Source organism: Flavobacterium sp. 38, from assembly GCF_057799715.1.
Genome location: NZ_JBYNWZ010000001.1, coordinates 749729 through 807399 on the forward strand (window position 1 = coordinate 749729; position 57671 = coordinate 807399).

47 protein-coding genes (2 of these 47 running past the window's edge) are annotated in these 57671 nt (G+C 34.1%); 18 read left to right on the forward strand and 29 right to left on the reverse strand.

Annotated elements, in window-relative coordinates; translation table 11 throughout:
- The 4 genes from AC3E9W_RS03245 to hflX form a co-directional block, all read left to right on the forward strand.
- On the forward strand, positions 1-553 hold the 3' portion of the coding sequence (locus tag AC3E9W_RS03245) for an SPFH domain-containing protein (protein ID WP_488766850.1). It extends 539 nt beyond the left edge of the window; the window shows 553 of its 1092 coding nt (coding positions 540-1092); its start codon lies beyond the left edge, outside the window; its stop codon occupies positions 551-553.
- A gap of 8 nt (positions 554-561) precedes the next feature.
- Positions 562-1632 carry a TFIIB-type zinc ribbon-containing protein gene (locus AC3E9W_RS03250; protein ID WP_488766851.1) on the forward strand — a complete coding sequence of 357 codons (1071 nt, stop codon included), beginning with the start codon at positions 562-564 and terminating at the stop codon, positions 1630-1632.
- Between the two features lie 166 nt (positions 1633-1798).
- The gene (locus tag AC3E9W_RS03255) at positions 1799-2656 is read left to right on the forward strand and encodes a hypothetical protein (protein ID WP_306154473.1); all 858 of its coding nucleotides are present in this window, start codon (positions 1799-1801) and stop codon (positions 2654-2656) included.
- A gap of 173 nt (positions 2657-2829) precedes the next feature.
- A complete protein-coding gene (hflX, locus tag AC3E9W_RS03260; protein ID WP_488766853.1) occupies positions 2830-4059 on the forward strand; it encodes a GTPase HflX in 1230 nt (409 codons plus the stop codon).
- Between the two features lie 276 nt (positions 4060-4335).
- Here the strand turns inward: hflX and AC3E9W_RS03265 are convergent, their stop codons facing one another.
- The 7 genes from AC3E9W_RS03265 to AC3E9W_RS03295 all read right to left on the reverse strand — a co-directional run bounded on the left by AC3E9W_RS03265 (position 4336) and on the right by AC3E9W_RS03295 (position 8962).
- Positions 4336-5268 (reverse strand): DUF3078 domain-containing protein, encoded by a 933-nt coding sequence (locus AC3E9W_RS03265; RefSeq protein WP_306154476.1) that lies wholly within the window; start codon positions 5266-5268, stop codon positions 4336-4338.
- Between the two features lie 77 nt (positions 5269-5345).
- Entirely contained in the window at positions 5346-5855 is a 510-nt protein-coding gene (locus AC3E9W_RS03270) for a DUF2480 family protein (protein ID WP_306154477.1), read from the reverse strand.
- A gap of 80 nt (positions 5856-5935) precedes the next feature.
- Positions 5936-6259: an SUF system Fe-S cluster assembly protein gene (locus AC3E9W_RS03275; protein WP_012023258.1), complete on the reverse strand. Its 324-nt coding sequence runs from the start codon at positions 6257-6259 to the stop codon at positions 5936-5938.
- A 128-nt stretch (positions 6260-6387) separates the two neighbouring features.
- Entirely contained in the window at positions 6388-6705 is a 318-nt protein-coding gene (locus AC3E9W_RS03280; protein WP_488766855.1) for a GxxExxY protein, read from the reverse strand.
- Positions 6706-6882: 177 nt separating this feature from the next.
- Entirely contained in the window at positions 6883-7308 is a 426-nt protein-coding gene (locus tag AC3E9W_RS03285) for a SufE family protein (protein ID WP_306154483.1), read from the reverse strand.
- A gap of 2 nt (positions 7309-7310) precedes the next feature.
- Positions 7311-7736, reverse strand: coding sequence for a hypothetical protein (locus tag AC3E9W_RS03290; RefSeq protein ID WP_488766858.1), 426 nt, complete (start codon positions 7734-7736; stop codon positions 7311-7313).
- A gap of 11 nt (positions 7737-7747) precedes the next feature.
- A complete protein-coding gene (locus tag AC3E9W_RS03295) occupies positions 7748-8962 on the reverse strand; it encodes an aminotransferase class V-fold PLP-dependent enzyme (RefSeq protein WP_488766860.1) in 1215 nt (404 codons plus the stop codon).
- Positions 8963-9183: 221 nt separating this feature from the next.
- Here AC3E9W_RS03295 and AC3E9W_RS03300 point away from each other — a divergent pair, with 221 nt between their 5' ends.
- Both AC3E9W_RS03300 and AC3E9W_RS03305 read left to right on the forward strand, forming a co-directional pair.
- Positions 9184-10533, forward strand: a complete 1350-nt coding sequence (locus AC3E9W_RS03300) for a serine hydrolase domain-containing protein (RefSeq protein WP_488766862.1) — start codon at positions 9184-9186, stop codon at positions 10531-10533.
- 2 nt (positions 10534-10535) lie between these two features.
- Complete coding sequence (locus AC3E9W_RS03305) at positions 10536-10904, forward strand: hypothetical protein (protein WP_488766863.1); 369 nt, start codon at positions 10536-10538, stop codon at positions 10902-10904.
- Between the two features lie 166 nt (positions 10905-11070).
- Here the strand turns inward: AC3E9W_RS03305 and sufD are convergent, their stop codons facing one another.
- The 6 genes from sufD to AC3E9W_RS03335 form a co-directional block, all read right to left on the reverse strand.
- A complete protein-coding gene (gene sufD, locus AC3E9W_RS03310) occupies positions 11071-12387 on the reverse strand; it encodes a Fe-S cluster assembly protein SufD (protein ID WP_306154493.1) in 1317 nt (438 codons plus the stop codon).
- Between the two features lie 65 nt (positions 12388-12452).
- On the reverse strand, positions 12453-13199 hold the full coding sequence (gene sufC / locus AC3E9W_RS03315) for a Fe-S cluster assembly ATPase SufC (RefSeq protein ID WP_008466070.1): 747 nt from the start codon (positions 13197-13199) through the stop codon (positions 12453-12455).
- Positions 13200-13210: 11 nt separating this feature from the next.
- On the reverse strand, positions 13211-13483 hold the full coding sequence (locus AC3E9W_RS03320) for a Txe/YoeB family addiction module toxin (RefSeq protein WP_306154496.1): 273 nt from the start codon (positions 13481-13483) through the stop codon (positions 13211-13213).
- Positions 13474-13671, reverse strand: coding sequence for a DUF2683 family protein (locus tag AC3E9W_RS03325; protein WP_306154498.1), 198 nt, complete (start codon positions 13669-13671; stop codon positions 13474-13476). The genes AC3E9W_RS03320 and AC3E9W_RS03325 overlap by 10 nt, the downstream gene beginning before the upstream one ends.
- Before the next feature lie 15 nt (positions 13672-13686).
- Complete coding sequence (gene sufB / locus AC3E9W_RS03330) at positions 13687-15135, reverse strand: Fe-S cluster assembly protein SufB (RefSeq protein WP_306154500.1); 1449 nt, start codon at positions 15133-15135, stop codon at positions 13687-13689.
- Between the two features lie 59 nt (positions 15136-15194).
- Positions 15195-15524, reverse strand: a complete 330-nt coding sequence (locus tag AC3E9W_RS03335; protein WP_026727150.1) for a HesB/IscA family protein — start codon at positions 15522-15524, stop codon at positions 15195-15197.
- Between the two features lie 339 nt (positions 15525-15863).
- On the opposite strand from AC3E9W_RS03335, the gene AC3E9W_RS03340 reads away from it, so the two are divergent.
- Together AC3E9W_RS03340 and AC3E9W_RS03345 are read left to right on the forward strand one after the other, a co-directional pair.
- The gene (locus AC3E9W_RS03340; protein ID WP_488766866.1) at positions 15864-16784 is read left to right on the forward strand and encodes a hypothetical protein; all 921 of its coding nucleotides are present in this window, start codon (positions 15864-15866) and stop codon (positions 16782-16784) included.
- Positions 16785-16860: 76 nt separating this feature from the next.
- Positions 16861-17718 (forward strand): MBL fold metallo-hydrolase, encoded by an 858-nt coding sequence (locus AC3E9W_RS03345; protein ID WP_488766868.1) that lies wholly within the window; start codon positions 16861-16863, stop codon positions 17716-17718.
- Positions 17719-17804: 86 nt separating this feature from the next.
- On the opposite strand, the gene AC3E9W_RS03350 is transcribed toward AC3E9W_RS03345, so the two are convergent.
- Together AC3E9W_RS03350 and AC3E9W_RS03355 are read right to left on the reverse strand one after the other, a co-directional pair.
- Positions 17805-18506: a glycoside hydrolase family 78 protein gene (locus AC3E9W_RS03350; RefSeq protein ID WP_488766870.1), complete on the reverse strand. Its 702-nt coding sequence runs from the start codon at positions 18504-18506 to the stop codon at positions 17805-17807.
- A 3-nt stretch (positions 18507-18509) separates the two neighbouring features.
- Positions 18510-23135 (reverse strand): T9SS type A sorting domain-containing protein, encoded by a 4626-nt coding sequence (locus AC3E9W_RS03355; RefSeq protein ID WP_488766871.1) that lies wholly within the window; start codon positions 23133-23135, stop codon positions 18510-18512.
- 300 nt (positions 23136-23435) lie between these two features.
- Here AC3E9W_RS03355 and AC3E9W_RS03360 point away from each other — a divergent pair, with 300 nt between their 5' ends.
- A complete protein-coding gene (locus tag AC3E9W_RS03360) occupies positions 23436-25070 on the forward strand; it encodes a S8 family peptidase (RefSeq protein WP_488766873.1) in 1635 nt (544 codons plus the stop codon).
- Between the two features lie 64 nt (positions 25071-25134).
- Complete coding sequence (locus AC3E9W_RS03365; protein ID WP_488766874.1) at positions 25135-27015, forward strand: M1 family metallopeptidase; 1881 nt, start codon at positions 25135-25137, stop codon at positions 27013-27015.
- A gap of 234 nt (positions 27016-27249) precedes the next feature.
- On the opposite strand, the gene AC3E9W_RS03370 is transcribed toward AC3E9W_RS03365, so the two are convergent.
- Positions 27250-28188 (reverse strand): L-threonine 3-dehydrogenase, encoded by a 939-nt coding sequence (locus AC3E9W_RS03370; RefSeq protein WP_488766876.1) that lies wholly within the window; start codon positions 28186-28188, stop codon positions 27250-27252.
- Positions 28189-28499: 311 nt separating this feature from the next.
- Between AC3E9W_RS03370 and AC3E9W_RS03375 the strand changes: the two genes are divergently transcribed.
- The 3 genes from AC3E9W_RS03375 (at position 28500) to AC3E9W_RS03385 (ending at position 33195) form a co-directional block, all read left to right on the forward strand.
- Complete coding sequence (locus tag AC3E9W_RS03375; RefSeq protein ID WP_488766878.1) at positions 28500-29108, forward strand: hypothetical protein; 609 nt, start codon at positions 28500-28502, stop codon at positions 29106-29108.
- Positions 29101-32466 carry a transcription-repair coupling factor gene (gene mfd / locus AC3E9W_RS03380; protein ID WP_488766880.1) on the forward strand — a complete coding sequence of 1122 codons (3366 nt, stop codon included), beginning with the start codon at positions 29101-29103 and terminating at the stop codon, positions 32464-32466. The genes AC3E9W_RS03375 and mfd overlap by 8 nt, the downstream gene beginning before the upstream one ends.
- A 174-nt stretch (positions 32467-32640) precedes the next feature.
- Positions 32641-33195 (forward strand): DUF5683 domain-containing protein, encoded by a 555-nt coding sequence (locus AC3E9W_RS03385; protein WP_488766882.1) that lies wholly within the window; start codon positions 32641-32643, stop codon positions 33193-33195.
- Between the two features lie 74 nt (positions 33196-33269).
- Here AC3E9W_RS03385 and AC3E9W_RS03390 read toward each other — a convergent pair whose 3' ends face one another.
- The 7 genes from AC3E9W_RS03390 to AC3E9W_RS03420 form a co-directional block, all read right to left on the reverse strand.
- Positions 33270-36383, reverse strand: a complete 3114-nt coding sequence (locus tag AC3E9W_RS03390) for an Ig-like domain-containing protein (protein WP_488766883.1) — start codon at positions 36381-36383, stop codon at positions 33270-33272.
- A gap of 234 nt (positions 36384-36617) precedes the next feature.
- Positions 36618-38765 (reverse strand): glycoside hydrolase family 97 protein, encoded by a 2148-nt coding sequence (locus AC3E9W_RS03395; RefSeq protein ID WP_488767293.1) that lies wholly within the window; start codon positions 38763-38765, stop codon positions 36618-36620.
- Between the two features lie 80 nt (positions 38766-38845).
- Positions 38846-40228 (reverse strand): alpha-amylase family glycosyl hydrolase, encoded by a 1383-nt coding sequence (locus tag AC3E9W_RS03400; protein WP_488766885.1) that lies wholly within the window; start codon positions 40226-40228, stop codon positions 38846-38848.
- A 107-nt stretch (positions 40229-40335) separates the two neighbouring features.
- A complete protein-coding gene (locus tag AC3E9W_RS03405; protein WP_488766886.1) occupies positions 40336-41415 on the reverse strand; it encodes a SusE domain-containing protein in 1080 nt (359 codons plus the stop codon).
- A 14-nt stretch (positions 41416-41429) separates the two neighbouring features.
- The gene (locus AC3E9W_RS03410) at positions 41430-42938 is read right to left on the reverse strand and encodes a RagB/SusD family nutrient uptake outer membrane protein (RefSeq protein WP_488766887.1); all 1509 of its coding nucleotides are present in this window, start codon (positions 42936-42938) and stop codon (positions 41430-41432) included.
- 8 nt (positions 42939-42946) lie between these two features.
- Positions 42947-46159, reverse strand: coding sequence for a TonB-dependent receptor (locus AC3E9W_RS03415; RefSeq protein ID WP_488766888.1), 3213 nt, complete (start codon positions 46157-46159; stop codon positions 42947-42949).
- Between the two features lie 191 nt (positions 46160-46350).
- Positions 46351-47529 (reverse strand): FecR family protein, encoded by a 1179-nt coding sequence (locus tag AC3E9W_RS03420; RefSeq protein WP_488766890.1) that lies wholly within the window; start codon positions 47527-47529, stop codon positions 46351-46353.
- A 190-nt stretch (positions 47530-47719) separates the two neighbouring features.
- On the opposite strand from AC3E9W_RS03420, the gene AC3E9W_RS03425 reads away from it, so the two are divergent.
- On the forward strand, positions 47720-48055 hold the full coding sequence (locus AC3E9W_RS03425) for a hypothetical protein (protein WP_488766891.1): 336 nt from the start codon (positions 47720-47722) through the stop codon (positions 48053-48055).
- 27 nt (positions 48056-48082) lie between these two features.
- On the opposite strand, the gene AC3E9W_RS03430 is transcribed toward AC3E9W_RS03425, so the two are convergent.
- The 4 genes from AC3E9W_RS03430 to AC3E9W_RS03445 all read right to left on the reverse strand — a co-directional run bounded on the left by AC3E9W_RS03430 (position 48083) and on the right by AC3E9W_RS03445 (position 51257).
- Positions 48083-48646 carry an RNA polymerase sigma factor gene (locus AC3E9W_RS03430; protein ID WP_306154536.1) on the reverse strand — a complete coding sequence of 188 codons (564 nt, stop codon included), beginning with the start codon at positions 48644-48646 and terminating at the stop codon, positions 48083-48085.
- Between the two features lie 387 nt (positions 48647-49033).
- Positions 49034-49690 (reverse strand): hypothetical protein, encoded by a 657-nt coding sequence (locus AC3E9W_RS03435; protein ID WP_008466087.1) that lies wholly within the window; start codon positions 49688-49690, stop codon positions 49034-49036.
- 120 nt (positions 49691-49810) lie between these two features.
- Positions 49811-50182 (reverse strand): YraN family protein, encoded by a 372-nt coding sequence (locus AC3E9W_RS03440; RefSeq protein WP_456891295.1) that lies wholly within the window; start codon positions 50180-50182, stop codon positions 49811-49813.
- 175 nt (positions 50183-50357) lie between these two features.
- Entirely contained in the window at positions 50358-51257 is a 900-nt protein-coding gene (locus AC3E9W_RS03445; RefSeq protein ID WP_488767295.1) for a S66 peptidase family protein, read from the reverse strand.
- A 227-nt stretch (positions 51258-51484) separates the two neighbouring features.
- Here AC3E9W_RS03445 and AC3E9W_RS03450 point away from each other — a divergent pair, with 227 nt between their 5' ends.
- The 3 genes from AC3E9W_RS03450 (at position 51485) to AC3E9W_RS03460 (ending at position 53971) form a co-directional block, all read left to right on the forward strand.
- The gene (locus tag AC3E9W_RS03450) at positions 51485-52579 is read left to right on the forward strand and encodes an endonuclease/exonuclease/phosphatase family protein (protein ID WP_488766892.1); all 1095 of its coding nucleotides are present in this window, start codon (positions 51485-51487) and stop codon (positions 52577-52579) included.
- 404 nt (positions 52580-52983) lie between these two features.
- The gene (locus AC3E9W_RS03455; protein WP_488766894.1) at positions 52984-53523 is read left to right on the forward strand and encodes a 3-hydroxyanthranilate 3,4-dioxygenase; all 540 of its coding nucleotides are present in this window, start codon (positions 52984-52986) and stop codon (positions 53521-53523) included.
- Between the two features lie 136 nt (positions 53524-53659).
- On the forward strand, positions 53660-53971 hold the full coding sequence (locus AC3E9W_RS03460; protein WP_488766896.1) for a hypothetical protein: 312 nt from the start codon (positions 53660-53662) through the stop codon (positions 53969-53971).
- A gap of 338 nt (positions 53972-54309) precedes the next feature.
- Here the strand turns inward: AC3E9W_RS03460 and AC3E9W_RS03465 are convergent, their stop codons facing one another.
- On the reverse strand, positions 54310-55266 hold the full coding sequence (locus tag AC3E9W_RS03465) for an MBL fold metallo-hydrolase (RefSeq protein WP_488766897.1): 957 nt from the start codon (positions 55264-55266) through the stop codon (positions 54310-54312).
- 180 nt (positions 55267-55446) lie between these two features.
- Here AC3E9W_RS03465 and amaB point away from each other — a divergent pair, with 180 nt between their 5' ends.
- On the forward strand, positions 55447-57000 hold the full coding sequence (amaB, locus tag AC3E9W_RS03470) for an L-piperidine-6-carboxylate dehydrogenase (RefSeq protein WP_488766899.1): 1554 nt from the start codon (positions 55447-55449) through the stop codon (positions 56998-57000).
- Between the two features lie 65 nt (positions 57001-57065).
- Here the strand turns inward: amaB and AC3E9W_RS03475 are convergent, their stop codons facing one another.
- A protein-coding gene (locus AC3E9W_RS03475) for a pectate lyase family protein (RefSeq protein ID WP_488766901.1) crosses the window boundary here: on the reverse strand, positions 57066-57671 show its final stretch. Its footprint extends 2250 nt past the window's final position; the window shows 606 of its 2856 coding nt (coding positions 2251-2856); its start codon lies off the right edge, out of view; it ends in the stop codon at positions 57066-57068.

The window sequence follows — 57671 nt, forward strand, 5'->3', positions numbered from 1 at the left end:
TGTAGAAAGTTATGCTTCAAATTTAAATGAGCTTTCAATGGCTATTTTTAGTTATATGAAAGACGATTTTGAAGCTTATGGCATGGAGGTAACTAAATTTTTGCTCGAAAATGTGTCAATGCCAGATGAAATCAAAAAAGAGATATTTGAGTTAAGCCGATTAAATACTATAGATTTATCAAAACTTACACAGTATAAAACGGCAAAAGCAATTGAAGCTGCCGCAAATAATCAATCTGGAGTGGCAGGTGCTGGTGTTGGTATGGGAGTGGCATTAGCAATGAGTGGCATGATGAACCAAACCCATGTTCAACAGCAATCTCAAAACACACCGCCTCCAATTCCTGCCGAATCAAATTATTATGTAGCAATCAATAATCAACAATCTGGTCCTTTTACCAAAAATCAAATTAAAGAAATGGAAAAAACGGGACAGTTTGTTCAAGAAACTTTGGTTTGGTGTCAAGGATTGTCTGATTGGAAGAAAGCTGTTGAGGTTGAAGATTTAAAAAACATTTTTGAACAAAGTCCACCGCCATTACCAAATAATTGATGCCTGTAATGAACGAAGCAGAAATAAACGAAGTACAATTAAGCACTTCAAAATGTACTAATTGTGGTGCGGAACTAAAATATAAGCCAGGAACAAATACACTAATATGTGAATATTGCGGTACAAAAAATGAAATACAGACAGAAAATACAATTATTGAGAAACTGGATTTTTATGAATATCTCAAAAAATCTGAATCTGAAGATTTTGAGACAGAAAAAATAATTCAGTGTAAAAGCTGTGGTTCTATTTCATCGGTAGCAGAAAATTTAAAATCTTTATTTTGCCCGTATTGCGGTACCGCTTTGTTGGAAAATGATATTCGAGATGAAAGATTTATAAAACCTAATTATATTGTTCCCTTTAATTTAGACACTCCGCAAGTTTATAATATACTTTCAAAATGGATTGATGGCCTATGGTGGGCACCAGATAATTTAAAGAAAACGGCACTTTCTCCTAGAGGATTAAAAGGTATTTATATTCCATATTGGACATTTGATTTGCAAACTTTTTCTGAATACATAGGAGAAAGAGGAAAAAATTATACTTCGACAGTTAAGGTAGGGAGAAATAAAATTCCAATTTTAGAAACAGAATGGAGTGATGTCTCGGGCTCAATTTCTGTTGCTTTTGAAGATATTTTAACTCCTGCCTCGGGAAATATTGATAAAAGCTCCTTAAAACAATTATTTCCTTGGGATATGGGAGCCTTAGTTAAAATGAACGATAAATATTTAGCAGGTTTTGTAACTGAAAAGTATAAAGTTAAATTAAATGAAGGTTTTCAAAATGTACAAAACACTATTAATAGCACAATAAAAACTGAAATTTGCAGAAAGATTGGAGGAGACAACCAGCGTATTAATAATTTAAAAACAGTATCGAGTAATATTAAATTTACGCATATTCTACTGCCTGTATATGTAATTACCTATACATATAACAATAAACTATATTGCTTTTATGTCAATGGAAGAAGTGGCAAATTAGTAGGGGAACGACCGTACAGCAACCTAAAAATTGCATTAGCAATTTTAGTTGCCATAATTATACTTGCCATTGCTATTGTTCTTTAAGATTTATATAGATGCTTCATTTAATGCGGTTTACTGCAATTAAAATTTAAAATTAACGCAGTTTAAAAATGCTTAACAAAACAGTTTAGTTTTTTTTAAGTTTTAAATTGTTAAAATCTAATTGATTTTTGTATTTTGGTCATCCCAAATCAATACAAAAACAAATATGAGAACCTACTTTGTTGCCATCTTACTGATGGTGTCTCCTTTCTTGATGCACAGTCAAGACATAGTTAAACTAAAGCAGATTAATATTGTAAAAACAAATTACCAAAACTCTAAAGATGGTGAAATTGTTAATAAAACAATGGTTTTTAAAGATGGTAAAGTCCAAACAATAACGACTTCAGACGTTGTACAGCATTTCTACTACAACAAAAACGGGTTGCTAGACATGACCGTAAAAGATAAAGTTGGAAGTGACTGGAAAGAAGTAATCAACTATACTTACAATCCTGATAACAATATTACCAAATTTGTAAAAAAATATCAGGAAGGTCCAAATTATATTACCAAAACAGTTTCGTTTGTATATGAAGGCGCAAGGGTAAAAGTAACTACAAAAAAGAGTACTAATCATCAGAATCTGGTAGACGATATCGAATATCTTGTGGAAAACGGAATTATTGTAAGACGTACTTCACGTGATAGAAACAAAGCCATTATTGGAAAACTAGAATATGTATATGTTAACGATAATGTGTCGAGACATAAAGGTTTGGTTGGAGATAAAATCTCTAAAACATATACTTATGATGATAAAAAATCGGTTGACCAATTAATCGTTCAGAACCTTTTTGGTGATAACTACAAAGTAATCGTACCTATGATTTCTTATCACGAAGAGGAATTTGAGTTTGAATCTATTTCTTATAATAACGAAATGAATTTCAGTCCATCATCAACAGCATTGGTTGCGGTGAGCAGAAAGTACAAATACAACAAATTAAATTATCCAATTTCTTGTTCTCAAATAGAAGAAAACGGAATTGTAAAAACGGAAAAAACGTTTATTTACGAATAAAGGTTTTAAACTTAGACCATTCAATTTAAAAGTGGAGCTTTGTTGGGTTTATCTCAACAGGTTCCATTTTTTTTGCAGTTTATTTTCAATCGAATTTAGATATAAATGCAAAAACAAAATTGTATAATTGATTGTAGCAGACAAATGATTAAATTTGCAACTTATTCAAGACTATGTTAGAAAAAGAAGTTATAAATTTTGAGAGAACAGTAATCGTTGGTATTGTTACTCAGAATCAAAGTGAAGAAAAACTAAATGAATATTTAGACGAATTGGAGTTTCTAACTTTTACCGCTGGCGGTGAAGTTATTAAACGCTTTTCGCAGAAAATGGAACGCCCTAATCCGAAGACTTTTGTTGGAACGGGGAAAATTGACGAAATCAATCTGTTTGTAGTAGAAAACAAAATATCGACTGTAATTTTTGATGATGAGTTAACGCCATCACAGCAAAAAAACATCTCAAGAATTATTGACTGCAAAATTCTAGATAGAACTAACTTGATTCTAGATATTTTTGCGCAACGAGCAGAAACTTCTTATGCAAGAACGCAGGTAGAATTGGCACAATGTCAATATTTACTACCAAGGCTTTCTGGTTTATGGACGCACCTTGAACGCCAAAAAGGGGGTATTGGTATGCGTGGACCTGGAGAAACAGAGATTGAGACCGATAGACGTATTGTACGCGACAGAATTTCGTTGTTGAAAGATAAAATCAAAACAATCGATAAGCAAATGAGTATTCAACGAAGCAACCGTGGTGCTATGGTTCGTGTGGCTTTGGTTGGGTATACGAATGTTGGAAAATCGACTTTGATGAACGCCATCGGAAAAAGTGATGTTTTTGTAGAGAACAAATTGTTTGCAACTTTAGATACAACAGTTCGAAAAGTAGTAATTAAAAATCTTCCTTTTTTGCTTTCAGATACGGTTGGATTTATTAGAAAATTGCCGACACAATTGGTTGATTCCTTTAAAAGTACGCTAGATGAGGTTCGCGAAGCAGATTTGCTTTTGCATGTGGTAGATATTTCACATCCCGATTTTGAAGATCATATTGAATCTGTCAACAAAACTTTGCAGGAAATAAAGAGCAACGATAAACCAACCATTATGGTTTTTAATAAAATCGATGCTTATAAACATCTTACTATTGATGAAGATGATTTAATTACGGAAAGAACCAGAAAACATTGGGCGCTTGACGAATGGAAACAAACTTGGATGAGTAATGTTGGAGAAAATAATGCATTGTTTATTTCGGCCAGAAACAAAGAAAACTTTGAAGAGTTTAGAGAAGTAGTTTATGAAGCGGTTCGCCAGATTCATATAACACGTTTTCCTTACAATAAATTTTTGTATCCAGATTATAAGGATGCTGTAGAAAAGGAAGAAGAATAAGATTTTAGATCAAATTCCAAATTAGAAAATTCCAAATTCCAATTTTGCATATTGTGAATTTATGTAATTATAATATAAAAATTAATTGCCTCCAGATTTATCTGGAGGTTTTTAGTTAAATAGGAAAAGGCTTTAGCCAAACTACAAAGTTTGGGCTAAAGCCTTTTATTTTTATTGTTCCTTCGCAAAGCTAAATCTAGATAAAGCTTTGCGAACTTTGTATTTTAAGTATAGTCTTTATAAAAAACTTTGCGCCCTTTGCGTTAAAAAAACAAATTAAAATCCGAAATTAATTCCTAAACCAAATACTTCTCTGGTTTGGAAACCTTGAAAGGCATTATCATCATAAATGGCTTGAAACGATAAATTTGCCGATAGAAATTTATTTACTTTCATAACAATATTTAACGAGTAGTCGATGTCGACATTTTGAGGATCTTCAAGATAATTTGAATAAAGATTTAAAGTGTTTTCTGCAGTAACGTTGGTCATAATGGCGAGTTTGTAATATACAGAAGCATAGAAACCTAGTTCATAACGCATACTTTTATTGGCATCTACGCCAAAATAGTCACCATCTACATAATCAATTCCAGAGGTGTAAGCATTATCTACAAAAGTGAATTTTGAGGTCAATGGAGCAAAGTTGAGTTTTAAATTGTCATCTTTCGTCCAATAAATACCGGGACCTGTGGTTAGATAACCTGGCGACATGAATTTGGTGTTTTCGGTTCTAATTTCTTTACCATTTTCATCTTGGCCGTAAATATAACCAGTTGTAAATTGCGTTCTGAAATTTAGGAAATAAGAATAGTACCATTCTCCAAAGGCTCTTTTTCCAACTATAGAATTGAATTCGAGTCTGTCATCTGTCTTCTTTTCAAAATCAGCATTTTTGGTTTGCAGTAAACCGTAAGAGGCTAAAAGTTTGTTGTCCCAAGTGATGTCATCTTTTTTGTAATTGAAATCGTAATTGATTCCCAGTGTTCCAGAAAAGCTGTCTTCACCTCCAGCAATCCAGTTATTGAAGCTGGACTGATTTAATAAAAGCGAGACAATTCCTTTTGTTTTCCAGCCTTCTCCTTCTATAGTATCGTTAATTTTTTTTACTGCTTTTTCAGTGTTTTTAATTAACTCTTTTTCTGAATTTTGGGCTTGTACAAATGTGAAGTTTACTAAAATGAAAAGTAATAAAGTTAGCTTTCTCATGGTTTTTAGTTTAGAGTGTATAACCAAATATACTAAAAACCAATGGAAAGTTAAGGAATACGACGAGTTATTGCAGGTTATTTCTTAGATTCTTTATACAAAGGCACGGCAGAACAGGCTTCGCCGTACATAATACTTCTAGCAAAAGGCTGCAAATAGGTTGTAGCTAAAATATAGGCTCTCATAGGAACTGGTTTTCTAGAACAGCCTTTCACAATAACAGGTTTGCTTTGGTAAACAGAATAATCGATTTTGCTTAAAATCTCTTCGTAAAGACTTGAGTCAAGATCTTCAATACTTCCGTTTACTACTTTTTTAGCAAATGGCGCTAAATGAACACTTACTAAGATTAAAGCCCAAGCCGGAATTATAGCATCTGTACTGCAATACACAGCTACATATTGATCTTGATATTGTGACCAGTCATGATTTTTAAGATGCTCTCTAAAGTCTTTTTCTTTTAATAAAAAACCTTCTAAAAGCCATTGCGAAATGTCAATCTGCACACGAAATCCTTTTGGGTAATAATCTTCCAAATCGAATACTTCTAATGCGCTGTTGGCAACTTTATTGATGATTTCTTCCATGATTTTATAGTAGGCAGTGTTCAGTTTTTTAGTAATCAGCATTTCTGAATACTAAAAAACTGAACACTGAACACTTTTTATTAAAGCATTCCTAATTCTAATTTTGCTTCTTCGCTCATTAAATCTTTGCTCCAAGGCGGATCGAAAGTAATTTCAACATCTACATCTTTGATGTTCTCAATTGTTTTTACCTTTTCTTCAACTTCTCTTGGTAAACTTTCTGCAACCGGGCAGTTTGGCGAAGTTAATGTCATTAAGATTTTTACTTCGTAATCGGTGTTTACCATTACATCGTAAATTAATCCTAATTCGTAAATATCTACAGGAATCTCAGGATCGTAAATACCTTTTAAAACTCTTACGATTGATTCTCCTAATTCGTTTGTGTCTATTTCTTGTTCCATTTTATTTTTTGTTTTTTTACCATATAAGTTATATAAGTTCATTTAAATTACTTTGTGTTTTCCAAAGATCATTTAAGGATAATCTTAAATTTTCTTATATGCACTTATATGGTTAAATTTTTATTTTTTTAATCTTCGAGTAAGCGATATCGTTCGTTTACATATGTTTTTTGACCTTCATGATAAATATTTGTAACATTGAAATTTATCATTAATCCTATTGGAGACTCTAAAAGTTTCATATAAGACATTAATTTTGCAATATGTATTGGAATAATTTGGTCCACCGCTTTCAATTCTAAAACCAAACAGTTTTCTATAAACAAATCACATCTTAAATCTGATTCTAGTTCCAAACCTTTATATTCAACAGGAATCTTCAGTTCGGATTGAAATTTAATTCCTCTTAAATTTAATTCTTTTATGGACTTCAATTGCTGCTCCATTAACTTGATAAATTAAATCAGTCAAATATTTCTTTGTAATCATTACTTTTTTTAGCAATATTACAAATAAAAAAGAAAGATAAAACTTACTTTTTTGTTGCGGACATATAAGTGATATAAGAAATTTTTAAGTTATGCTTTTAAATGAACTTATATGGCTTATATGGTTTAATTTTTTCAATTTTTGTTTTTTGCATCAAAAGCCAAAGCGTACATTTTGATGTTTTTGATCATCGATACCAAGCCGTTTGCTCTTGTTGCCGATAAATGTTCTTTTAAACCGATTTCATCAATAAAATCTGTGTCGGCTTCTAGAATGTCTTTTGCTTTTTGGTTGGAGAAAGCACGAATTAAAATCGCTATAATTCCCTTTGTCAAAATCGCATCACTGTCGGCAGTAAAAACTATGTTTCCATCTTTTTCTTCACCTTGCAGCCAAACTTTAGACTGGCAACCTTTAATTAAATTTTCGTCGGTTTTGTATTCTTCTTTAATTAACGGAAGACTTTTTCCCAGCTCGATGATGTATTCATAACGCTGCATCCAATCGTCGAACATTGAAAATTCGTCTATTATTTCGTTTTGAATTTCTTTTATTGTCATAATTATTCTTTAGAAAAATCAACTAATAAATTTACTAGTTTTTCGATTTCTTTTGGAGGAAAACCATTATCGAAACCTGGAGTTTCGTATGTTTTTCCATCTTTTGTTATTTTTAAATTGCCAATCGCGGCACCATCATAAGTACGTTTGTCAGTTGGAGCTTTCAAAGAAGAAAGACCTTCTAAATTAACTTTTGAATAAGCAGAAACAATTTCGTTCCATTTTGCGTCATCAATATTGCTTTTTACAGCTTCACCGTTACGCTCTTTTGTAACAGAAACTGTTTTGTTTTCTACGGTTATCACTTTATGATAACCTCTTGAAAGTGCAGAATATTCAATTTGAGTTGATGCCATATCTGCTTTTTTTTGACTGCAGCATCCGCCTGCAATAAAAACAGTTAAAAGTAATAATGATAGTATTCGCATAAGTTTATTTTTTAGCTTAACATGGTTTGTGCTTTTTTCACAGCATCGACCATTAAATCAATTTCTTCTTTGGTATTGTAGAAAGAAAACGAAGCACGAATCGTTCCCGGAATACAGAAGAAGTTCATGATTGGCTGAGCGCAATGATGTCCTGTTCTAACAGCAATTCCCAATTTATCTATAATAGAACCAACGTCATAAGGGTGAATTCCATCAATATTAAACGAAACTACAGAAGCTTTATTTTTTGTGTTTCCGTAAATTCTGATGCCTTCAATTTCGTTAAGACGTTTTGTAGCATGTTCTAATAATTCATTTTCGTATTCATGAATTTTATCAAAACCAATTTCGTTTAAATAATCTATTGCAGTTCCTAAAACGATTCCGCCTGCGATGTTTGGAGTTCCCGCCTCAAATTTATGAGGCAGATCTGCATAAGTTGTTTTTTCGAAAGTCACTTCTTTGATCATTTCGCCGCCGCCCTGATATGGAGGAAGTTTGTTTAACCATTCTTCTTTTCCGTATAAAATTCCAGTTCCAGTTGGACCGCACATTTTATGACCCGAAAAAGCATAAAAATCACAATCTAACTCCTGAACATCTGGTTTTAAATGGGGAACTGCCTGCGCGCCGTCAATTAAAACGGCAGCACCAACAGCATGTGCTTTATCAATAATATATTTGATTGGATTAATAACACCCAATGCATTCGAAATATGATTTACGGTAACGATTTTTGTTTTTTCAGAAAGTAAAGCATCAAATTCTGAAATGATTAATTCACCATTTTCATCAATCGGAATTACTCTTAAAACAGCACCTGTTTTTTCGCATAACATCTGCCAAGGCACAATGTTACTGTGATGTTCTAATGAAGAAACCACCACTTCATCGCCTGGTTTTAAAATAGAAGCAAAACCGTTGGCAACTAAGTTAATTCCGTGTGTTGTTCCCGAAGTAAAAAGCACTTCATGAGCATGTTTTGCATTGATGTGGTCTTTCACTTTTCCGCGTGAAATCTCATAAGCATCAGTCGCTAACTGGCTCAAAGTATGAACGCCACGGTGAATGTTGGCATTGATTTCGTTATAATATTTTACTTCCGCATCAATTACAACTTGTGGTTTTTGCGAAGTAGCTCCGTTGTCGAAATATACTAAAGGTTTTCCATTAACTTTTTGAGAAAGAATAGGAAAATCGGCTCTTATTTTTTGGATATCTAACATATTCTTATTTAGAAAAAATCTATTTACAAAAGTACTAAAACTAAATTTGTTTATACAGGAATTCTATAATTTCCTTTTATGGTGCCATCGATTGGAGAGCTAAATGTAGATTCCGTAAAAATCAAATCCCTTTTCTGAATTATCTGAAACAGAATTATAATTTGAGTTCTAAAAACGTGAACATAAATTATTTATATTGCATTAAAAATAAACTAATCATCATGAAAAAATTTCTCAAAGTACTTTTGCTTGCAGTAGTTCTTGCATTTTTGTATTTCGGATTTACAACTTATCCGAAGCTGGATTTAATTTCTGGTTTCTCGGCCAAAAGTGTAGCTTCAGGTCATTTTATAGATAATCGTCCGTTGGATTTAATTCAGAAAACAGACAATGATATCGATATGATTGATCTGGCAAAAAACTCAATTGATGATGCAGGGAAATTTGCCATTTCGTCTGTTTATGGTTTGAAAGAGCGAAAAGCAATTTACCGTGAAGGATTAGGGGCGACTTTGATTAATGATAATTTTGATATTTCGAAACCGTATTTACTTCCAAAAAGAACAAAACTTGAAAATAATCTTGCTTTTCCATACGGAAATAACGAACCAAAAGATACTGCTTTTTCGAATGTTGATTATTCCAAATTAAAAAAAGCGGTTGATAATGCTTTCGATAAAACGGGAGGAAGAATTAAAAGAACGCGTGCCGTCGTAGTTTTATATAAAGACAAATTGATTGCCGAAAAATACGATACTGGATTTAACAAAGACAGTAAAATTTTAGGTTGGTCGATGACAAAAAGTATCACAAGTTCTGCTTTTGGAGTTTTGGCAAAGCAAGGAAAAATTGACATCTATAAACCAGCTCCAGTTGCAGAATGGAAAAATGATGAACGTAAAAATATTACATTAAACGATTTGCTTCACATGAATTCTGGTTTAGAATGGGAAGAAAATTACAGCACAATCTGTGATGCTACAAAAATGCTTTTCCAAGCTGAAGATATGGGAAAAGTTCAAATGGATAAACCAGCACAATTTAAACCCAACACGCATTGGAATTATTCTTCTGGAACAACCAATTTATTATCGCTGATTTTAAGAAGACAATTCAAAACACAACAAGAATATCTTGATTTCTGGTATAGCGCCGTAATCGACAAAATCGGAATGAACTCAATGATTGTAGAGCAGGATATGTCGGGAACTTTTGTTGGTTCGTCTTACGGATGGGCAACACCGCGTGACTGGTCAAAATTTGGATTATTATATTTAAGAAAAGGAAACTGGAACGGAGAACAAATCTTAGACGAAAGTTGGGTAAAATACACCGCAACTCCAACCAATACTTCTGAAGGAAAATATGGCGCTCAGTTCTGGTTAAACGCTGGAGGAAAATTTCCAGATGTTCCTCGTGATATGTTTTATTGCAGCGGTTATCAAGGTCAAATGGTGGCTATTATTCCGTCTTTGGATATGGTGATTGTGAGAATGGGAGTGAGAGAAGAAGAACCGGGATTTGATTTTAATGGTTTTTTGAAAGAGGTTATGGATAGTGTGAAGAAATGATTATGAAATACAAGTTAAATCATGAAATTAGTTTTTTATACAATTTAGTTGCTAAAATAATTTTTATTGGTTCATTAGGGTTTTTATTATATAGTATAATTGTTGAAACGGCGGCTTTGGTTTTCTGTATGATATTTTCCTTGTTTACGTTTGTTATGATTCAAATGTTCAAGAAATATAAGACAATAGAATTTGATGAAAAAAGTATTTATTATGATGATATAAAAATTGATTTAAAAGATATTGAAGAGATAGGGTTGGGAAAGATTAAATTCAAAAAAGATTTGGAAGAAGATCCAATCAATTTTTTTTACTCACCTCTTAGTAGCAATTTTAATTTACTAAAAACCTTTCATCAGAAACAAGTTTAACCGCAAAGGGAAAAATCTTTAGAGTTTTCCTGCAAGGTTTCCAAAACCTTGTAGGTGTCAATCTTAGCGCAATACCTAACAAGGCTTTGGAAACCTTGCAGGAATAAAAAAACCGATAAACTTTTTTTATAAGCTTATCGGTTTTTAGTTTTTTAAAAAGAATTTATTACAAATCAAATCCTAAATTCACGCCCAATTTCATGGCAATGATTTTAGTGATTCTTTGTTTTAATTCTGGTATTTTGATGCTTTCGATAACGGCATTTGAGAATGCGTACATCAATAAAGCTTTAGCTTCTTTTTTCGGGATTCCGCGAGACTGCATGTAGAACATTGCTGTTTCATCAAGCTGTCCAACTGTACATCCGTGAGAACATTTTACGTCGTCGGCAAAAATCTCTAATTGCGGTTTTGCGTTGATCGTTGCTTTGTCACTCAATAAAATGTTGTTGCTTTTTTGGAAAGCATTTGTTTTTTGAGCTTCCTTTTCTACCAAAACTTTCCCGTTGAAAACTCCAGTCGAACGATCAGAGAATATTCCTTTATAATCTTGGAAACTTTCGCAGTTTGGCTGTGCGTGGTTTACCAAAGTATAATGGTCAACGTGTTGTTTGTCATTTAAGATCGAAATTCCGTTAAGCGTACTTGTTAATCTTTCTCCGAAATGGTAGAAGTTTAAGTTGTTACGGGTAAGATTTCCTCCAAATGAGAAAGTATGAACAGAAGCATGGCTTTCCTGTTGTTGTGAAACGTAAGTATTGTCGATTAAATTCGCTTCGCTGTTATCGTTTTGAATTTTGTAATAATCAACAATCGCACGTTTTTGAGCGAAAATCTCCGTAACAGAATTCGTTAAAACCGGATTTTCATTCAAACTTTGATGGCGCTCAATAATTTGAACATGTGAATTTTCACCCACAATAACCAAATTTCTAGGCTGTACCATTAAAGCAGCTTCATTTCCAGTTGAAAAATACATAATCTCAATTGGTTTGTCAGCGACTTTCTTTTTTGGAATATTGATAAAAGCACCTTCAATTGCAAAAGCGGTATTCAATGAAGTTAAACTGTCATCTTTACTTGCAATTTGATTAAAGTAGGTATCAATAACCATTTTATATTTTGGTTTGGTCAATGCCGAAGACATCAAACAAACATCGATTCCGTCATGTGTTGTAGAAGACAAATGCGAACTGAAAACACCATCGATAAAAACTAATTTATAGGTGTCAATTTCGTGTAAAAAGTATTTTTTTACCTGATTAAATTCAATTGCATTTTCTTGCTTTGGAAAAACCGTAAAGTCATTTTTTAGGATGGCGTTTAACGATGTATATTTCCAAGCTTCTTCTTTTTTGGTTGGGAAACCTTTATTTTCAAAGTTTTTTATAGCCGTTGTACGGATGTCATGCAAATCTGAATGCACATCTACACGCTCTTCAAAAGCCATAAAAGACGATACTAATTTTTCTTTTAAATCCATTTTCTTAGTTATGAGTTATGAGTTATAAGTTATGAGTTTTGCAAACTGTAAACTATAACTGTAAACTAGTTCTCTGCTTTGATCCAGTCGTATCCTTTTTCTTCTAATTCGTAAGCCAATTCTTTTCCGCCAGATTTTACGATTCTTCCATTATATAATACGTGAACGAAATCAGGAACGATATAATCTAACAAACGTTGGTAGTGCGTAATAACGATAATAGCGTTTTTGTCGCTTTTTAATTTGTTTACGCCATTTGCAACAATTCTTAAAGCATCGATATCAAGACCAGAATCGGTTTCGTCAAGAATAGCCAATTTTGGCTCTAACATTGCCATTTGGAAAATCTCATTTCTCTTTTTCTCTCCTCCAGAAAAACCTTCGTTAAGAGAACGAGATAAAAATTTACGGTCGATTTCTAATAATTCAGATTTCTCACGAATCACTTTCAGCATTTCGTTAGCAGGCATTTCTTCCTGACCGTTTGCTTTACGAGTTTCGTTGATAGCCGTTTTCATAAAGTTAGTTACACTAACTCCAGGAATTTCTACAGGATACTGAAACGAAAGGAAAACACCTTTATGTGCTCTTTCTTCTGGTGCAAGATCAGCAAGATCTTCTCCGTCAAGAATTACCTCTCCGTCTGTAACTTCATAGTTTTCGTTTCCTGCAATAACAGCAGAAAGTGTACTTTTTCCAGAACCGTTTGGTCCCATGATAGCGTGAACTTCTCCCGCTTTAACTTCAATATTGATTCCTTTAAGGATTTCTTTATCACCAATCGCGGCGTGAAGGTTTTTTATACTTAACATTTGTATTTATTTTATTCGTAATGTCCTTTCATCGAAAGGATATCTAATATTTCAATTGTTTCTTCTTCGGTAACTCTGTAAATTAATCTGTGCTCTTGATTTATCCTTCTGGACCATTTTCCTGAAAGTTGATATTTCAAAGGTTCTGGTTTTCCAATTCCTTCATAAGGATGAAGTAAAATGTCTTCAATCAAGGCTGTAATCTTATTCATGACCGCTTTATTTCCAGATTTTTTCCAATATTCTCTGTCTTTTTGAGCTTTTTCAGAATAAATTACTTCCACAAATCTTCTGTTTTTATTTTAATTCCTTTCCCGTCTTTTATGCTCTTTTCAGCGTCTAAAATTTCTTTTACAAATTCGGGATTATATGGTTTTTCTACTTCTTCAACAATTTCGAAACCAAGAGATTTTGCGAGTGATTTAAAAATCGGAAAATCTTTCTTATTTACATTTTTTAAAAGTATATCCATAATGTTTTGTTTTTATTAACCTACAGAACCTTCAAGAGAAATCTCTAATAATTTCTGAGCTTCAACTGCAAATTCCATTGGAAGTTTGTTCAAGACATCTTTACTGAAACCGTTTACAATTAAGGCAATCGCTTTTTCAGTCGGGATACCTCTTTGGTTGCAATAGAAAACTTGATCTTCTCCAATTTTGCTTGTCGTTGCTTCGTGCTCAATTTTTGCCGATGGATTTTTACTTTCGATATAAGGAAAAGTATGCGCTCCACAGTTATTACCCATTAAAAGAGAATCACATTGAGAAAAGTTTCTTGCATTTTCTGCTCTCGGAGAAATCTGCACTAATCCACGGTAACTGTTTTGTGATTTTCCTGCAGAAATACCTTTAGAAATAATAGTCGATTTAGTGTTTTTTCCTAAATGGATCATTTTTGTTCCGGTATCAGCTTGTTGGAAATTATTAGTAACAGCAATAGAATAAAATTCTCCTACTGAATTATCTCCTTTAAGTACACAAGAAGGATATTTCCAAGTTACAGCAGAACCTGTTTCAACTTGCGTCCACGAAATTTTAGCGTTAGTTTCGCATAAACCTCTTTTAGTTACGAAGTTGAAAACTCCACCTTTACCTTCTTTGTTTCCTGGAAACCAGTTTTGAACTGTTGAATATTTAATTTCAGCATCATCCAAAGCGATTAATTCAACTACAGCAGCGTGTAATTGGTTTTCGTCACGACTTGGAGCTGTACATCCTTCAAGGTAAGAAACGTAGCTTCCTTCATCAGCAATAACCAAAGTTCTTTCGAATTGTCCAGTTCCTGCTTGATTGATTCTGAAATAGGTTGAAAGTTCCATCGGACATTTTACGCCTTTTGGAATGTAGCAGAAACTTCCGTCAGAGAAAACAGCTGAGTTTAAAGCAGCGTAGAAGTTATCTTTCTGAGGAACAACTGTACCTAAATATTTTTTAACTAATTCTGGATGCTCTTTGATAGCCTCAGAAATCGGACAGAAAATAATTCCTTTTTCTGCCAAAGTTTTCTTGAAAGTTGTAGCTACAGAAACTGAGTCGACTACAATATCCATTGCGATATTGTTCATCTTTTTTTGTTCGTCTACAGAGATTCCCAATTTTTTGTACATTTCTAATAATTCTGGATCAACATCATCCAAAGTTTTATTAGGATCTACTTGTTTTGGAGCAGAATAATACGAAATAGCCTGAAAATCTGGTTTTTCGTATTGAACATTTGCCCATTCTGGTTCGATCATTTCCTTCCATGCGCGGAAAGCTTCAATACGCCAGTCGGTCATCCACTCTGGCTCTTCTTTTTTAAGAGAAATGGCTCTTACGATATCTTCGTTTAAGCCCACAGGAAATGTTTCAGACTCTATATTGGTATAAAATCCGTATTCGTATTCTTTAGTTTCCAGTTCGATTTTTAAATCGTCTTCGGTGTATTTGCTCATTATTTTATTTAATATCAAGTAAAAATTAAATTTCTACTTTACGATTTTTTTAGCTTTAATTATAGTGAGAATGACTCTCCGCAACCACAAGTTCTGCTTGCATTCGGGTTATTGAAAACAAACCCTTTTCCGTTTAATCCGCCCGAAAATTCAAGAATTGTTCCGGCTAAATAAAGAAATGATTTTTTTTCAACTGCAATTTGTATGTCGTTATCTACGAAAATTTTGTCATCGTCACCCTTAGTTTTGTCAAATTTTAAATCATAAGACAAACCAGAGCATCCGCCGCTTTTTACACCTACTCTAACATAGTCGTGCGCAGCGTCAAAACCATCATCTGTCATTAAGTCGATGATTTTCTTTTTGGCTGTATCAGAAACTTTTATCATTGTTTTTTAGTATTTATCTTTTCAACATTCCTTTAATTAATCTTTAAAAAGTAATTAAATTAGTACATTTTAAAGTGCTGTATGTCAATGCAGAAATGAAATTATCTGCAAAGATACGACTTAAAAACCTTTTTCCATAGCGGTTCACATTATTATAACAAATGAGAAAATAGATATTACTTATTTTGTTAAATAGACCTTGGAAACAGCTCCGATTAAAAAAAACTTTTTTTTTAGAATTAAAGCTGCAAATATCGCTTGTAAATGTTAAAAAACAAGTATTTCTACTGATTATAGTCGTTTTTTATTCAATATTTTTGCAGAAAATTATAAGTAATTATGAATAAACAAAATGAAATTAAGTGGTTTAAGCCCTTGTTTGCTTTAATTTTTGTTTTAGGAATAGGTGCTGTAGCTTTAGTTTTTAGTAATGAGAATGATGCGATTGAAAGTGAAGCTGGAAATAAAAGTATAGTAAATACAATTTCATCTGAAAGTAGAGAAACAAGCGAACAAAAAGATATTTTAGATTCTTTGAATGTATTGAAAGAAGCGTATGATCAGGCTATTTTAGAAAAAACAGCTTTGTCTAAAGAATTAGAATTAGAGCGCAGAAATGTAGAAAGTTTAATGGAAATCATTAAAGTTTCGCAAAATCCGTCTGCAGATCAAATTCGAATTTATAGAAATCAGCTTTTTGGTCTGAAATCTTCATTGGAAAGTAAAGTGACGGAGATTAAAAAATTGAAATCGCAGAATAAAAATTTATTGACAGAAATTGAAAGTCAGAACGTGGTCATGTATAAGCAAAAGGCAGAAAATGATACTTTGATTTCTAAACAAAAGAAATTAGAATCGACTTTAAAAGATGCTTCAAGGCTTTATTTGAGCAATTTTAAAGCTGTTGCGCTTCGCGAAAAAAGCTCAGGAGCAGAATTTGAAACTACAAAGGCAAAGAATACCAAAAAGCTTAAAATTAGTTTTACAGTTAACGGAAATGCGGTTGCAAAAACAGGAAGAAGAGTTTTTTATGTTCAGGTTTTAGATCATAAAAACACGGTTTTAGGAGACAATAAATTGATTGAGTTTGGGAATGATAAAGCGTTGGTGTATAGTTTTATTGTCAGCGCCGATTTTCAAGGAAAATCGTTAAATGCTTACGGAATTTTAAATGCAGATCAGTTTAAGAAAGGAACTTACTTTGTAAATTATTTTGATAAACAGGAAATAATGGGAAGCACTTCAGTAACATTAGAGTAGCCAAAAGTTTTTAACCTTAAATTTTAGCAAAAGGAGTTTGAATTTTCTAGCTTTGTTGTTTTAGAAAATCATTCTCATGAAACTTTACCCAATAGAATCTGGAAATTTTAAGTTAGACGGAGGCGCTATGTTTGGCGTTGTTCCTAAAACGATTTGGAATAAAACTAATCCTGCCGACGCTAATAATCTTATCGATATTGCTGCGCGCTGTTTACTGATAGAAGATGGAAATTGTCTTATTTTGATTGACACGGGAATGGGCGATAAGCAATCTGAAAAATTCTTTGGATATTACTCGCTTTGGGGATCTCATTCGTTAGATAAATCTTTAGCAAAATATGGTTTTAACCGAGATGATATAACAGATGTTTTTATGACGCATCTTCATTTTGACCATTGCGGCGGAAGCGTTCAGTGGAATTCGGATAAAACGGGTTATGAGCCAGCGTTTAAAAATGCTAAGTTTTGGACAAACGAAAATCATTGGGAATGGGCAATTAAACCAAATACGCGTGAAAAAGCTTCTTTCTTAGCAGAAAATATCCTGCCAATGCAGGAAAGCGGACAATTGAATTTTATTGAAAGACCTGATTCTGACTTTGGTTTCTCAAAAGAATTAGGTTTCGACATTTACTATGTAGACGGACATACCGAAAAGCAAATGATTCCGTACATTAAATACAAAGACAAAACGATTGTTTTTTGTGCCGATTTATTGGCTACAGCCGGACATATTCCGCTTCCGTATGTTATGGGTTACGATACAAGACCGTTGTTAACTATGCCAGAAAAATCAAAATTTTTGAATGCAGCAGCAGATCAGAATCATTATTTGTTTCTAGAACACGATGCGTACAATCAGATTATAACGGTTGAACATACCGAAAAAGGTGTTCGATTAAAAGAGGTTTTTACCTGTGAAGAGATTCTTTAATCATAATACTCAAAATGTAAAAAATCCCATTTTCAACTGAATGAAAATGGGATTTTTTGGGTTTTAACTAATTGTAATTTTTAAGTCTAATTTGTCTTGAATTTCCAAACCTGACCTACGGTTTCACCACCTTTATTGTCTTTTACAACAATTCTCCAGTAATACTGCGTAGTCGATTGAAGCGCAACTTCAAATGATTTTGAACTTGCATTCTCGCTTACTTTTGCCGTTGGTGGATTTGCTGTTCCAAAATAAATGTCATAAGTAAGAATATCAGCAGTATCAACATCAGAAGCTTTCCACGTTAAGTTTGCAGAAGAGGTACCGATTGCTGCGTTTAATACAGGAGAAACCAATTCTGGTGCAAAAGGTAAATGATTCACAACAGCTGTACCGGCAGTATAAAACTTAAAAGTAGATGAATAAGCACTAGCTAATCCTTTAGCGTCTGTTGCTTTGACTCTCCAGTAATAAGCAGTGTTTTTCTCTAATGCCAAAGCGCTTGTAGAAAGAGAAGAATTGTCTAATGTGCTCATAATTTGAGTAAATCCGTTATCTTTTGCGATTTGGATTTGATAAACAATCGCATCTTTTTGCTCATCTGTTGAAGCATTCCATTGAAAAGAAACATTGTTGTCCAAACATAATTTATTATCTGCAGGAATTGTTAAAACAGGTGCTGTAGGAGCAGTATTTACTGGCGCAGGCGCAACTGGATCATCTCCACCTCCGCTTCCACAGGCTGCAAATACTAAACAGATTATTGAAAGGTATATAGAATTCTTCATTTTTTATTTTTTTATGATTTTAACGTATTCCGGAGTTTCTAAATTGATTTTAGCAGCATAAATTCCTGAAGGTAATTTTTCAAGATTTAAAATAGCTTTTCCGCTTTCAATGTTATAAGTTCCTTGAGAAACTACTTGACCACCAAAATTGTATAATTCAATTGCAACTTCAGTTTTAGTGCTCGGAATTTCGATTTCGATACTACCAGAAGTAGGGTTTGGATAAGCCGCAAGAGTAGTTCCTAATTCATAAGAAGTAACTTTTTTAGCATACACGCCTTCACAAGCTTTTGCAGTTGCTACTTCAACCAATCCAGCTTTATCCAAAGCAACTGTAAAATTAGCATCTGTTGTTTGGAATTGCTCTGCGCCGTCAACAAATACTGTAAATGGAGCTGTTCCTTCCGTAATTTCAACTTCTACATTTTTTGCAGATACATTAGATTTTCCTGTAATAGTTGCTCCTTTTTGAATAGTTACATTAAAATTCTGTTCGAAAATCATTTCAGGAATTGTAATCTTAATCGCGTAAACTCCAGGAGACAATGCTGCAACTTTTAGACTGTTATTTGTAAAAGTGTAAGCTTTATCGTTAATGATAGCTTTGTAAGCAAATGAAGCTTGTGCAACGATGCTAATTTCTCCATTATTTTCTCCTAAACAAGATTCTCCTTTAGTCTCAACAGTAAAATTGTAAGAAGGTAAAAACAATTCGCCAGTACATTCTGTGTTATAAGTTGCTGTAGCATCTTTTCTATTTGCCCAGTTTGCATTAGCGTATATTACATCATCAACAAGAATACAGTACAATTTTGGATTGTTTGAAAATGACACATAACCATTTTTCATCAAAGCATTATTGCCATTTTGCAGATTCAATGTTTGTAGTTGAGCGCTATTATAACAGTTTAAATAATAGATTTTTGGATTTTTAGAAATGTCCAAACTTTTCAATAAGCCACTTCCAGCTTCTAGAAAAATAAGCTCTTTATTTTGAGATAAATCTATAGATTCAATTTTATTTCCTTCAAATGTTAAATAGTTCAAATTAGTATTTTGTGTCACATCTAGACTAGAAATCGAGTTATTGCCACAAGACAATATTTTCAGAGGAGTATTTTTAGAAACATTTAAAGATGTGAATTTGTTTATACTTACATCTAAATTAGTCAAAGTAGTATTTTTAGAAAAATCCCATTCTTTAATTAAGTTATTTCTAGCAGATAATTCTTTTAATGATATAAAATCTTGAAGTCCTGTTAAATCCGAAATCTCAGCTTTATCAATATTCAAAGATGTAATTTCAATAATTTTTGCGGTAGCAACTTTTCCATCTCTTGCACCCGAATCAATTCCAAGAGCAATTAATTTGTCTTCAAATTTAGGATCAGGAATTGCTGTCGAATATTCACAACTTGTACTGTATGAAGCTGTAGCATCTTTAAATGCGCTCCATTTTGAATTAGCATAAGTTTCATCATCTACCTGAATGCAAGTTAAATTAGGATTGTTGGTGAAATTTTTAACACCTGGCCCATCAGAAGCAATATTGTTTCCGTTTTTTAAATTTAAAGAACGAAGTTTGTTGTTAGGGCAATAAACCGCAAATAGATTTTTATTTTTTGATAAATCTAAAGATGTAAGCTCATTATCGTTGCAGATAAGAGATTGAAGAGCGCCATTGCTGTATAAATTTAATTGTGTCAATTTATTTTTGGCAACACTTAAACTGTTTAATTTTAAATTCTTAGAAACATCTATTTTAGTCAAATTGTTTTCATTAGCTAAAAGCGATTCTAAGCTAGCAAAATCTTCAATACCAGTTAAATCAGTAATTTCAGCATTTGAAATATCTAATGATGTTAAATAAGCAATATTAGCAGTAAGAACTTTTCCGTCTCTTGCGCCCGAATCAATTCCAAGAGCAATTAATTTGTCTTCAAATTTAGGATCAGGAATAGCTGTGCTGTAAGCGCAATTAGTGCTATAGCTTGCTGCAGCATCTTTTTTGGTCCAATTTGCAGTAGAATATGCAACATCATCTACTTCTAGACAGCTTAATGAAGGGTTAGTTGTTACTTCAAATGAAGTAATTTTAGTGTTATTTCCGTTCTTTAAGTTCAGACTTTTTAATTTGTTGCTGTTTACGGAAACATATACTAAATCAGTATTTTTAGAAAGATCTAAAGTGGTAAGGATGTTTCCGAAAGCATAAAAATATTGAAGCTTAGTGTTAGATGTTAAATCAAGTGTAGATAATTGATTTGCTGAACAATTTAAATTAGTTAAAAGTACATTATTTGTTAGATCAAGAGAAGTTAACAAACCTGAACCACCATTGGCAGAACTATAATAACTGCCCGAACAATCTAAATTGGTTAGTTTTTTATTGTTTTTTAAGTCTAAAGAAACTATTGGATTTTGAGCCAAGTTTAAGCTTGATAATTCTGGATTTTTAGAAAGATCTATCGTAGTTATTCTATTATATTTAAGATCTAAACTTAAAAGTGCTGGATTGTTTCTTACATCCAAACTTGTAATTGCCGTGCTTGAACAATTTAGATATTTTAAAGCAGTATTTTCGGAAACATTAATTTTTGTTATCGGATTGTAATCGCAAGAAATTGCAGATAAAGCTTTATTGGCACTAAAATCAATTGATGTAAAATTGTTTCTGTGGACATAAATGCTCTCTAGTGCCAGATTTTTAGAAACATTAATTTCTGTGAATTTATTATTGTAAAGATTTAATGTTTTTAAATTTACAAGAGCAGACAAATCTATAGAATCCAAATTATTTGAAGTACAGCTTAATTCGGTTAACTTGGTGTTAGCACTAAGATTAATATTTTTTGTCTTTATACCGCTACAGTATAATCTTTTTAAATTCGAAAAAACTTCCAATCCTGTTAGGTCTGTAATAGGAGCATCATCAATGTTTAAATACTCAGCGTTAGCTATTTTCTTTGTTAGCACTTTACCATCCTGTACCACGTCTAATCCGTTGTATATTAGCTTCTTTTCAAATTCTACATCTGGAATAAGAGTATATTCTGGTTCAGAACAAGTTAAAGTAAAATCAACAGATATGTCTTTTCCCGTGCTCCAGTTTGTATTAGCATAATCGACATCATCAACCGTAATGCAATATAGACTAGTATTTTCAGTTGCAATAAGGCTGCCTTTTTTGATTAGAGTATTTTGCCCGTTTTTTAAGTTTAATTCTGTTAATGATCTATTTGATCTAGCATTTACATATGTTAAAGCGACATTTTTGCTAAGGTCTAATTTGGTTAGCTGATTCTCATAAATGTATAATGTTTGTAATTTAACATTACTCGACAAGTCGATATTTGTCAGTGCATTAGAATAGCAATATAATTCTCTCAGCTCAGTCAATTTAGAAAGATCTACGCTTTTAATTTTATTATCTCCGAACATTAATTGAGTTAATTTTGTGTTTTGAGAAACATTTAAATTTTCAATGTTGCTCCTTTCACAACGAAAAAAAGTTAAATTAACGTTTTTAGAAAGATCTACAGTAGGCGTATTGTTGTACATATTTACAAAATATGTTAACGAAACAAAATCTTGAAGACCAGTTAAGTCAGTAATCGAACTCGATGATACATCTAAACTGGTGAGTTTATTGATTTTACTAGTAGGAACTTTACCGTCTGGCGTACCCGAATCTATGCCTAAAGCAATTAATTTCTTTTCAAAATTGATATCGGGAATAGATGTGCTCGGAACTTCTATACTGCAATCGGTGTTATAAACAGCCGCGGCATCTTTTAGATTTGCCCAGTTTGCCGTTGCAGTAACTTCATTATCAACCTGAATACAGCTTAAGTTTGAATTGTTTTTAAAAGTAGAAGTAGTAGTTAAAATGGTGTTTTTTCCATTTTTTAAATTTAAACTTTTTAATTGATTCGAACTGCAGTCTACAAATGTAAGCGCAATATTGTTTGAAAGATCCAATGTCTTCAAACTATTTCCTTGACAATTTAATAACTGTAAAGATTTATTTTCTGAAAGATCTAAACTAGTTAAATTGCTGAAATTACAGTTTAAAAATGTCAAATAAGGATTCTTAAAAAGATTTAGCCCATTTGTAAAATCATTTGCAGAACAGTTAAGGCTACTTAGATTAATATTGTTTGCAAGATTTAAAGCTTTAAGCTTGTTATCATAGCAGTTTACAGTTCTTATGTAAGTAATTGCCGATATATCTAAAGCAGTTAGTAAATTACTAGCACAATTTAAATTATCTAAAGACGTATTTTTCGAAAGATTTAAACTTGTTATTTTGTTAGAAAAACAATTTAGAATTGTAAGTGATGTATTTTGAGAAACATCAAGAGAAGTTAAATTGTTAAAAGAACAAATTAGCTGGGTCAATGCTTTGAAGTCTTGAATTCCAGTTAAGTCGCTAATATTTAATCCGTTTACATTTAATGTTTTTATGGCAGAAATGTTTGCGGTTAAAACCTGTCCGTCAGGAGTTCCTGAATCGTATTTTTCATTAATTAAGAATTTCTCGAAATTAGGATCGGGAATCTTAGTGTATTGTTGGGCATAAATAGAAAAATTTGCCAGTAACAGCAATAAGAGTAGTTTTGCTTTCATAGAAAAAGTTTAGAATTAGGTCGCGCAAGTGTAAGTCAATTAAATGGATAAACCTTACGGGAAGACGTAACGACTGTATTATTTGTTGATTTTTTTACAGTTTAAAAAGAAATAATTCACTCAAAATATATTTGCGATTATTAATCTTACAACATTCATTTGGTATTTTAATGTTTGTAAATATTATAGTTTAAGCATTTTACATCAAAATTTCATAACACAGTGTTAACAGTTAGTTTTTTGTAACAAAAAAGCATAATTTAGACCCATCTTTTAACTTTACTTAAATATCACACATAAATGAATCATATAAAACCCCTCAAATTATCTGCTTTTGCATTGCTTGTTTTAGCAGGATGTAGTGCTACAGTTCAAGCGCAGGTTTCCACTTCAAAAGAGTTTATCAAAGCTCCTGCAGCAGTTGTAAAAAAAGCTCCCCTTAGCGAAAATGAATTAAAAAGATGGAGTCATCTTGATCTAATAAAAGATTCAATTCCAGGAATGAGTGTTGATAAAGCTTACGCTGAATTATTGCAAGGTAAAAAAGGCGTAAAAGTAATCGTAGGAATTGTAGATTCTGGTGTAGATATCGAGCACGAAGATCTTCAGGGAATGATCTGGACGAATGCAAAAGAAATTCCAGGAAACGGAATCGATGATGATAAAAACGGATTTATTGATGATGTTCACGGATGGAATTTCCTTGGAGATGCTGTTCACGAAAATCTGGAAATGACTCGTATCGTGAAAAAAGCCGATGACGGTTCTGCAGAATACAAAGCTGCTCTAGCACAATTTACAGAGAAATACGAAGAAGCGCTTCAAGATAAACAGCAAGCAGATTTTTTAATGGAAGTTCATAATACCATAAAAAAAGAACTTAATAAGACAGATTATAAAATCGAAGATTTAAGTGCAATTACTTCTACAGATCCAAAAGTGGCAAGAAGTAAGGCGGTTATGACTCAGATTTTTACAAATGCTGGCCCAACTTTTAATCCAGAAGAAGAATTAAAAGAGTATAGCGATCAGGTTGAAGAGCAGTTAAAATACAACTTAAATAAAGATTTTGACGGAAGAAAAATCGTAGGAGATAATCCAGACGATATTAAAGGTACTAAATATGGAAATAACGTAGTATTCGGTCCAGATAAAGAAAAAGCATTACACGGAACTCACGTTGCTGGAATTATTGCGCAAATTCGCGGTAATAATTTAGGTGGGGACGGAGTAGCGACAAATGTTGAAATTTTGACAGTTAGAGCCGTTCCAGACGGAGACGAATATGATAAAGATATTGCTTTAGCAATTCGTTACGCAGTAGACAATGGGGCAAAAGTAATCAACGGAAGTTTCGGAAAAAGCTTTTCTCCGCACAAAGACTGGGTTTACGATGCGATTAAGTATGCAGCTAAAAAAGACGTTTTAATTGTTCACGCTGCGGGTAACGACGGTTACAATATTGACGAAACAAAAAACATCAATTATCCAAACGATTCTCAAGACAACGTAAAAGAATTTGCAGATAATTTAATCACCATTGGAGCGATTAATAAATCGTATGGAGAAACAGTTGTAGCATCATTTTCAAACTTCGGAAAAATAAACGTAGACGTTTTTGCTCCAGGTGAAGAAATTTATGCAACAGTTCCAAACAACAAATACAAATATTTACAAGGAACATCAATGGCATCTCCAAATGCTGCGGGTGTTGCGGCTTTGATTCGCTCTTACTATCCAAAATTAAAAGCCGCACAGGTTAAAAAGATTTTGATGGATTCTGGTGTAGCACTTCCTTCAACAGTTGTTTTAGGTAAAAGCGAAAATCCTGGAGAGAAACCAGCTGCCGTTTCTTCTGTAGAATCATCAAAAACAGCGAAGATGGTAAATGCTTACAATGCTTTATTAATGGCTGAAAAGATGTCTAAAAAATAAGCAACATTAAACGATTAATCCAATGGAAGAGTTCGCGCTCTTCCATTTTCTATTACATATAAACATGCGAAAAATTATTTTACTTTCTTTCCTAAGCTTAGGTTTTAACTCGGCTTTCGCGCAAAGCGCCCCATATTGGCAGCAGCACGCTGACTATAAAATGGAAGTTTCGATGGATGTAAAAAACTATCAGTACAAAGGAAAACAAGAATTGGTTTATACCAACAACTCTTCTGATACACTAAAAAAAGTATTCTATCATTTGTTTCCAAATGCTTTTCAGCCAGGAAGCGAAATGGATGCACGTCTTCATTTTATTAAAGATCCAGACGGAAGAATGGTTAACAAAGTAAAAGGAGCAGACGGAAAAGAAGTAAAACAAAGCCGTATTGAAACTTTAAAACCAAACGAAATTGGTTATTTGAAAATTACAAATTTCAAACAAGATGGTGCTGTTGCTCAAACAAGAGTTTCAGGAACAATCTTAGAAGTGACTTTGGCAAAACCAATTCTGCCAAATTCTAAAACGACTTTTACATTAGATTTTGACGGACAAGTTCCAGTACAGATTCGTCGTTCTGGAAGAAACAATTCTGAAGGAGTAGAGCTTTCTATGTCTCAATGGTATCCAAAATTAGCCGAATTTGATTTCGAAGGATGGCACGCAGATCCATACATCGCGAGAGAATTTCACGGTGTTTGGGGTAATTTCGACGTAAAAATTACAATCGATAAAGATTATACAATTGGTGGATCTGGATATTTGCAAGACAAAAATTCTATCGGACACGGTTACCAAGATGCAGGTGTAACGGTTACTTATCCTAAAAAAGAAAAAACGTTAACATGGCATTTTATTGCACCAAACGTTCACGATTTTACATGGGCTGCAGACAAAGAATATACGCATGATATTGTAAAAGGACCAAACGATGTAGATTTGCATTTCTTCTACAAAAACAACGAAAAAACGACTGCAAACTGGAAACAGTTAGAGCCGTTAATGGTGAAAGTAATGGAATATTACAACCAAAGAGTTGGAGCTTATCCATACAAACAATATTCATTTATTCAAGGTGGAGATGGCGGAATGGAGTATGCAATGTGTACTTTAATGTTAGGAAACGGAACTCTTGAAGGAATCTTGGGAACTGCAACGCACGAATTAGGACACTCTTGGTTCCAGCACATTTTAGCTTCAAACGAATCTAAACACCCTTGGATGGACGAAGGTTTTACAACTTACATCGAAGACAGTGCTTTGAACGAATTAAAAGGAGACAAAAAAGAAGTGAATCCTTTTGTTGGAAATTACAAAGCATATTATAGTTTAGTAAATTCTGGTAAAGAACAGCCGCAGACAACGCATGGAGATCGTTACGATGAAAACCGTCCGTACAGTATTTCTTCTTATGTAAAAGGAAGCCTTTTCCTTTCTCAGTTAGAATATGTAATCGGAAAAGCTAACGTTGATGCAACTTTACACAGATATTTCAACGATTTTAAATTCAAGCATCCAACTCCAAATGATATTAAAAGAAGCGCTGAAAGAGTTTCTGGAGCTGAGTTAGATTGGTATTTAATTGATTGGACACAAACTACAAATACGATCGATTACGGAATTAAAGACGTAGCAGATAATGCTGGAAAAACAACTGTTTCTTTAGAAAGAATCGGTAGAATGCCAATGCCAATTGACTTAAAAGTAGATTATACAGACGGAACTTCTGAGACATTCTACATTCCGTTGAGAATGATGAATTTTATTAAGCCAAATCCAAACCCGAACGAAAAAAGAACAGTTTTGGAAGACTGGGCTTGGGCACAGCAAAACTATAGTTTTACAATTGATAAAGCCAAAACGGCAATCAAAAAAATCACTATCGATCCAAGCGGATTAATGGCTGATGTAAAACAGACAAATAACGTTTTTGAAGTGAAGTAATCTTCAAATAAAAAAATAGAAAAGTCCCGATTAAAATTTTAATCGGGACTTTTACTTTTAAGCCAAATAGAAAATTCAATAGCCTCCAGCTTTAGCTGGAGTTAAACAATCAAACATGAAAAAGGCTTTAGCCGAACACTTTAAGTTTGGCTAAAGCCTTTCGCTTTTACAATAAAAACCTCCAGCTAAAGCTGGAGGCAATTGAAAAATTTTATTAAATCGAGCTTAATAGATCTAACTCAAATGCTCAATCATATCTTTTGTCATAGATTCCAAATCAAATTTATGATTCCATCCCCAGTCTTCTCTGGCAGAAGAATCGTCAATACTTGCTGGCCAGCTGTCCGCAATTTTCTGACGGAAATCTGGATTGTAGGTAATCTCAAATTCCGGAATATGTTTTTTGATTTCAGCGGCAATTTCAGTTGGAGTAAAACTCATTGCAGCCAAATTATACGAAGAATGTATTTTAATTTCTTCAACAGGTGCTTTCATAATATTGATTGTTGCATCAATCGCATCATCCATATACATCATTGGCATTTTGGTTTCAGAAGATAAGAAACACTCATATTTTTTATCAGCAATCGCTTTATAGAAAATATCAACAGCGTAATCTGTAGTTCCACCGCCTGGAGGAGTTGACCAGCTAATTAAACCTGGGTAACGGATACTGCGCACATCAACACCATAAATATTATGATAGTACTCGCACCATCTTTCACCTGCTTGTTTACTGATTCCGTAAACTGTTGAAGGTTCCATTATAGTATATTGAGGTGTGTTTTCTTTTGGAGTTGTTGGGCCAAAAACGGCAATACTTGAAGGCCAGAAAATCTTCTGGATTTTTTTAGCTTTAGCTAAATTTAAAACATGAAAAAGCGAATTCATATTCAAATCCCAAGCAAAAGCAGGATTTTTTTCAGCCGTTGCAGACAAAAGAGCAGCCATTAGATAGACATCGGTAATTTTATGCACTTCTACCAAATGTTCGATCTGATTAAAATCTAAAGCATTGACCACCTCAAAAGGCCCTGAATTAACAACATCAGTATTCAATTTTCGAATATCGGAAGCGATTACATTCTCTGTTCCGTATATTTTGCGAAGCTTTTGAGTCAGCTCCGTTCCAATCTGACCGCAAGCGCCAATGATCAATATTTTTGGATTCATTTTTTCATGATTTTTAGATTTACAAATATAACGTTTTCGCAATTACGTGAGTTTTTTTGAATAATAAATTATTAATTCAATAATTAAAAAGTTTGTTTGTTGGATTATTCTCTTTTAGAGGGGTGTGTCTTTGTGCCTTTTTATTTTCGGTTTAAAAGGTCATTTTTAAGAAGAATAAAACGAAAAAAATCTTCTTATTTCACGTCATAAAGGACAAAAATAATAACCTTGATTTATAGAATCTTTAGCATAAAATCAGAATTCATATTTGTAAATTTACTTCGTAACTTTGCAGCCTAACATTTTAATAAATGAAATACAAAATATCTCTTTTTCTGCTTTTGACAACTGTGTTATTTTCTTGCCAAAATGAAAATGAAAAACGCCTTGCAGAAAACGCAAAAGAAGCGAAAAAGAAAGAAGCTATTTTTAATAATATAAATAAAGGCTGGACTTTTCTAGACGAACCCATTAATGAAATTTCAGAATCACAATTGAATTCCTGGACAGAATGGCGTGAGTTTATGAAAGAAATCGGCGATAAGCCAAGAAAAACAATTGGTGCCTTTCAGAAAAAATCTACTGCTATTGCTAAAAAAGCAATGGCTTTGAACAATAATATTCCTGCGCAGTTTAATCAGCCGCAGATCAAAAGCCGAATTTCTATTCTAATTACTAAAATTAAAATGCTGGATTTGTTTATTCATTTGAGTAAGATTCCAGACGATAAAGTGGTTTTTTTGATACAGGAAATCAATAAAGAGCTGATTTCGCTAGAAAGACAAATGGATAAAATTGTCGAAAAAGCCAAAATACCGAAAGAAGAAGGAGAAGCCGATTTCCTTAGAATGTTAGACACAGCACGCGCGATTCCGAGTTCGGCACCGCCAATAGATCCAAATATACCGAGAGTTGAGTAAAAACGCCTTATATACCACATACGATAATCTGCCAAAAGCACAGCAGATTGCATCGAGTTTACTGGAAGGTAACCAAGTAAAAATGAACATCAGCGGATTGTTAGGATCTGCTGTTTCATTTATTATACGTTCCGTTTTCAGGAAAACTGAACTGCCTTTTCTGATTGTTTTAGACAACAAAGAAGAGGCGGCTTATTACCTGAACGATTTAGAACAAATGATCGGTGAGCAGGATGTATTGTTTTATCCTGCATCATTTCGCCGTCCGTACCAAATTGATGAAACCGACAATGCCAATGTTTTACTTCGTGCTGAGGTTTTAAATAGAATTAATTCTAGAAAAAAACCAGCCGTAATTGTCACGTATCCAGAAGCTCTTTTTGAAAAAGTGGTTACGAGAAGAGAACTCGATAAAAATACTTTAAAAGTAGCGTTGAACGACAAAATTTCGATCGATTTTATCAATGAAGTTTTGTTTGAATACGAATTTAAAAGAGTTGATTTCATTACAGAACCTGGAGAATTTTCGGTTCGTGGAGGAATTGTCGATGTATTCTCTTTTTCAAACGATCATCCGTACCGAATTGAGTTTTTCGGAAACGAAGTAGACAGCATCAGAACTTTTGATGTTGAAACACAATTATCGGTTGAGACGCATAAAAAAATTACGATTATTCCGAATGTGGAGAACAAATTGTTTCAGGAAAATCGCGAAAGCTTTTTAGATTATATCGCCGAAAAAACCGTTCTTTTTATTCAAAATACCGAAGGGCTTTTTTCTCAATTAGATAGACAATTTGCAAGGGCAGAAGAAGCTTTTGAGAAACTTTCTAAAGAAATAAAACATGCCACGCCAGAACAATTGTTTTTGAATCAGGCTTCTTTTATAAAACGTTCTTTAGATTTTTCGGTTGTCGAATTGGCTTCAAGACCGGTTTATAAAACGACCAAAAAATTCGAATTTCATATTCAGCCTCAGCCTTCTTTCAATAAACAATTTGATTTATTGATGAATAATCTGAGCGAAAATCATTTTAACGGATATGTGAATTATTTGTTTTGTTCGAATGATACTCAGGCAAAACGTTTTCATGATATTTTTGAAAGTTTAGACGAAGCCAATTCGGAGAATATCAGAAAACAATATCATACGATTGTATTGCCTTTGTATCAAGGATTTATTGACGAAGAAAATCAGATTACGGCGTATACCGATCACCAGATTTTTGAGCGTTATCATAAATTCAACATCAAAAATGGCTATTCTAAAAAGCAGAATATCACTTTAAAAGAATTGACCGCACTTTCTGTTGGTGATTATGTAACACATATCGATCACGGAATCGGGAAGTTTGGCGGATTGCAGAAAATTCAAGTTGAAGGTAAAACACAAGAAGCTATAAAATTGGTTTATGCCGATAATGATATTGTGTACGTGAGCATTCACTCGCTGCATAAAATTTCGAAATACAACGGAAAAGACGGAACGCCTCCGAAAATATATAAATTAGGATCGAACGCTTGGAAAGTTCTGAAACAGAAGACCAAAGCGCGCGTTAAACATATTGCATTCAATTTGATTCAGCTGTATGCAAAACGTCGTTTAGAAAAAGGGTTTCAGTTTGCGCCAGACAGTTATCTTCAGAACGAATTAGAAAGTTCGTTTATTTATGAGGATACACCAGACCAAATGAAATCGACGGCTGAAGTAAAAGCCGATATGGAAAGCGATCGCCCTATGGATCGTTTGGTTTGCGGTGACGTTGGTTTTGGTAAAACGGAGGTTGCGATTCGTGCTGCTTTTAAAGCGGTTGATAACAGCAAACAAGTTGCGGTTTTAGTGCCGACGACTATTTTGGCGTATCAGCATTTTAGAACTTTCTCAGAACGTTTAAAAGATATGCCAGTTTCAATTGGTTACTTAAACCGATTTAGGACTGCAAAACAAAAAACACAGACTTTAAAAGATTTAGCCGAAGGAAAACTGGATATTGTTATTGGAACACACCAGTTGGTCAATAAAAATGTAGTTTTTAAAGATCTTGGTTTATTGATTGTCGATGAGGAACAAAAGTTTGGTGTAAACGTAAAAGATAAATTGAAAACCATTGCTGCAAATGTCGATACGTTGACATTGACAGCGACGCCAATTCCGAGAACTTTGCAGTTTTCCTTAATGGCGGCGCGAGATTTATCCGTAATTACAACGCCTCCGCCAAATCGTTATCCGATTGAAACGAATGTGGTTGGTTTTAATGAAGAAATCATCCGCGATGCGATTTCGTATGAAATTCAAAGAAACGGACAGGTTTTCTTTATTAATAACCGAATCGAAAATATTAAAGAAGTTGCAGGAATGATTCAGCGTTTGGTTCCAAATGCCAGAGTCGGAATCGGTCACGGACAAATGGACGGCGCGAAACTCGAAGAATTGATGTTAGGTTTTATGAACGGAGATTTTGATGTTCTAGTCGCAACCACAATCATCGAAAGCGGATTGGACGTTCCGAATGCCAACACGATTTTTATTAATAATGCCAATAATTTCGGATTGTCAGATTTGCATCAAATGCGTGGTCGAGTAGGACGAAGCAATAAAAAAGCATTTTGTTACTTTATCTGTCCGCCGTATTCGTCAATGACTGAAGATGCGAGAAAACGTATCCAAGCGTTGGAGCAATTCAGCGAATTAGGAAGCGGTTTCAATATTGCGATGAAAGATTTGGAGATTCGTGGAGCAGGAGATTTATTAGGTGGTGAACAAAGTGGTTTCATCAATGAAATTGGTTTTGATACGTACCAAAAAATCATGAACGAAGCGATCGAAGAATTGAAGGAAAACGAATTCAAAGATTTGTATCCTGAAGAAAATGATATCGATACGAAAGAATACGTAAAAGACATTCAAATCGATGCCGATTTCGAATTGTTGTTTCCAGATGAATATATTAATAACGTTTCAGAACGTTTGGTTTTATACAACGAATTGGGTGCCATAAAAGACGAAGCTGGTTTACAGGAATTCGAGAAAAAACTAATCGACCGTTTCGGGCCATTGCCAAAACAAGCAACAGCTTTATTAAACAGCATCAGAATAAAATGGATTGCTACGAAAGTCGGAATCGAGAAATTGGTTTTGAAACAAGGCAAAATGATTGGTTATTTCGTATCCGATCAACAATCTGATTATTATCAGTCTGTAAAGTTTAGAAATGTTTTAAACTTTGTTCAAAAGCATAGTAATCTCTGCAAAATGAAAGAAAAACAAACCGTTAATGGTTTACGTTTGTTATTGACTTTCGAAAATGTGAAGTCTATAAAACGTGCGCTGGAATTGATGGAGTTGTTTGAGGAATAAAAAAAATAGCCACGAATTCACGAATTGCTTTTTTAATAATTCGTGACTCGAGCGAAAGCGAACAGGCGAAGCAATTCGTGGCTAAAAAAAATTTAAGTTTTATTTATCTTTCATTTAAGAAAAATCTTAGAACTAAAAAGTTTTCTTTGAATCAAAATTTTCAAAGCCACTTTTATGCCTTATAGACTTCTTTTTGCATTTTTATTATTTGGAATAACTACACTATCAGCTCAGAAAACAGACAAAATAATTGTCGCTGATTCTTTAAAATCAGTTGAGATTGACCCGCTTCGTCCAGCGAAGGCGGCATTTTATTCGGCTGTTTTGCCAGGTTTGGGACAGATTTACAATAAAAAATACTGGAAACTTCCGTTGGTTTATGGTGCAATTGGCACGAGTACTTATTTGTATATTGATAACCAGAAAAAATACAATTTGTATAGAGACGAATATAAAAACAGATTGGAAGGTAAAACAAGTGATTCGGATTATATGGCGAGGTTAAGCGAAAGCCAATTAATAACAGCGCAAAAACAGTTTCAAAGAAACAGAGATTTGTCTGCTTTGTTTATGGTCGGTTTTTACGTTTTAAATATTATTGATGCGAATATTGATGCCGCATTGTCTCAATTTAATGTTGATGAAAGATTAGCATTTAAACCCGCAGTTATAAGAAATGATATAACAGCAGCAAATGATTTTGGATTTGCTTTGAATTATACGTTTTAAAAAATAGCCACGAATTCACGAATTTTTTAAAAATTTATAGAAAATTAATTCATGAATCGTGGCAAAAAAAAATATTATTTCACAATCAGTTTTTTAGTCACATTAAAATCTTTAGAAACGATATTTACAATATAAATTCCTGTAGATAGATGATGATTAACTTGTCCTGAAGAAGAAAGTCTTTGGTTTAAAAGAGTTCTCCCATTCAAATCAGAAACAAAAACTTCGGCATCTCCGTTTGTTAATGCAGGCATTACAATATTAAATTCATTTCCTGTAGAAGGATTTGGGTAAATGCCAATTACAGGTTCAGCTGCAGGAGCTTCTTCAACATTAAGTGCCATTTTTGATGTTCCAACAGTTGTTGGTTCCAATTGCCATTGCGCGCTGTACCAGCCGTCTTGCGAATTTCCGTATTGAGCAGATCCTGTTTGGTTTTCGACATGAATAATATTTCCAGACTGCCATCTGTTTCTCAATCTTGTCCAAGTTCCGTCGATATAATCGCTAGACCATTGTGCACTCCAGAAAGTGGTGTCAGTAATATTACATTGTACAGATCCCGTTTGTCCTTCAATATTAATTAATTCACCTGTTGCTACATTTTTCAATACAAAATAAGTGGCGTCAATTGCTATTTTCTGCCATTTGTAATTGTTTCCAGAAACGGTAGTCCCGTAACCAACATTAGTTCCGGCATCAGATAAATAAGCACCTGTCCATCTGTTTTTGATCGTATAATAATTTCCTCCGCCTGAAGCTGTTGTAACTGTAACTAAGCAAGTATTTGTTTTGCTTCCGTCAACAGTTGTTACGGTAATTGTGGCTGTTCCATTTGCGACAGCGGTAATTAAACCAGAAGCATTTACAGTTGCTACAGCAGTATTATTTGAACTGTACGTTACTGATTTGTTTGTAGCATTTGAAGGAAGTACAGTAGGTGTAAGCTGTTGCGTTCCACCCACATTTAAAGATGCCGTAGACGGACTTAAACTTACGCTTGTAACCGCAATACCAGTTCCAGGATTAGAATCGTACCAAGCGCCATTCATGTACCAGCCCGTTTTATTTCGGCTTAAATCAGCAGTTTGGTTGGTTCCGTCATTAAAAATTAAATTCGTTGAAGTTACGTTTGTAAACGTATAACTGTACCAGCCATTTCCAGCATTGGACATATTTACGCCAGGCCAAGAAGCATCTGCTAAAACGCCTGCAGGTAAAGCACTCCAATGATAAATTTTGATTCCAGTTCCCCAGTTTGATGGTTTGTAGAAATAAACAGTAAAATTAGTATTCGGATTAACAGTAATTGTTGCCGAAGCTGTTTTGTTTCCGTCTTGGGTTGTGGTTGTAATACTTGCCGTTCCTGCCGCCACTGCCGTCACCAAACCAGAACTGTTTACTGTTGCAACAGCAGTATTGCTAGATGACCAAGTAACATTTTTATTCGTTGCATTTGTCGGCAAAACAGTCGCTGTAAGCTGTTGTGTATTTCCTGAATACAAACTTGCAGAAGTTGGAGAAACCGCTACAGAAGAAACGGGAATTGTAGAAACTGTTATAGCTGAGGTTGCTGTTTTGTTTCCGTCAACTGTTTTTACCGTAATCGTTGCTGTTCCTGCCGAGACAGCTGTAACCAATCCAGAAGCGTTTACAGTTGCAACTGCGGTATTGCTTGATGTCCAAGTGACGTTTTGATTGGTTGCATTTGCTGGAGCAATTGTTGCGTTTAATTGCTGTGTTGTTCCTAAACCAACAGTTGCCGTTGTCGGACTAACAGAAACTCCTGTAACCGCTACAACTGGTGCATTGGTGTTAGTTAAAACTAAATATTCATAAGCTGCAAAAGTTCTTGTAGTCCCCGTAGTCAAAGTCACCGAAGCATTATTGTTATACGGATTTACATAAGTTCCCGCCAAAGCTGCTGGAATTACATAAGACTTAGAAGCATTTCTCAAATTCGACATTACGATTACTTTTTCTGTACCTAATGTTTTGGTAAAAATACTGATGTCGTCATTTGCATAAGTAGTCAAATCACCGCGTCTGATGGCTGCGCTTGAAGTTCTGAAATTTAGAATTTTAGCAAAATCGGCGGCAGCGGTTGGGTTTTGTGACCAGTTGAATTTGAAATTCTGCCAAGGCCAATCGGTTTTGGGTTCGTAGTCGATTTCCTGTCCGCTCATTAAGAAAGGAACTCCTTTCATATAGGCCGAAACGAGAAAGTTGGCTACAATTCCGTTATGGTTTTTAAATGGTATGATTGGCCTTCTTACGCCATCGTCATTGGTGTACGTATCATGATTACCCGTGTATCTAACAATTTGCTGATTTCCGGTTGCTTTAGCATATTCGTAAGTTGTTTGATCCTGAAGTCTTTGAGAAACAGGTCCGCCGTTAGCAACATCATATAAACCGCTGTGAAACCAACGGTCGCCATAATTCATATCAAAACCAACCTGAAAATTCTCTTGTCTGTCACCTTCGGCTAACATTAATAAATTATGAGAAGATATACTTCTAAGGTTTGAATTCACTTCAGACCAAAAATCTAAAGGCGGATTGTTAGCATAATCGCAACGGTAACCGTCAATATTGGCAGCGAAAATCCAGTAACGCATAGCGTCTTTGATTGCATTTCTAGTTGCCGAATTGTTAAGATCGAGCGCTGCAATATCTGAGAAGTTTCCTAATTGCTGAATTGTTGTCCCGCTTCGTTTATAATATTCAGGATGCGAAACAGTCCAGCCATGATCCCAAGAAGTTCCGTTGATGGCAATGTCCAAAATAACGGCCATTCCGCGGCTGTGAGCGCCGTCAACTAAAGTTCTTAAATCTGCTAGCGAACCATATTCTGAACCAACGGCTTTAAAATCTTTGATGCAATAAGGTGAAGGGGAACTTCGAGAATCGGTTCCGTGGGGGAAAATCGGCATTAAATAAATCACATTGGTGCCGAGCGCTTTTATATTGTCTAATCGGGCGGTTACTCCGGCTAAATTTCCGTTGGCACTAAACGGACGAATGTGCACTTGATACATGTTTATATCTCGCGTATCGGGAACGCCCGCAAATGGTGTTCCGTACTGCGCGGGATCTTGTGCGTAAAGGGAAGTTGCAAATAATAACAGAAAACAAAATAGTGCTTTCGTAAAATGAAATAACCTAGGGGTAATGTTGATTTTCATAATAATAGTTTTTTGCATGCTTGTCGGCATTTCTAACTAAAATTCATTCTCACTCGCATTGTATTTAAATTCGACAAACATTTTGTGGTTAATAGTTTTCAATAGTAAGTTTTTAATTTTCTGCCTAAAATTTAGGCAATAGTTTTCTGCCACGAATTACACGAATTGCACTAATTTTAATTGTGCTTTAATTCGTGGCATTCGTGTAATTCGTGGCGAAAAAAACTTGATAATCTATAATTTTTTCAATCCTTTTAAATCTGAAGCAGTTCCTTCTTTGATGCTGATGGCAACACCACCGCCCGGAGCTAAATATTGCTTCAATTTGCTTTTTGAGTTTACGACAACTTTAGTAACAGTATATTTCTGCGGATTTTGTTTCCAGTCTGCTTCTTTCGCATCAGCGTAAATAGTGGCTACGAAACTTTTTCCTGCTGGCAAATAATCAAAAGAAATATTGGCTGTTCTTGCATTTTCATCTGTAATTCCGCCAATAAACCATTCGTTTTTACCTTTTGCTTTTCTGGCAATTGTAATGTAATCACCAGGTTCAGCTTCCAGAATATAACTGTTATCCCAATCTACCGCCACATCTTTAATGAACTGAAATGCATCTGGAAAACGCTCATAATTTCCTGGAATATCTGCAGCCATTTGCAACGGACTGTACATGGTAACATAATAAGCCAATTGTTTTACTAAAGTGGTGTTTACTCGTTGTGAACTTCCTGTTCCGTAATACGAAAGATCGGTCTGGAAAATTCCCGGTGTATAATCCATTGGACCTCCCATTAAACGGGTAAAAGGCAAAATTGTCGTGTGATCTGGTGCTAATCCTCCCATAGATTCAAACTCGGTACCGCGCGCTGATTCCTGAGCAATCCAGTTTGGAAAAGTTCGATTTAATCCCGTTGGACGAACAGCTTCGTGACTGTTAATCATAATTTTATAATCTGCAGCACGTCTCGCAACGTTAATGTAATGATTGACCATCCATTGTCCGTCATGATGTTCGCCACGTGGAATAATTTGTCCTACATAACCTGTTTTTACGGCATCATAACCGTTGTCATTCATAAATTGAAAAGCACGATCCAAACGGCGTTCGTAATTCGTAGCCGATCCTGAAGTTTCGTGGTGCATGATAATTTTTACGCCTTTGGAGGCAGCGTAAGCATGAACTGCTTTTACATCAAAATCAGGATAAGGAGTTACGAAATCGAAAACCTCTTCTTTCCAATTTCCAATCCAGTCTTCCCAGCCAATGTTCCAACCTTCGATCAAAATCGCATCAAAACCATTTTTAGAAGCAAAATCAATGTACTCTTTAGCACGTTCTGTTGTAGCACCGTGTTTTCCGTTTGGAGTCAATTTGGTAAAATCATCCGTTAGTTTAACATTGTTTTCTTTTCCAAAAGCCCAAGTGCTTCTTCCGGCAACGAAATATTCCCACCAAATTCCGATGTATTTTACTGGTTTAATCCAAGAAACATCTTTGTATGAAGTTGGGTCATTTAAATTCAGTATCAATTTAGAAGCCAGAATATCGGTTGCTTTGTCGCTTACTACAATCGTTCTCCACGGAGTCTGTGCATCTGTCTGCATATAACCTTTGTTTCCAACTGCATCTGGAGCCAAATGACTTACCATTTTATTGGTTTTAGCATCAACTTCTAAATACATTGCTGGATAATTGATTAATCCTGCTTCGTGAATGTTGATGTACAAACCATCATCCGATTTCATCATTGAAGGCGTTTGCACAGACAATTCTTTTATTGGCTGTTGCGCATTGATTTCGATCGTTGCTTTTTTCATCAACGAAGGAATTTCTGAAATCTTCGAAGTCGTATACGCATATTCATTGGTGTCATAATCCCCTGGAATCCAGAAAATTTTATGATTTCCAGCCAATTGAAACTCTGTGCGCTCTTCTTTAATTACGAAATAACTAAGGTCATTTTGTTTAGGAAATTCATATCTAAATCCCAATCCGTCGTTGAATAAACGAAAACGAAGACGGATAAATCTATTGTTGTTTTTCGCTTGTGCTAAAGTGACAACCAATTCGTTGTAATGATTGCGAATTGTTTTTTCTTCCCCTAAAACCGGATTCCAATTTTCATCAACAGAATTTTGCGATGTATTTGTAATGGAAAAACCATCCATAAACGAAGCGTTGTTTTTTAGTTCTAAACCTAATGTACTTGGTTTAATAACTGGTTTCTGTTTGTATGATAATTGGTAAGACGGAATTCCGCCTTCTTTTAATTCAAATTTTAAAGAAAGATTTTTGTCTGGCGAAGTTATTTCTTGTGCCTGAAGCCAAAATGTACTTAGAAATACAAAAAATAAAAGCGCAGTTTTTTTGCTCAAACGCATTTGAAGCAATGATTTTTGGGATTGAAAATTCATGTTTATTTAGTTTTGTGCAAATTTAGATTTTAAAGTTGCTTTAGGTATTAATTTTTCAACACTAAATATTGAAAAGGCTGTAAGGTTACATCTGTTCCAACTGTTACTGCAGCACCTGTAAATGCATCTTTCCAGTTTCCTTTTAATGTTGATGGAATAAGCTGTTTTACAGTAGAGTCAGTTAAATTAGAAAGCACAAAAACCTTTTCAGAATCTTTTATCATAGTAAAAGCACTAACGGCATCGCTGCTGTAACCGGTAAATTCTCCTCTTTTAATAGCGTTACTTGTGTTTCTGAAAGCAATGATTTTTTTGTATTCAGCAAACATTTCGTTATCTGCGGTTGACCAGTCAATAGGTGTTTTAGCAAAATAATTTAATCTTTTGTTGTAGCCAATTTCCTGACCGTTGTAAATCATGGGTACAGATTTTAAATAGGCAGCGACTACAAACGTTGCAATTGATCCTTTTTTACCTCCAAAAAGCTCTAACGGAGTTCCTTCAGAAAGGTTTACGTCATGATTGCTAGTGTAGCGAACAACTTTGTTTGATGGATCGTAAACATTTGCATATTCAGTTGTATTAGAGCTCTGAATAGTTGTAGCCGATTTATTTTCTTTGAAAAGCTGTTCTAAAGTCGAGAAGAAATTAAAACCAAAAGTATAATCAAATCCTGATGCAAAGTGATTGAATTTTGAACCTTCAGCCAACATTAAAATCTCTTGATTTTTTTTGATTTTTCTCAATTTTGAAATAGCATCAGTCCAGAAATTATTTGGAACAAAATCAGCATAATCACATCTGAAACCATCGATGTTGGCATTGTAAACCCAATAAGACATCGCATCGATCATGGCATCTTTCATTTCATTATTTTCGAAGTTTAACTGAGCCACATCATTATAATTGGTTCCTGGCGGAATGATAATATTTCCGCTTGCATCCTGCTGATACCAATCTTTGTGTTGTGTAATCCACGCATTATCCCAAGCAGTGTGATTGGCAACCCAGTCTAAAACCACCGCCATGTTTTTTTTATGCGCTTCTTCAACTAAAGTCTGAAGATCTTGTAAAGTTCCGAAATCTGGATTTACAGCTTTATAATCTTTTACTGCGTACGGAGAACCTAATTCGCCAGAGGCTCTTTCTTTCCCGACAGGGTAAATTGGCATTAGGTAAATGACATTGGCGCCCAATTCCTGAATCTGAGTCAATCTTTCTTGAACACCTTTTAAAGTTCCAGCCTGACTAAAAGCGCGAATATTTACCTGATAAATAATTGCATCTTCTTTTTTCGGCATTTTATCAAAAGGAGCACCGAATTGGGTATACGGAGATTCTGGTGTTTTGTTATCATCATCAGAAGAACTGCATGACATAAAGGCTAATGCAAGTACTAATCCGTAAACGAATTTTATATTAAATTTCATAATTATTGAATTTGGATGTAATAAAATTTAGAGGTTAAAATAACCTGCCTTCGCTCAAAAAGGCAGGTATCACTCAAAACTAATCTAGCTTTTATTACATTGTTAGATTATTTTTTAACTATCGTACAAGTTGCAGTTTTTGGGTAACCGTTACTTAGTGGATCTTTTTCATCAATCTTAAAAGTTACTTCGTAAACTCCAGCTTCGGCAATGTCATAAGCACCTCCATTATCTAAATTAATGGTATTTGTAGAAGGATCTGCTGGTCCATAATTGATAGTCCAGCTATTGTTTAGCCTAAATTTTAAAGCTCCTGCTGTTAAATTGGCTGTAACTTTCCATGTTTTGGTTTGATGATCGTAGCTCATAGGCGTGCTATTATCCCATCCTCCGACTTGAGAAGTTCCAACGATTCCCCATGCATAAGGAGTTGAGCTCCATTTTAAAGTATTTAAATTTACTTTTATTTGATACGAACCTGCTTCAGGAAGTACAAAATCAGTGTCGCTCATATTTTTTAAATCAGCATTTGTGTCACCTGCACCATAGAATTGTGCCCAGTTTCTTCCTTTGTTTAATTTAAACCCAGGACCTGCACCTTCTGGTAAAGTCATATAACCTTGATAGACTCCTAATTGAATTTCATTTAATGCGGCAGCAGTTTCCACGGCCCATCCCTGATAACTTCCTGGCATATAGATTTCGCCCATAACTACCGTTTTCAGGTAAGGTGTAACTGTTATTACAATAGGATCTGAATAAACTCTATGGTCCATAGTAGATTCTACGCGAATTACTAATTCACCAGCTACATCAGGTTTTAGACCTAAATCTGTGGCAATTTTATTTAATTCGGCACCCGTAAATGATTTGCTCAAAACATCTTGTCCAGCATCAATTCTTTTGGCTTTCTGCCACGCTTCACTTCCTTTAATGTCTGTAGTTAAATCAAATTGTATGGCGTAACTCACAGGCGCACTAATAGGATAGGTTACCTTTGGCCATGAAACAAGCAAAGCTGGTTGATCTGAAACATCTTCTTTAAGAACTATTGTACTCGCTGATGCTTCAATTGCAGAAGGAAAAGTGACAGTCGCTAAGGTTGTTAATTGTCCTTCGGTTTCGCAGGAAGTTGCTAAAAAAAGCAAACTGCCTAATACGAATAATTTATTAATATATTTTTTCATAATAGTTTTTGTTTTTAGTAACCTGGATTTTGTTTAAGTCCACGATTTGCATCTAAAGCAGATGTTGGGATTGGGAACAATTTTCTGAAAGCTGGAGACGCTGGTCTGAATTCGTTTGCCAATAAAAATTTATCAAAACGAATCATATCCTGTCTTCTGTGGCCTTCCCAGCTTAATTCAAATCCTCTTTCGTTGTAAATATCATCAAGAGTAGGATTGTGGTCTAAAGCATCTAAGCCTGCACGCTGTCTAATCTGATCTACAAAAGGTTTTGCAGCAGCAGGATTTCCTAAGCGTGCATTACATTCTGCTATCATTAAAATTACATCAGCATATCTAAAAATAGGGAAGTCGTTTGAAGCTCCTCCTCCGCTTTTTACACCTGCAGGATAAAATTTCACATTACGAACTCCTGCTTGCGGCGCTGCTCCAGGATTGTCTAACGAAGCAACTTCTAATGTATAATTAAATCCTCCTGGCTGTTCTCCAAACAAAAATTGCTTTCTTCGAACATCGTTTACGGCATATTTCAAGAAGAAGTCTTTTGGAACTATAGTTCCGTTCCAACCGCTTAATCCAAACATATTTGTACCTTGAGGCCCGTATACACTGCGAACTGCATACACATTACGAGAAACAACATCTAGAGTTGCGAAAATTGGCAAGATCGTTTCGTCATCTGGAAGTACGTCTCCAAATAATTCATAATATTTATTTCCTAACGGACTTGCATCGTTTGCTTCTCCTGAATGCAATGAAAAACCGCCTTCGCCTACTTTGTTACAAGCAGCTAAACACTCATTCCATTTTGCTTCTCCTGTATATACTTCTGCATTTAAATACACTTTTGCTAGCAAAGTATAACCCGCCCATTTATTGAATCTTCCATAATAATTACCGCCTTTTGTCACGGCAAGTAATTCTACATTTTCTGTCAGTTCTTTTACGATGAAATCGAAAACTTCTTTACGGCTTGACTGTGGAATTTTGTCAACAGTAATATTGTTATCTGTATAAAAAGGAACATTTCCAAAATCATCAATTAGCAAATAATAAAAGAAAGCACGTAATACTTTTGCTTCGGCAATTTTTGAAGGATCTGCACTTCCTTTTTCTAATAATTCAACTGCCAAGTTAGCATTGAAAATACCTTTGTATAACCAATTCCAGGTATTGTTGATGATAAATTCTGATGGAAGCCATTCGTGTTTGTGCAGACGGGCAAAATCTTGCTGCCAGTTACCGTCATTTCTATGCGGAATTACCTGCTCGTCTGATGACATACAGTTCATGTCGTACCAGCCGTTATCTGCTCCTGCATAACCTACGCCTGGTACATTTTTACGTTCAAAGTCACCCGGAATTTCAGCATAAACGCTCGCCAGAGCAATATTTGCTCCTTCTGGAGTTCCATAAAAGCTGTCCGGCTGATATTTGTCGTATATATTTTCGTTGATATCTGTACAGCTAAAAAGTGTCAGAAAACATGCGCTTCCTGCTAATACTATATTTTTAATTTTCATTTCTTGTACTATTTAAATTTTACAGTCAAACCAAACGCAACACTTCTGGTACGAGGATAAATTCCTTTATCGCCGCCGAAGTTATCATTAGGGTCACCACTTCCGCTTATGTTCAATTCTGGATCAACACCTGTGTAATCTGTAATTAAGAATAAATTATTTCCAGTAAGAGAAAGACGTACAGAGTCTACATATTTATCTGTAAAGCGGAAAGTATATCCAGCAGTAAGATTTTCTAAACGTACAAATGAACCGTCTTCTAACCATGCATCAGATCCGTATGGAGAAGAAAAAATTCCTCTGTCAACAGCGCTTTGCAAAACATTAGAACTACCTGTGTTTTCTAACATGCTTAATCGCTGATTAAGATTGTTGTAGATTTTATTTCCTCCAGAACCTCTTACTAACATAGAAGCATCGAAGTTTTTGTATCGGTAAGACGGATTAAAGGCAAAAGTGTAAGTTGGCAGTGCAGAACCTGCATAATAACGATCTTGACTTGTAGCTCCCTGATCAATTTTACCGTCTCCATCGCGGTCTTTTACTGTTTCGACACCATTACTATTGGTACCAGTACTTTCTAAAATATAAAATGAACCAATTGGTTTTCCTTGTACTAGTAATGAGTTTGGTGCTCCCCAGTTTACAAAGTTTGTATTTAAAGGAATTCCGTTAATGCTTCCACTTAAATTAAGAACTTCGTTTTTCATTAAAGACATGTTTCCTGCTAACGTCAGCGTGCTGTTTTCTGTTCTAATAACATCATACGCCAATGCTACTTCTAAACCTTTGTTAGAAATGCTTCCAACATTGGCTTTGATTTTATTATACGGATAAGGAGGCTGAGGTACTGTATAGTCAAACAGAAGATTATCAGTTCTAGAATCATAAACATCGATGCTTCCTCTTAATCTATTGTCTAAAAGAGCAAAATCAAGTCCAATGTTCGTTTGTTTTTTGGTTTCCCATTTAAGGTCAGCATTTGCATTTTGCGAAATACCAAAATTGGTAATGATCGATCCTCCAAAATAAATATTTCCTGCGCTGTCAACTAATGGAAGCGAAGTCTGCGGATAAAGTCCTTGCTGGTTTCCTGTTACACCATAACCCGCACGCAATTTTAATTCGCTAAACAGATTCTGATTCATCATAAAAGACTCTTTGTTAATCTGCCAAGCAACAGATGCTGAAGGGAAATTACCCCATTTGTTGTTTGAACCAAATACAGATGAACCATCACGTCTGATACTAGCTGTTAGTAAATAACGATCTAATAAAGAGTAATTTAATCGTGCTAAATAAGAAGCCAATGATCTGTCATTTTTATAAGATCTGATATCTCCAGCTCTGACTTTAGACAAATCGCCAAACTGAAGCGCATTATATGTAGCTTCATCACTGATAAAACCTCTTGCCTGAGTATAATTACCTTGGTAAGTCTGACTTTGCCATTCGTATAAAGCCAATGCATTAAAGCTGTGGATTCCGAAAGTTTTTTTATAGGTAAGACTAAAATTGGTTAATTTTTCGTTTTGTTTCTTATTGTCAATATTGGCAAAACCATGTTGTTCAACCGCATTAAAGTCTGTTGATTCTGCTGGCATATAATATCCAGCTGTATAATTGGTCTTTCTCCAGCTTCCAAACCAGTTTGCTGTAAAACCTTTTCCTAAATCTAAATCAGCTTTTAAACTTCCAAATAAATTATCTTCTTGTCTTTCATTTGTAACCTCTTGTGCAGCCGCATAAGGATTTAAGTAATGAAATACAGCAGGATCTGTAAAATAAGTTCCGTCAGTATTATAAACAGGATCTGTTGGTCTTGCTAATAATGCATTTGTAATTAAGTTTGATGTATAAGCAACGGTACCAATACTTCCAATACTGCTTGTAATATTATTTATTCCTGAGTTTAAATTAAAAGTCAATTTTAATTTATCGTCTAAAGCCAATTGTGTCGCCTGAATGCGGCCAATATATTTTTGGTTGCTTGAATTAATTACCACACCATCCTGCGTAATAGCTGTTATAGAAGCTCTGTAATTAAATTTATCCGTTGCGCCGCCAAATGATAAGGTATGAGTCTGAGTAATTCCAGTTTCAGTTAAAAGACCATACCAGTTGGTATTTGAACCATGATTTGCAGAAGCTGGAACACCATACTTCTGGCCTGTTTCCCACCATTGGTCTGCACTCAACATATCCAGTTTTTTTGGAATAAAATCAACAGAAGTTGACCCTGTATATTCTATCGTAGTTTTTCCGGCTTTGTTTTTCTTAGTCGTAACAATGATTACACCAGGCGCACCTCTAGAACCATAAACGGCAGTTGCAGAAGCATCTTTTAAAACATCGATACTCTCAATCTCGCTTGGCGGAACCTGATTTAATAAATCCATGTTTCCCTGAATCCCATCAACTACTACCAAAGGATCGTTTCCCCCAATTAAAGAGCCAATACCTCTAATACGAACACTTGGTCCAGAACCTGGTTCACTTCCTATCTGCGTAATATTAACTCCGGCAGCTTTTCCTGCGATCAACTGCAAAGGATTTACAATTGCTCCCTGATTCATATCTTTTGCAGCAATAGAAGAAACCGCTCCAGTTACATCTTTTTTGGCTGTAGTTCCATATCCTACTACTACAATTTCCTGTAAGTCAGTTGCGTCTGGAAGCAGCTGAATGTTTATAACAGGTTGATTTGCAGTCACTCTTTTTTCCTTATATCCCACAAAAGAAACAATGATTACAGACTGGCTGCTTTCTACAGTAAGTTTATATTTACCGTCAAAATCAGTAACCATTCCATTTTTTGTACCTTCTTCAATAACCGAAGCACCAGGTAATGGCAGGCCGTTTTCGTCTGTAATAACACCAGAAACAGTTTGTTTTTGAAATTCGATTACTTGCGTTTTTAGCTCTGGTTTTTTAAGGATAATCTGCGTGTCACGAATTTTAAATTCGGTTGGAGTTCCTTTAAAAATTTTGTCTAAAACAACATATATAGACTGATCTTTTACAGAAATTGAAACTGTACGATCTAAATCGACATCGTTCATTTTGTAAATAAATCTGAAATCTGTTTTTTGTTCAATGGTCTCAATAACCTTTTCGATGGTTGAATTGTTCAAATCAAGAGTAACTTTTGTCTTTTGGGCATAAGTACTCGCTTTGATATTAAACATGGCGACCAAAATAAGTAGTGTTGTTAATTTCAATTTTAGGTCATTTTGGAACAATGAGTATAGAAACCCATTATTCTTAGATTTTTTTTTCATAATTTTGTTAATTGATTGTAGTTAATTCGTTATATTCAATCACTTAGTTAATCGGAAATTGTTCGCAGCTCTTTCCGATTTTTTTATTCTAGTACTTTTTTATTCTCATATTTTTCCTTTGGTTTAAGAGGTTATTTAATTAGTATTTGATTGTTTTTGATAGTATAATTTATGCCATGGATGTCGTTGAAATAACTCATGACATTTTCTATAGATTCTTCTTTAAAGCTGGCGTTGAATTTCTCGTTAGCCAGTTTTTCGTTTTTATTAATGATGGTTACGTTATAGCGTCTTTCTAGTTTGGTAATAATATTTTTGAAAGCCATATTTCTAAATGTCAGTCCTCCGTTTATCCAAGAAGTATAAATTTCTGTAATAACAGGTTTTGCAGAAATAAAGGCATTTTCTTTATTAAAGCTTCCTTTGTAACCCGGTTTCAGAATAGTATTTTTTGCAGCATCAAATTCTTCATTAGAACGGTACATACCAACAGAACCTTCAACAAGCACAACATCTGTTGCGGCATCTTCAGGATAATTAGAAACGTTGAAGTGTGTTCCTAAAACGCGTACATTCAAGTTGTCGGCATTTACAATAAAAGGATGTTTCTTGTCTTTTGCGACATCAAAAAAAGCTTCGCCATCCAAATATACCTGACGATTTTCTCCAGCAATAAATTTTACTGGATATTTTAGAGTAGTACCAGAATTTAAATGAACCATAGTTCCGTCTGATAATTGCAAACGAAATTTTTTGCCAAACGGAATTTTAAGCGTGTTGTAAGCCAATTGATCAGAATCAGCTTGATTTTCATAAACCAATTTATCGCCGTCTTGGTTCCCAATAATATTCCCGTTTTTATCATGAACTTGAACTTTTCCGTTTTCAGAAATAACTTTAATACTTCCGTCTTCCATTTGTAGAACAATATCAGAGCTTTTAAAATCGAAAGTTGCTTCAGTAGATTTACTGAAGAAACCTTGTTTGTAGGCAAGTCCAACTCCAAGAAGAACCAAAACAGAAGCCGCAATAGAAATGTATTTTCTGTAGTTTGATTTTCTAGGTTGTAATTCGATTACTGTTTCCTGTTCTTTCGCTGTAGCTAATATGCTGTCAAAAATGGAATCGGCTTTCTGTTCCTCCATTTTTGGCATTTCGCCCAAAAGTTTTTTCACTTCTTCTACTGTTGGAAATTCATCAGTAAGTTTATTGCTTCTGAAATAAGCAATAACCTGTTCTGTTTCTTCAGCAGTACATTGATTTAAAATAAACTTCTGTAAAAGCGTTTTTATTTCAGAATTTGAATTCATTAAGAATGTTTTTGGGTTCTGTGTTTCTATAATACAGCTGAGAAGGAGTTGAGTACTACTCAAACGTTATAAATTTTTAAATTTTAACATTTGGAAACGAATGATATGTATTTAACTTGTTGATTTTTAATGGTTTTTGTAAATAAAAAATTTTCTGATTAAATAGAAATCTTTGTCAAAGTTTTAAACTTTGACAAAGATCGACGCAAAGAAATTAAAACATAGCCCACGGTTTCAACCGTGGGAGCGCAACGCAAATCACGCAACGCAAATCACGCAACGCAAATCACGCAACGCAAATCACGCAACGCAAATCACGCAACGCAAATCACGCAACGCAAATCACGCAATTGAAATCGTGCAAATCAATACGTTTCCCACGGTTGAAACCGTGGGCTATGGTTTCAATCTTGGAACGCAAAGCAAATCACGCAGATCAAGACGTTTTGGGCTATGTTTAAAATATATGATTTTAAAAAAGACGGATTGGTATAATTTAAAACAAAAAAATCACTCCGAAGAGTGATTTTTAAGGGCATTATTGTGGTTTTGGTTAGATAATTTCATCGTGAAGTTGAAAAAAACCGCGCATCGATTCGAGCGCTTTACTCATTTGGTTCCGGACCGTGTTTATCGAGATTCCGAGTTCCTCGCTTATTTCTTCATAACTCATTCCTTTTTTCCGCGACATTTTAAAAATCTGCCGTCGTTTGGGCGGGAGCTGTTTTATAGCTTGTTTTCGGAGTTTTTTGCAATCGGCTTCGCGAATAGCATAATCTCCGTGTTCATGTGTTTTCTGACTTTCATAAAAAACGGCTTCTTTCAAAATAACTTCATTTGCCGCTTTATTCAAAACATTAAAAGCCTGATTTCTGGCAATCGTAAAAATGTAGGCTTTAAAAGACTGATCTACATCTAAACTTTCGCGATTAAGCCAAACTTTCAAAAAAACATCCTGTACATTTTCCTCTGCAGCTTCTTTCGATTTTAGAAGGCTAATGCTATATCCATAAATATCTTGGCGAAATAAATCAAAAAGCTGGCGAAAGGCTTTTTCGTTTCCTTTTTTGAGTTCACTTACCAATAATTTTTCACTATGGTTGGCAGCTTCTAACAATTTTAATCGCTTTTATTTAATTCTAATGATATTAGGCTATCAAAATAAGAGGTCCTGAATCTGACTTCATCGCAAATATATAAAAATATTATTCGCAACAAATTATATCTAAAAAAACTTAATTCGGATTTTTTGTTAGTTTTTTGTAATGATGACTTAAAAAACACGCTGAAGTGGCTTTTCTACAAGTAAGTGTTATTTTGACGCTATTGCCAAATAAATTTTTATTCCGAATCTTACTTTTGAGAATATTCTTATCTACGAAATATGAAATTTTAGTCTTCTGGCTTTATTTCAAAAGAAAAATCCTTTTATCTTATAGGAAAAGACAAAAGGATTTTGGTATTATAAACTCTTATTTGATTTTTAAAAGCTGTATTTTTTGAATTAGTTTTTCAAGTCTTTAATCACTTTAAAAGCGACATCAACTTGATCTTCTCCAACTAAAATCGTAAATTCATTTGAAGTCGAAATTACCTCATTGATAATAATTCCTTCCCAAGCCAAACGCTGGAAAATGAAGTAGTAAATACCTGGAACTACGATATTTTCTTTTGGTAGTTTTACTGTAATAGAAGCTAAATTATCTAATTTCTGAATTAATTTTTCTCTCATAAAGTGTTTTTCAACTAAATGATTTACACTGCTGCTGACAACGATATTGGTTTCGTTTACGCCACGCGATGAGGTATAAAAAATATCAGATAAAGCATTAATGTCTGAGATTAAATCTGCCTGTTTGTTTAAAACAGTTTCAGATGCTGCAAAAGTGTAATCTGTAAGCTCAGAACGAACGGTGATTTCACCTATATTTTTAATTACTTTATTGATTTTGTGGTTTAATTTAAAATCTAGTTCTTCCGTCAGTCGTTTTAAAGACATTACAACAGCGCCTTGTTTTACTTCTTTTCCAAACTCACTTTCTAATTCGGTCATAATATTTCGCGAAAGTGAAGTTAGGTTAATAATTCCGAGCGACAGAGCATTTAATAAAAATGGTTTTGTTTTAATGTAGTTTTCTACAATAGAAGAAACAGTTTTCATAATTCTTTTTTTTTTTGGTAACAGTTGAGTTGGTTGTTAATTTAACATTGCGATGTTATAATTCTTTGCAAATATAAATAAAAAAACAAATTGTTACAATTATAACAATAAAAAATTATGTTAAAAGTGATAAAAAGCATCGGTAAGATGTTCAATTGCAAATGATTCCCTGTCTTTATGGATGGCAACGATATCAAAACGGATTTCTAAATCTTCCTGAAAATCCTTTTCCCTATCGTTTATGTAGGCATTTACTGCTTTTATAAGTAATTGAATTTTTTTTGGCTTCACAAAATCCTGCGGAGAACCAAAATCTAAATTCGATCGGGTCTTTACCTCAATTATGGCTAAAATAGAATCTTTTTGTGCAATGATATCTATTTCTGCTTTCTGAAAAACGTAATTTCTGTGTTGAATAGTATATCCGTTTTGTTCAAGATGCGAGACGGCAAGGTCTTCGCCTAATTTTCCTAAATCATTGTGCTCTGCCATGGTTTTACTTTAAAGTTTCAAGTTTCAAGTTTCAAGTTGTTGAATCTTATATTGGGTTTGAGTTTTTTGCATGCAAAGACGCGAAGACACAAAAGCATAAAACTTTGTGGCTTCGCGTCTTTGCGAGATTTTATGTGGTATTTTTGAACTTCCTTAAAAAAAGGAATACGAAATATTATTTTTTAAAAGTAACCGTGCTTCCAGTAGCAGTAACTTCCATAGAAACGGTATTTCCCATAATTAAAGCTCTATTGTCTCTAATATGGCCTGCTGGAAAATTGAAAATTACGGGAATATTGTATTTTTTGGTTACATCATCAATAATTTCTAAAGCATTTTTACCCCAAGGCACTTCATTGTCTTTCATGCTTGTCATTCCGCCAATGATAATTCCTTTGAGATTTTCAATGCAGCCGTTGCGTCTCAGGTTCATCATCATACGGTCAATATGGTACAAATATTCGTCTAAATCTTCTATAAATAAAATTTTATCCTTACAGTCAATTGCCGATGGAGATCCTAATAAACTATATAAAATAGATAAATTTCCGCCCACCAATTCGCCAGTAGCGCTTCCCAAACGATTCATAGGAGTTGGACTTACCGAGTACGAAATAGGTTCATTAAATAGCGCCGCTTTTAAAGAACTTACGGCATCTGGAGTTGCTCTTGGAACCGTAACCGGCATAATTCCGTGAATAGATTTATAGCCCATCGTATTTAAATGATTATGCAGAACGGTAACGTCGCTAAAACCAATAACCCATTTTGGATGCTGTTTGAATTTCGTAAAATCCAATAAATCTAACATTCTAACAGTACCATATCCACCGCGAACACACCAAATAGCTTTAATATTCGGATTGTCTAATTGTTTTTGAAAATCAGCAGCTCTTTGTTCATCTGTTCCAGCCAATTGATGATAATCTAATCCAATTGTCGAGCCAATTACAGCCTCTAGGCCCCAGCTGTGCAATAAATCTATTGTTGGTTTTAAATTGTCATCGATATTTTTTCGCGCTGTTGCTAAAAGCGCTACAGTATCTCCTTTTTGTAAGTAAGGCGGTGTTATCATGTTTTGTTGAGATTGACAGTTGAATGATTGTAAAGCAAAAATAAGAAATGCGAACTGATAAATAATAGACGGTTTCTTAATGTTTAATAGGTTTTTCATGATCATCATTTGCTTCTTTCATTTATATGAAAAAACAAATATAGAAATTTTAGATTTTAAATATATTTGAATTTTCTTACATTTAATTAAAAAAGAGTAATATTGAATGTTTTTTAAATACTAAATATATGCACTTTTTTAGAAGCTACTTTTTATTACTTATTCTTTTTTCATTTCAAACGCAATCGCAATCCAAAAAGTATAAAATCCACACGGTTGCTTTTTACAATTTTGAAAATCTTTATGATACTGAAGATGATGCTTTTACAAATGATGACGAATGGACTCCAAACGGAGCACAGCATTGGACAATAGAAAAATATCAGCAGAAATTGAGAAATATCGCCAGAGTGATTTCTGAAATTGGAACACCAGAAAATACAAATGCTCCAACTTTAATTGGAGGTGCAGAAATAGAAAATCGCAATGTTTTAGAAGATTTAATTAAAGAGCCAAAACTCTTGTTTTTGGATTTAGGAATCATTCATTTCGATTCGCCAGACAAACGAGGTATCGATGTGGCTTTGCTTTATCAGAAAAAATATTTCAGGCCGACTTCTTATTCAAATATTCCATTAATTATTTATAAAAAAGAAATTCCGAAAAAGGAAGAAGAAGTTTTAGATGATGAAATTGAGGTTAAAAAGGAAAATAAAAATCGTGTTTTTACGCGAGATCAGCTTTTGGTTTCAGGATTTTTAGAAGATGAAGAAATACATATTATTGTCAATCACTGGCCGTCGAGATCTGGTGGAGAAAAAGCAACAAGTCTCTTTCGAGAAGCCGCAGGAAAATTAAACCGAAAAATTATCGATTCACTACAACAAATTAATCCGCAAGCCAAAGTTTTGACGATGGGAGATTTTAATGACGGACCATTGAACAAAAGTATAAAGTCTGGGTTAGGAGCTAAAGGCATAAAAGCTGAAGTAGCAGAATTTGGAGTTTTTAATCCGTTTGAGGAACTAGCTAACAAGGGTTTAGGAACGATCGCTTATCGTGATTCGTGGAACATTTTTGATCAAATTATCATGACCCAATCCTTAATTCAACCTGATTTTTTGACTTATAATTTTTGGAAAGCAGGTATTTTCAGCAAACCGTATCTTATTCAAACTTCTGGACAATATAAAGGTTATCCACTACGAAATTCGCTTACAGAAGCAGGATTTAGTGATCATTTTCCCGTTTATATTTATTTGATAAAAGAAGTCGCAAAGTAGAGACGCACCGCAGTGCATCTAATATCTCGTTTTAAAACCCTAAAAATTTTTCTGCCACAAATTACACGAATTGCTCGAATTTTTTAGCCACAGATTAAAAAGATTTTTAGGATTTTTTTCAGCCAGAATGAATTAGTGTAAATAGTGAAATTGCTTCGCCTGTTCGCTATCGCTCGGGTCGTGGCAAACTAAAAAAATCATTTTAATTCATTTAATCTGTGGCAAAAAAACTCATTTAATTTTCTTCAAAACTTCTTTTGCAACGGCTTTTATAAGCAGCAGAATAATCAGAATAATCTTTTTCGATTATGGTTTTAAAATGTTTTATACGAATCTAAAGACGCACTGCGGTGCGTCTTTACAAATTTACTAACTTTAGCTTTTCAAAATTTAGTACTTATAAAATGGCTATAGCAAAACCTTTTAACCTGACGCAATGGATTGACGAAAATCGTCATTTATTGAAACCACCTGTTGGAAATAAAAATCTCTATGTAGATTCTGGAGATTATATTGTAATGATTGTAGCAGGACCAAATGCCCGAAAAGATTATCATTACAACGAAACAGAGGAACTTTTTTATCAGCTGGAAGGAAGTATTAAAGTGGTAATTCAGGAAGATGGACAGCGTAAAGAAATGGAATTAAACGCGGGTGATATGTACTTGCATCCAGCTAAAGTACCACATTCTCCTGTTCGTTCTGAAGGTTCTATTGGTCTAGTAATTGAAAGAAAACGCGCTGGACAAGGTTTTACAGATGGCTTGCTTTGGCATTGCGATAACTGCAATCATAAATTGTACGAAGTGTATTTTGAACTTCATAACATTGAGAAAGACTTCCTTCCTCATTTCGAGCATTTTTACAATTCAGAAGAATTAAGAACTTGTGATAATTGCGGAACTGTTATGGAAACTGATCCGAGATTTGTGGCGAAGAAGTAATTCTGAAATGTATAAATAAGAGTCCGACAGGTTAAACTTGCCGGACTTTTTTTCGATGTATTTTCATTCAAATATTTGTAACACCTCTTTTTATTTATTATATTTGTATCATAAATGATATATAAAAAACTCAATTATGATACAGGAAATTATCACATATAAGAATATTGTAAGTGATCTTGAAAATTTGATGAATGATTCTCCTTTCAAAAAAAACTATATTATAGAAAAAGCTGGCATTCCTAGTCCTACATTTTATCGTAAATTGAAGACACAATCTTTTACTCCAGATGAAATGCTTTCAATTGCAAAGATAATTTCGCCAGAAGAAAATTTCAAAATGGAACTGAAAGCAGAAATCGAACAAGCTAAACGAGAATATGAAGCTGGCGATTATTTTACTCATGAAGAAATGTTGGAAGAGTTTAAAAGAAAAGGAATCATTTGATACTAAAGATTAAAAATTGTTAATGGCTTTTGGCGATTATCATAAAATCTTATCAAATGAATCCTATCTTCCTTTATCACATAATATAGGGATGTATATTTCCAAATTAATATTTCATTACATTCTAGATCTTTTCTAAATTTTCCTAAATGAGGATTTTTTTTAAGCAAATGGAGTACATGCACTGTTTCACTTCCAAATTTTTCAACAATTTCGGGATTTCTGTAATGGATTAAATAGTTTCGAATATTATAGAAAGTGTACCTAGCGTTTTTTGACCAAACAATTTTCATCAATAAATTTTCGACAAAAATATAAAAAATAACTTACAGAATTTTTTACAACTCCAACTTTTTCCCTTGTTCTGGATAAATAATCTGAACTCCTAAATCATTTTGATTTTTTAACTGTTCTTTAATTTTTACAATATTCTTTGCAGGAGGTTTTAAATGCGTGATGATAATTTTGAAGTTTTTCAGAGAGCCTTTTCCTGCCAAATCTTCTAGAACATGAAGCTCTTTCATTAAATAATTTGGAGTTAGATGACCAAATAAAAATTTGTCTGGCTGCTCATTTGGAAAAGAAACTTCAATAAAAATGCCTTTTAATTGTTTTCCTTTAACTAGTGGTGCAACAGCTGTCCATAGATCACGGAGATTATTGCTTTTTTCAACTTCGTCTGGCCCCGTGTCTCCTAAATATAATGCATAATCAGTATTGCTTCTAATTAAAAAAGCAGTACTCTCAAACGGATTAACATGACTTAAAGGAAATGCCTTAACCGTCATTTTAGCATTCATTAATAGTGTTTCTTCGCCTAAATTCAAAGTTTGAAAATGGTATTTTCTTAAAGGGAAACCAGGTCCAGCATCTCCAAAATTTGCCCAAGTCTGATCGTTAAAATAATGGTTTTCCATCATTTCCATGCATTTATTTGTCGCATAAACCGTCTTCGAAGAATCGGCTGGAGAATTAATAATTAAACCAGAAACGTGATCTAAATGTGCGTGCGAAATCAAATATCCTTTAATGTATTTTCGTAAAACTTCACTTGTAGAAACTTTAAAAGTTTTCTTTTCAATAGCTTTTTCAATTCCCGCATTTACCGTTCCAGCGTCAAGACAGATATAGTCGTTAGTATTGGAAGGAGCTATTAAGTAAGCAGAAAGATTTTTTTCGTCAATACCGCCCATTACGCCTAAAGGAACTACAGAAAAAGAAGATTTTTCTTTTTGAGAAAACATAGGAGCTGAAACTAAAAGGAAGCAAACAAGAAGCCGACTGAAATGGATCATATTTTTAATTTTAAGTAATGCAAATTTCATTAAATAAATCCAATTATGAGGTTTCGTTTCTGTAAATACTATAAAATAAACTTAAATTTACGTTGATTTATGAATTAAGTTTAATCGTAAATTAATTCTAAAACAATATCTTTACATTAAAATATAACAATTTTAACTAAAAAAGTTACAATGACAACAATAGCATCGCAATTTGGAATGAATGAAGCTCTTGAAAAATTGGGCATCAAGACCGTAAATGAAGGAACATCAACAGGAACAAATAATTTTTCTTCTGGAGAAATTCTAGAAAGCTATTCGCCAGTTGACGGAAAGTTAATTGCTTCGGTAAAAATGTCAACTGCTGAGGATTATGAAAAAGCAATTCAAACTGCTGTAGAAGCGTTTAAGACTTTTAGATTGATTCCGGCGCCACAGCGTGGTGAAATTGTACGTCAGTTTGGAGAAAAATTGAGACAGAATAAAGAAGCTCTTGGTAAATTGGTTTCTTATGAAATGGGAAAATCATTGCAAGAAGGTTTTGGAGAAGTTCAAGAAATGATTGATATCTGTGACTTTGCAGTTGGTTTATCTCGTCAGCTTCACGGATTAACGATGCATTCTGAAAGACCTGGTCACCGTATGTATGAGCAGTATCATCCATTAGGAATTGTTGGAATAATTTCGGCATTCAATTTCCCAGTTGCAGTTTGGTCTTGGAACACGGCTTTAGCATGGATTTCTGGAGATGTTTGCGTTTGGAAACCTTCTGAAAAAACACCTCTTTGCGGTATTGCTTGCCAAAACATTATTGCTCAGGTTATTAAAGAAAACAATCTTCCAGAAGGAATTTCGTGCTTAATAAACGGCGATTATAAAATAGGGGAGTTGCTGACAGCAGACACTCGTATTCCCCTTATTTCTGCTACAGGTTCAACCCGAATGGGAAAAATTGTAGCACAAACCGTTGCAGGAAGATTAGGGAAATCATTATTAGAATTGGGTGGAAACAATGCAATTATTGTTACTCCAGATGCAGATATAAAAATGACGGTAATCGGAGCTGTGTTTGGAGCGGTTGGAACGGCTGGACAGCGTTGTACTTCAACTCGAAGACTGATCATTCACGAAAGTATTTATGATAAAGTAAAAGACGCTTTGGTTGCGGCTTACAAACAATTGAGAATCGGGAATCCGCTTGACGAAAATAATCATGTTGGTCCACTTATTGACACACATGCTGTCGAAATGTACGCAGCAGCTTTGAATAAAGTTGTGGCTGAAGGCGGAAAAATTCTAGTAGAAGGTGGAGTTTTATCTGGTCAAGGTTATGAAAGCGGCTGTTATGTGAAACCTGCAATTGTAGAAGCTGAAAATTCTTTTGAAATTGTACAGCACGAAACATTTGCTCCAGTTTTATACTTGATTCAATACTCCGGCGAAGTAGAAAATGCAATCGAAATTCAAAATGGAGTTGCACAAGGTTTATCGTCGGCAATTATGACGAATAATTTGCGCGAAGCAGAAAGATTTTTATCAGCAACTGGTTCTGACTGCGGAATTGCAAACGTAAATATCGGAACTTCTGGAGCCGAAATTGGTGGTGCTTTTGGCGGTGAAAAAGAAACAGGTGGAGGACGCGAATCAGGTTCTGATGCTTGGAAAATTTACATGCGTCGTCAAACCAATACGATTAATTATACAACAAACCTTCCGCTAGCGCAGGGAATTAAATTTGATTTGTAATTATATAAATATCTGAGATAAGAAAGGCTTCCAAATTTGGAAGCCTTTTTAAGTTAAGTTTAGTTTTACTTTTTTATAAGAGTTTGATTAAATGATCCATCGACAGTATAAATTTTCGCTAGATAAGTTCCAGGAATTAATCCGCTTGTATCAATACTTTGAGAATTTCCAGAATTAACTACTAGATTTCCAGAAATATTGTAAATCAGTACTTTTTGCACTTTTTGCTCAGGATCTGATAAATATAAAGTGCTTGAAACTGGATTTGGATATAAAATAATATCTGAAGTTTTTGTATCGTTTTCTTCTAAAGCTAAATCAGTTGCAGTCGTCATTTTTAATGTTCCTCCGCTGTAAACTGTGTTGATATAGAATAAATTGGCAACAGAACCTTTTGTTATGCTATGAGAACCAGCAGCAATAGAAGCTGTTACAATACCAGCAGATGCGGTGTAAGAAACATTGTCTACTTTAATAGTTCCTGTAAAGTTAGAATCGAAAACCAATGTTAAAGTTGATGCACTTGTTGTTGTGTACGTTATAGAAGTGCTCGATTCAATTTTTAATCGTTGTGTTAGCGTTAAGCCATTATAAGTTACAGAGCCAGGAGTTGAATTCATATTTCCTGTAATAGAATAGAATGAACTTGTTTTTCCAGAAGTTGTAAAATT

Coding starts and splice junctions, on each gene's coding strand:
- AC3E9W_RS03420 (WP_488766890.1), bottom strand. CDS start 47,529: ATGAATTCAAATTCTGAAATAAAAACGCTTTTACAGAAGTTTATTTTA.
- AC3E9W_RS03325 (WP_306154498.1), bottom strand. CDS start 13,671: ATGGATATACTTTTAAAAAATGTAAATAAGAAAGATTTTCCGATTTTT.
- AC3E9W_RS03305 (WP_488766863.1), top strand. CDS start 10,536: ATGAAATACAAGTTAAATCATGAAATTAGTTTTTTATACAATTTAGTT.
- sufB (WP_306154500.1), bottom strand. CDS start 15,135: ATGAGCAAATACACCGAAGACGATTTAAAAATCGAACTGGAAACTAAA.
- AC3E9W_RS03340 (WP_488766866.1), top strand. CDS start 15,864: ATGAATAAACAAAATGAAATTAAGTGGTTTAAGCCCTTGTTTGCTTTA.
- AC3E9W_RS03460 (WP_488766896.1), top strand. CDS start 53,660: ATGATACAGGAAATTATCACATATAAGAATATTGTAAGTGATCTTGAA.
- AC3E9W_RS03360 (WP_488766873.1), top strand. CDS start 23,436: ATGAATCATATAAAACCCCTCAAATTATCTGCTTTTGCATTGCTTGTT.
- AC3E9W_RS03450 (WP_488766892.1), top strand. CDS start 51,485: ATGCACTTTTTTAGAAGCTACTTTTTATTACTTATTCTTTTTTCATTT.
- AC3E9W_RS03280 (WP_488766855.1), bottom strand. CDS start 6,705: ATGGAGCAGCAATTGAAGTCCATAAAAGAATTAAATTTAAGAGGAATT.
- AC3E9W_RS03445 (WP_488767295.1), bottom strand. CDS start 51,257: ATGATAACACCGCCTTACTTACAAAAAGGAGATACTGTAGCGCTTTTA.
- hflX (WP_488766853.1), top strand. CDS start 2,830: ATGTTAGAAAAAGAAGTTATAAATTTTGAGAGAACAGTAATCGTTGGT.
- AC3E9W_RS03300 (WP_488766862.1), top strand. CDS start 9,184: ATGAAAAAATTTCTCAAAGTACTTTTGCTTGCAGTAGTTCTTGCATTT.
- AC3E9W_RS03265 (WP_306154476.1), bottom strand. CDS start 5,268: ATGAGAAAGCTAACTTTATTACTTTTCATTTTAGTAAACTTCACATTT.
- AC3E9W_RS03355 (WP_488766871.1), bottom strand. CDS start 23,135: ATGAAAGCAAAACTACTCTTATTGCTGTTACTGGCAAATTTTTCTATT.
- AC3E9W_RS03345 (WP_488766868.1), top strand. CDS start 16,861: ATGAAACTTTACCCAATAGAATCTGGAAATTTTAAGTTAGACGGAGGC.
- AC3E9W_RS03290 (WP_488766858.1), bottom strand. CDS start 7,736: ATGCGAATACTATCATTATTACTTTTAACTGTTTTTATTGCAGGCGGA.
- AC3E9W_RS03350 (WP_488766870.1), bottom strand. CDS start 18,506: ATGAAGAATTCTATATACCTTTCAATAATCTGTTTAGTATTTGCAGCC.
- AC3E9W_RS03395 (WP_488767293.1), bottom strand. CDS start 38,765: ATGCGTTTGAGCAAAAAAACTGCGCTTTTATTTTTTGTATTTCTAAGT.
- AC3E9W_RS03365 (WP_488766874.1), top strand. CDS start 25,135: ATGCGAAAAATTATTTTACTTTCTTTCCTAAGCTTAGGTTTTAACTCG.
- AC3E9W_RS03400 (WP_488766885.1), bottom strand. CDS start 40,228: ATGAAATTTAATATAAAATTCGTTTACGGATTAGTACTTGCATTAGCC.
- AC3E9W_RS03250 (WP_488766851.1), top strand. CDS start 562: ATGAACGAAGCAGAAATAAACGAAGTACAATTAAGCACTTCAAAATGT.
- AC3E9W_RS03285 (WP_306154483.1), bottom strand. CDS start 7,308: ATGACAATAAAAGAAATTCAAAACGAAATAATAGACGAATTTTCAATG.
- sufC (WP_008466070.1), bottom strand. CDS start 13,199: ATGTTAAGTATAAAAAACCTTCACGCCGCGATTGGTGATAAAGAAATC.
- AC3E9W_RS03370 (WP_488766876.1), bottom strand. CDS start 28,188: ATGAATCCAAAAATATTGATCATTGGCGCTTGCGGTCAGATTGGAACG.
- AC3E9W_RS03455 (WP_488766894.1), top strand. CDS start 52,984: ATGGCTATAGCAAAACCTTTTAACCTGACGCAATGGATTGACGAAAAT.
- AC3E9W_RS03440 (WP_456891295.1), bottom strand. CDS start 50,182: ATGGCAGAGCACAATGATTTAGGAAAATTAGGCGAAGACCTTGCCGTC.
- AC3E9W_RS03335 (WP_026727150.1), bottom strand. CDS start 15,524: ATGATAAAAGTTTCTGATACAGCCAAAAAGAAAATCATCGACTTAATG.
- AC3E9W_RS03295 (WP_488766860.1), bottom strand. CDS start 8,962: ATGTTAGATATCCAAAAAATAAGAGCCGATTTTCCTATTCTTTCTCAA.
- AC3E9W_RS03410 (WP_488766887.1), bottom strand. CDS start 42,938: ATGAAAATTAAAAATATAGTATTAGCAGGAAGCGCATGTTTTCTGACA.
- AC3E9W_RS03465 (WP_488766897.1), bottom strand. CDS start 55,266: ATGATCCATTTCAGTCGGCTTCTTGTTTGCTTCCTTTTAGTTTCAGCT.
- AC3E9W_RS03385 (WP_488766882.1), top strand. CDS start 32,641: ATGCCTTATAGACTTCTTTTTGCATTTTTATTATTTGGAATAACTACA.
- AC3E9W_RS03435 (WP_008466087.1), bottom strand. CDS start 49,690: ATGAAAACTGTTTCTTCTATTGTAGAAAACTACATTAAAACAAAACCA.
- AC3E9W_RS03255 (WP_306154473.1), top strand. CDS start 1,799: ATGAGAACCTACTTTGTTGCCATCTTACTGATGGTGTCTCCTTTCTTG.
- AC3E9W_RS03375 (WP_488766878.1), top strand. CDS start 28,500: ATGAAATACAAAATATCTCTTTTTCTGCTTTTGACAACTGTGTTATTT.
- AC3E9W_RS03270 (WP_306154477.1), bottom strand. CDS start 5,855: ATGGAAGAAATCATCAATAAAGTTGCCAACAGCGCATTAGAAGTATTC.
- AC3E9W_RS03275 (WP_012023258.1), bottom strand. CDS start 6,259: ATGGAACAAGAAATAGACACAAACGAATTAGGAGAATCAATCGTAAGA.
- AC3E9W_RS03405 (WP_488766886.1), bottom strand. CDS start 41,415: ATGAAAAAATATATTAATAAATTATTCGTATTAGGCAGTTTGCTTTTT.
- sufD (WP_306154493.1), bottom strand. CDS start 12,387: ATGGATTTAAAAGAAAAATTAGTATCGTCTTTTATGGCTTTTGAAGAG.
- AC3E9W_RS03390 (WP_488766883.1), bottom strand. CDS start 36,383: ATGAAAATCAACATTACCCCTAGGTTATTTCATTTTACGAAAGCACTA.
- amaB (WP_488766899.1), top strand. CDS start 55,447: ATGACAACAATAGCATCGCAATTTGGAATGAATGAAGCTCTTGAAAAA.